We start from the raw sequence: 57,671 nt of genomic DNA on the forward strand, positions 1-57,671 counted from the left end.
CTCGAAAAGGAAAGAACCCTTATCGCTATTCCTGAATTTAAAAATCAGTACGAAAATTTTATTGGCGGTAAATGGATACCACCGGTGAGAGGGGAGTATTTTGACAATGTGTCTCCGGTTGACGGAAAAGTTTTTACATCGGTTGCCAGGTCAACAGAAGAAGATATTGAAAAAGCGTTGGATGCCGCCTGGGCAGCAGCGCCCTATTGGAATAACACTTCGGCTACTGTAAGAAGCAATATTCTTTTGAAGATAGCCGATGTAATGGAGAAAAACATTGAAACGCTGGCCAAAGCCGAAACCTGGGACAACGGAAAGCCAATAAGAGAAACGATGGCTGCTGACTTACCACTGGCAATAGACCATTTCAGATATTTTGCCGGGGTTATCAGAGCAGAAGAAGGCTCGGTCAGTGAGCTTGATGCAAACACGGTATCAATGAATATTCTGGAGCCACTGGGCGTAGTAGGCCAGATTATACCCTGGAATTTTCCATTACTAATGGCAGCATGGAAACTGGCTCCGGCATTGGCAGCAGGAAACTGCGTTGTGCTGAAACCGGCAGAGCAAACGCCGGTGGGTATTCTGGTACTGATGGAGATGATTCAGGATGTGCTGCCGGCGGGTGTTATTAATGTAGTAAACGGTTTTGGTATAGAGGCCGGCAAGCCGTTGGCATCAAGCCCAAGAATCAATAAAATTGCTTTTACAGGCGAAACCACCACCGGGCAGTTGATTATGCAATACGCATCAAAGAATATCATACCGGTAACGCTCGAGCTGGGCGGTAAATCGCCGAACATATTCTTTAAGAGCATTATGGATGCCGATGATGAGTTCTTTGATAAGTGCCTTGAAGGAGCCGTAATGTTTGCCTTGAATCAGGGCGAGGTGTGTACCTGCCCGTCGAGAATCCTGGTAGAAGAAAGCATCTATGATGCCTTTATAGAAAGAGTGGTAGCGCGTACAAAGGCCATTAAACAGGGGCACCCTTTAGACCCAACCACCATGATGGGCGCGCAGGCATCTAACGACCAGTATGAGAAAATCCTGAACTACATTGCCATTGGCAAAGAAGAAGGGGCAGAGGTGCTAACCGGTGGCGGGTCGGCCTACAATGAAGGCCTGGAAGGGGGCTACTACATTCAGCCCACAATCTTTAGAGGCAATAACAAAATGCGGGTATTTCAGGAAGAAATTTTTGGCCCGGTTGTTTGTGTAACCACCTTTAAAGACGAGGCGGAGGCACTGGCAATTGCTAATGATACATTGTATGGTTTAGGTGCGGGTGTCTGGACACGCGACACACATCAGGCTTATAAGGTAGCGCGAGCAATAAAAGCAGGCCGGGTTTGGGTTAACTGTTACCATGCGTATCCGGCTCATGCGCCTTTTGGGGGGTATAAAAAATCAGGTATAGGCCGCGAAACACATAAGATGATGCTGAGCCATTATCGCCAGGTAAAAAATATGCTTATTTCTTACGACAAAAACAAACTGGGTTTCTTTTAATACAAACGGGCAGGAGGGGGGCTAAACCCCTCCCGCTTGTTTTTAAGTCAAAACTATGGAACGCTTGCAAAGAGTAGCGATAAGCCCAGAGGCTGCCGAGCTGGTAGAAAAGCTTAAAGGAAACTACGGCAACCTGATTTTTCATCAAAGCGGTGGTTGCTGCGACGGCTCAGCCCCTATGTGTTTTCAAGGAGGTGAAATGTACATTGACGACAACGATGTGTTGCTGGGCTATGTGGCCGGATGCCCTTTTTATATGTCTCGCGACCAGTTTGAATACTGGAAGCACACCCACCTTACTTTAGATGTTGTGAAGGGTCGTGGAGCGAGTTTTTCGCTTGAAATTCCTCTTGGGGTCAGATTCGTAATCAAATCAAGGTTATTAACCCCTGACGAAAATCTGTAGTACCCCTGCGTTTAATTACCTGCCCAATACTTTAACTGTCACCAGTAATTGGCCAACGTGTCTGGTGGTGTGTTCAGCCGCATGTGTCAGCAAGCCTATCACGGTTGATGGCAGTTTGGCGCGGCCTACTTCTCTAGTTTCAGTAAGAATTTTTTCATCGGTTTGCTTCAATGCTGCCAGCGATTGCTCAATTTGAAGGTCAAATGCATTCAGCAGGTCTTTTAATTTGATGCGCTCATCTGCTTTCCCTTCTGTAGATAAGGCTTGTAATTGCGCAGCATTAAGCGCATTACCGCTGGCATAAGTAAAGAGCCTGTCCAGAACCCCCGTAAGATGCTGTAAATGAAACGCAGGCGCGGCCACACCCGCGGGCCTTTCCCACAAAAGATGTTCAGGAAAACCGGCCATCAGTTCCTGCACCTCTTCCTGCGCCTGTAGCAAAGCATGGGCAATGGGTTGTAAAAGCGCAGGCACATCAGGTAAGGCGCCTCTGAGCCATACTTCTGGTTTCGGTAAATTATTCATTAATCTATGTATTTCTGGTTCTAAGATACTGTCTTTGCTTATCAACAAAACACCGGCTCCTTTAATTTAACCGTTTGCTAAGTTTTATTTTAACAGATTTGCGCTTTATGAAAATTTATTTACTTTGCGATGGTTTAGAACAATAAAAAGGCCACACTAAGTTTTATTGCTCTGAATCTAATGCTGACTAATTAAAGTACCCCGAAGGTGTTTACGCATAAATTTTAAATGTTTTGCTGACTTTTTTGTGCTCAAAACCTTTTTGTCCTCAGGCGTTTGCTCAACTGTTTTCTTAAAAAAGATTCAAGCCATCTGCTTTTGAAGACCAGTAGTTTACTTTCTACGCCGAGTGCATAAATCAAATCAATTGCCTTTTTTGGCCCGGTAAAGTGGCATTCAGAAATGACGAATGTTGCTGCGCAGGCTGCTCTTTTCTTTTTGTCAATAACCTGCTGCTATCCTTGCCGTGATGGCCGTGTGTTAGTTGTGGCTTATTTTGTTTTTGAAACTCTTAAGTACATTATTCTTAGCATTGAGATAATTGAAAACAGCTTTTCAATCAGGCTTATTTACACCCCCCAAAAAAAATCACTTTATAAACTATGAAAAAAAACTTAGGATTATTCGATATGGCCCTGGCCTTATCAGTAGACAAGATTAACGCTCAGTTTGAGCAGTTAATGATGTTTAATGTTATTCCTACTCACTGGTGTTTTCTGACTGATAAAGAAGGAAAACAAATCATTAATGAAACCGATGCTTTCGGAACCAACATTAAACTCTGGAAAAGTGCTTTTGACTTAGAAACAGCAACAAAGATTCAGCAGCTTAAAGCAGATATCAAGTCAGAAAAGGCCAAAGAAAAACCTGACAAAGACAAATTGAGCAAGCTGAGAGACAAGCTGGAGGATATGGAAGAAGTAATAGACAAAAGAGCCGTTTATAAAGTGTATGACTGCGCTTTAGAGGCAAAAGTCAGGTCTTTTGAGATAGATATTATCGACAACGACAGCGCCAGGCTGTTTTTTATTGTTAATCTTGAAATGGGCACTATTTACTCTCGTGAGTACGATGATAAACTGAAGGCCGAGACCATTATTGAAAAAGACTTTAAAAATTTAAGCTATGCCTTTAGGGTTGCCATAGGTAACCGGGTTATAAAAGCCAAAGAAATGGCGATGGGTGTGGAAGACAGGCAGTTGCTGATAAAAGAAGGCATTACCGACGATGTATTTACCATTGAAGCCTTGTTTATGGATTTTCAGAATGCCAACATAAGCGATTATGACGAGCAAAGAAGCAACGAAATAAACAAAGGCGGTTCGGCTTGGCTGCAGTTAATTATGAATAATTATTTCAAGAGCCTGAAAACAGAAGAGAACCCCTACATACTAGGCTATAAACTTATACCTAAAAAGACACTTACAGACTCGCTCTTTAAGCCTACGGGTATTACCTATTCCACTACAAATAGCAGTATTGGTGGCTGCAAGTCTTTCAATTTTATGATGCAGATTGATAATCATGCTTTTCCGGCCGAGCTAACGAGGGGCAGCTTGCCGAAGAGTCTGATTGAAAACAGGGCAGATGCATCAAGGGAGACCGTTAATGGGGTGTTTGCCATTGATTACAAAACCTTTGTTAAAAAATACGTAGAAGACAACCTCTGGCCCGCTATGGTTGCCAATTTTAAAAGTAATCTGAGCCGTACTTTGGAAGGATATCATATTAACGACTGGGGCAACAGAAGAGGAGTGAAGTGTGTGGGTGGAGATACATGGTTTGATTTCAGGCTTGACCTGAGCAGTATTCAACAGGTATCGGCACAACGGCAGGAGGCCAGGGGTTTAGAGATTAATTTTGATGTGGTTATTGAAGGCAACAAGCATGTAGAAAAGGAAAACAAATTGATAGGCCTTATTAACCTTGGTTCAACTATTGGTGTTGATATGCCTTTTTCAACCAGCGGAGCTTATGCAATAGAAGGCAAGGTTGGCAAAAAGGGAAAAGTTTCGGTCATTCTTACTGCATCGGCCGACGGGAAAATTGACCTGAAATCAAAATATGAAGCCCCACAAATTGGCGCTGACGTTGAAAAACCCCAATACAAAGATGGTTGGGATAAAGCATTTGATATTTTCCTTGATTTCTTTAATCCCTTAGGTGTTCTGGGGGCGGTGATTATTGCTGCCTTAAAAGAAGGATCTCTTAAAATAAAATTATCTAACGCTATCTTCTCGAATATTGACATAAGCAATTTGTCAACATTCAATAGCCGTATTGTCCTGCCGGGCAGCAATACTTTTACTTATAAAACCATCAGGCTTCTTACCGGAAAAAAAGATGAAGATGATGCGGTTTTGTTTGATATTGCCTACGCTCCCAAAGCCCAATAACACCTATCTGTTAAACTCTGATTAATTACAATCTTAAGATTAAAAGCAATGGAACATAAAGAAAGTTTACCCCAAAAATCGGGCATAACGGTTAACTACCACTGCGAACTCATGCAGAATTATGTACCCGAAAGCATAATTGATTTCGGTAAAGGTTTACGTTGTGTTAAAGCAGACGAAGATGAAGCCTTTTTGTTTTTTACAGACAAACGCGGCCAGCTTCAGGTTTTGGTGCACTCAGATACAGCGGGCTCTGGCTGGCGAATGCATACCATTTCAGACTCAAATTATGAAGTAACGGCATTTGGTATATATGAAAATCAGACCAAGGGTCAGTTCAGGATCAGCTATGCCCGTCGTAAAGGAGGGTTATCTGAACTGTTGGTCTCTGATGCCATCACAATAGGTTCTATTAATAACGATTTATGGGAACCAACCTATAACTGGCAGCAAAAAACAATTGAGCGCAAAGAGCGCATCATTGACCACATTACGATGGACGAGCAAGGCCTTTTGTTCAGTGCCAATTATACCAGCACCGATGCCAACTTTTATTATTTTAAGTATGCAAATCAACCGGTTGCGTATTCATTGCCCGAAAACGCCACCAGAGTTAAACAGATAAGCCTAGGCAAGCTGGGTAACAGCTATGGCGTGTTTATTCTGTATTTTGTGCAGCAGAACCGCACACTGTTGTTCAGGGCTTTAGAAGCTGATAAATACGGAACGGCTGCCCAATACAGGTTTGATACCGGGGCAGAAATTGAATCTTTTGATTTGCTGCCGGACGACAACGGCAACAGCGTGCTGTATACATCTGGCAAAGGCATTTTCAGGTTCCAGAATCCGTATAGCGGAAAAGAAGAAATTGTTTCATCAGCCCATGAACTGAAGTTTTATAAGATAGACGTTTCAAGATTTAAAAAAGACGTTGCCATCTGGGTTATTGGTAAAAAGAGTAACAAATCGGGCTTGTATTATATCAATAACCGTACTTATGATGCGGCGTCGGCCAATTCAATAGTGGGTAAAGCCTGGACCCCCCCATTACAGATGCAGGGTGATATTGAAGAGTTTGAAAGCGTAAAAGGCCGCAACCTCATTAACCAGTTGTATTTGCTGGGGCAGTCAAAAGATAAAAAAGAAGATGGCCTGCTGCATTTCTGGCAGGATAAAGTAAGTACCCAATGGCATGAACAGTTTTTGCATATTGATAACATGAACTTCAGCCGCGAAATAGAGTCCTACACCATTGAACTAGGCTTTACAGCCGAAAAAATGCAACAAATGTTTGACAGGAAAGTAGCCATATCGTCTGACGAAAACATCGTTGTTTACATCAATAACCGCAGGTACTTTCTTATTGATGAAACACCCGTTACCCTGGACCTCGCCCAGAACCAGATGGTCAACATCATTTATCCGGTTAAATCCTTACAAGCAGGTAAAATAATTCTATCGGGTGATTTTCTGGATGATACCATTGAAATTGAGCCATCATCCGGAATTATGACTAAAATAAAAACGCAGCTTTCTACCACCGATGCTCTTAAAAAAGCCAGAACCCAAACCGGTAAACAGCTTATTACTGGCGTAAGCGAGAAAGAGTTGGCATCAATGGCCAAAGCCATAGCCCAAATGGGCGATGCCAACGAACAAATTGCCTCCGGTGCAGCAGTGGCTTTAAGTACTCAGGCTGTCTCAAATACCAAGGGTAGTTCAGGTAACTGGTTAAGCAATGCCATCGGAGACTTATATCATGCAGTAGAACGTGGTTTTGAAACCGTTACCAGATTTGTAGTAGAAGCCGCCGGGAAAATCTATAAAGTAATTATTGAAATAGCGGGTCAGGTTTTTGATTTTCTGGTAGATACTGCCAAAAAAGTGGTGGCGTTTGTAGAGAAAGTATTTAACAGCGTGAAGTCGTTCTTTAAAGACCTGTTTGAGTATCTGGCGTTTTTGTTTAACTGGAGCGATATTATTGCCACCAAGAACGCGCTTAAAGGATATACCCTCAATTTGTTTACGGGCTTTGAAGAAGGAATAGGCGCATTTGAAAAAGTAGTGGTTTCTTTTATTGAAAATATCCAGAAAGACATACAGTTTGATTTGGGTATTGAAAGCATAGATGACCCCCGAAAAAAGGACAGCGATTCGGCCACAGACAGCAGAACAAACTGGGTGGGTTCTAAGAAAAGCTATCTTGAGCAGGGTAAGTCAGAAAGCATTCAGTCAATGCCCGGCCAGATAAAAGATGCCTTCCTGAGTGCTTTTGATGAGATTCTGCCTACCCTGCTGAAATACAAAGACCTGCTGGTTAATTCACTGAGCGGTGTGGCTGATAAGTTCTACGCTTTCTTTATGGGCGAGTTACCCATTCTTGACCTTCTGAAATACATCGCCCTTTCGCTGGCCAATATTGGGCTTGAACTGGCTAAAGATTTAGTGAAACTGCTTTTCAAAACGCTTAAGGCTACGGTAATGGCGGTGAGAGCCACATTAAGCACGGCATTGAATATTCCGTTTTTTTCTGCCTTGTATCAAACCATTGCTGGTGCGGAGTTAAGCATCCTGGACCTGATTTGTCTGTTAATTGCCATACCAACCACTGCGGCCTATAAAATTGGGGTGGGCGAGGCTCCCTTCAAAAAGCTAAACTCAAGCGAATTTATTGAGTCTGGTAAAACAGCACTTAAGTTTGATTTCTCACTTTAAAAAACATTATTGACATGAGCGATTTTAAAGTATTAAAAAATTATATAGCCAGCAGTGCAAGTTTGGTTAGCAACGTGATTGAGTTGTTAATTACTCCTAAGGAATTTGTTGATGAGGCAACGCAGGTGGCTGAAGAAAAAGAGCTACTGGATAATCTCAAGATTCCTGAATACATTACATATGGCTGTACGGCTGTAAAACTGGGTGTAAACGCCGCATATTATTATGACGAGTACTTTGAGCCTGCCACTAAAGTGAAAAACAAAACCGTTAAATGGCTTATTTTTGGCCTGGTGGCTTTGCATGCATTAGGGATAGGCATATCTTTTTATTACCTTTTGAAGCAAAACTCAGCCAGCAAAAAGAAGCTCACTATTGTTTTTTCTAATTATGTGTCTCCGGTGTTAGGTCTAGGTATGGGGGTAGTAAGCATTGTTTTAGCTTATAAATCAGAAAAAACCAACTGGCGCCATAAGACCCAAGCGATATTGGATATGATTACTTATTTGTTGTCGTTCTGGAAGTTTTATCCTGTTAAAAAGGCTTTGATTGCCAGCCCGTATGGATTTTTTATCGTGTTGGGTATTAACAGCGGTAAAGTATTAACTAATACGGCCAAGTTTGCTATCATGCCTGAAGAGTAAGGGTGTAAAGGGTAATGAAATTTTACAGCAGGTTTTAATTTCCGGTGTTTTGTATATAAATTGCGCATCCGATTTATAAGCAGTTTTTCTGAATACAAATTTCTGCTTAGCCTGGGTTTTAACAAAAATGCTGAGAACTTTTTATCTATGTCTGTAACTTTTAAAGTGTCTGTTCTCCTCTGAATATGAGTTCAATTTACTAATCCAAAAACAATAAACTATTTTTAAAAATGGAAGCTGCTAAACAAAAAAGTGATGAATTAGAAGTACAGGAGCAACCCAAAAAGGCCTGGGTTAAGCCCGAAATGAAAAATTTAGATGTTGATAGTGGTTCACCGGCAGGTCGTGAGACTTCTGGATATCGTAATCTTTCCTGATTTCCCTTTTGGGTGATTTTAGATTTACAGAAAGAAGTATCCACCTTTTAAGTTTGCTTGTATATACTTGCCGATTTTTTATTGATTGAGAAAATTTTCTCAATCTGATTTTCTGTTAAATTTATTTTACCCTGATTTGTTTCTCTGGTATGAAAAAATGGCATATTAGGTGCCAGTTTTTCTTTGAAGCCATGCGCTGTCTCCATTTTTTTAAGGACTTGAAATCAGTTATACTGATGGCCAGTGCAATTGCTTCATCAGAAAAATTGAGGCCCAAGAAATTAATCATTTCTTTAAATGCCTTATTCGGGTTCAGTTTCATTTCTTCGTACTTTACAAAATGCACCGGTAGCATTTTTTGTTTATGCCAGCTGTAAGAGTGTTCATCCCAGGTTCTAATCACACGAGGCCGACTATTGTTTTTTCTAACTATGTATCGCCTGTGTCAGATTTGGGCCTGGCAAGTATTGTTTTGATCTATAAATCAGAAAAGACCAAAGAGTCATAGAACACAAACTATACTGGATATGATTACTTATTTGTTGTCGTTCCGGAAGTTTTATCCTGTTAAAAAGGCTTTGATTGCCAGCCCGTATGGATTTTTTATCGTGTTGGGTATTAACAGCGGTAAAGTATTAACCAATACGGCCAAGTTTGCTATCATGCCTGAAGAGTAAAGCGGTAGAGGCCTTTAAATTTACCGCACGTTATAATTTCCGGCTTTTTATTATTAACTTGAGAATAAGATTTAAAAGCAGTTTTTCTGGGTAGCCTGGGTTTTAACAAAAATGCTGAGAACTTTTTTATCTATGTCTGTATCTTTTAAGGTGTCTTTTCTCCCCTGAATATGAGTTCAATTTACTAATCCAAAAACAATAAACTACCTTAATGAATGGAAGCTACTAAACACAAAAATGAAGAACAAAATCCACAGAAACAACCCCAAAAGGCCTGGGTTAAGCCCGAAATGAAAATATTAGATGTTGATGGTGGACCTAATCCTCTGAACATTGAAGTTAATGGGTATGTCCATCCCTCCTGATATTTAAAAAAGGGTTTTATTTTACTGTTCCGTAAGATAAAGTCCTTTCCTAAATAACATCGTACTTCTTAGCTGCTTTATTGTTTATTGAGTAGATTTTCTCAATTTGATTTCTGGTTAGTTTTTTTTTACCCTGATTTACTTCTCCGGTATGAAAAAATGGCACATTAGGTACCAGTTTTTCTTTGAAGCCATGCGCTGTCTCCATTTTTTTTAGGGAGTTGAAATCAGTTTTATTGATGGCCTGTGCAATTGCTTCATCAGAAAAATCGAGGCCTAAGAAATTAATCATTTCTTTAAATGCCTTATTCGGGTTCAGTTTCATTTCTTCGTACTTTACAAAATGCACCGGTAGCATTGCTTGGTTAAACCAGCTGTAAAAGTGCTCTTCCCAGGTTCCAATCACCCGGGGAAAGTAATTGTCCATATATATTGTTGATCCTGATTTACAGATATATCGGTCAATTATTTCATCCGGACTGATACCCAGATACCTTGAAAAAGACAGCGTTACATCTAAAGGGTCTCTCATGATATAAATAACGGCCGTCGGGTGTTGTGTATGAAAAACCGGCAAGTTGTCATGAACTGAATAAGAGAACTGGTCATGAATTTTTTGCAAATAGGGTGCCTTTCTGGTTTGTACATAGAAATTTAAAAATTTTCTACGCAATGCTTCTAATTCAAAATCATTGAATGTAGATATGTCTCTTTGCACCAGTTTCTGCAGAAGGGTTTTATTGGCATAAAGTTCATCAAAGTCAAGACTATTGATATTGAAATCCTCATTTTTCAGAAGGGCTGTAAAGAAACTCCTCACCCAGGTGTTGCCTGATTTGGGATAAGAGGCCAGCCACACTAATTTATATTTTGTCATTTTTCCAATCGGTGCAATTCCAGTTTAGAAGTTTTTCTACTTTTTCAATTTCTTCTTTATATATGTCATTTAATAAATTAAGTGAAAAGCCATCTATTTCTTCTTTATAATGAATATGGTGAACTTTTTTTTCTTCAAATTTATAATTGTCCCCGTTTACACCTAAAAAATCAAATATCCTAAGCAGGTGCTGGTATTGATTATCTCTGAAATCTTCATATTTTAATATAAGAACCTGCTGAGAAGGGAAATAATCAAAAATATGCCTTATTTGTTTACTATAAAATCCACGTCTGATATAGTCATCCTCCGGCATTTGGTTAAATTTGATATCGAAGTTCATTCTCAAAATCTCTGCTTTCAGGCAGTTTGCGAACGTACTATTACCTATCTCTTTTTTCTGGAGTCTCATGTTCCAGTGCGAATATGCCCGTTCTACAGGATTTCTCAATATCATAATGATTTTAATAGCAGGATTATACTGATGTATTAACGGAATACAGCGTTCCAGATAACAATAACGAGGAGTTATCTCTCCTCTTATGCCGGGGGTAGTCCAATCAAAGTTTTGATGGTAATTGCTATAATTTATTCTGCTTTCTTCCTCAAAGTCAATATTTAGATTGCTGAAATAATGTAACTCTTTGTATTTAGACATCAATATATCCGGATGCTTATTTAAATAATAATACAAAGCAGTGGTGCCTGCTTTCTGAACACCGATACCTATAAAATCTATTCTTTTGTTTAGGTTATATTCCGATTTCATTCAATTTATTGATTATATAATCATCAGTGTATTTTTCTTTTAATCTGTTTGCAAAAGCCGATACTGTGTTCTTGAAAGAATTATGTACCAGTAAATAGTTTATTTGTAGAGCAATACGTTCTGCAGATGCTTCCAAGTCAGATTTCAACCCTAACCTGTAAAAAACTACCCTGGCTGCATTTCCGTTCTGGTCCCATTCATTATTCAGCGGAAAAACAATCATAGGGGTTTTACTGTAGATGCTTTCAAAAATAGAGTTACTTCCACCGTGTGTTATAAATATATCAGCATATTTTAATATATGAAGCTGAGGCGCAAAGTTTAATGCCAATAAGTTTTTAACACCAATATTTGAATACTTCTGTTTTTGCAAATCCTCACCAAAACTGATAATAAAGAACAGATGGGCATTGGCTGTTGCTATTTGCATAATTTTATCAATAAAACTGGCTCTTGCGCTGTTTTCAGTCAAATGAATGTCTGTTACGGTGCCTAACGAGCAATAAACAATGCGGTTTTGTTCACTGGCTTTTGCCAATGTAAGAAACTGCAGCACTTCTTCAGTTACAAACTCTCTTCTTTCTGATGCAACGCCGGGTGATAAATGTGTTTGCCAGGGCAAAGGAGAAACATCCGGGAAGTCGAACTCAGTAGCATAGAAGAGTATTTCGGGTATATTTGTAAATGAAGTCGTAAATAATTTTTTATAGTTGATTGTGTACATAGAAGGTATTTGCTCTGCCCTCATAATTTTTTCAAGCCGGCTTTCAAAATTTTTGCCCATATAGAGGCACTTTTTATAATACCGTTTCATGCTTAGGTAGAAGAGTACCCATTTCCATAGGTAGTTGCCCATGCTATCAGGGAAAGCATAGTAATTACCCGGCGGGCTTTTCTTATTGTAGTACATACCCATTTTGCCATGCAGAATAAATACTCTCAAAGATGGTTTAAGGCTGTAAAGCGCGATAAAATCTAAGGAGCAGAATTCGTCAAGAAAAACCACATCCGGGTTTAGTTCCTCTATTAGTTTCTTCAGATCTGCTTTTCTTCGGTGGTAGGCGTCTTCCAGATAATTGTTTCGCATGGTAACCAACCATTTACTCAATCTACTTTTATTTTCAGGAGCCAAACTGTACCTGTTTACCGCAATAGTTTCCAGAAGGTATAACTTGAAATTATTCTTTAATGTAAACCTCACAAGCTGCTTGCTTCCTGCATAAAATACCTTATATCCATGCTTTCCCAAAGCATTGGCCATAGTGATAGTTGGGTTCAGGTGGCCAAAAAGCATTGGCATAATAAAAACGGCTTTACGCTCGGGCATGGCAGGTATTTATTTTTGCAAAAAAATCAACAAATAAATTTTGTTCTGTGATGGTGCGCAACAATAAATGGGCATACTTTATTAACCTCATTCCTCTGTCTATGCTATCAAGCCGGCAAATAGGTGCTGATTAGTCAATTAAACCGCTTTGGCGTGTATCCGGTGTATGTATGAAAGTACAGGTAAGCCAGCAGAACATCTTCTTTATAACACGTGGCCATAATGCCATACTTAAATGATGCTAAACCTTGGCTAACGGGGTTATCTTTGGTGGTGAGTAAGTTGGTGGTTTATTCAAGTTTCACACTTCCAAAAGATAAACTTGTAATTTTTTTATACAACTGCAGGAATCCGGCGTGGAAACGGATTTCATAACAACTTTTGCTTAATTGTTAAGTTTTATTAGAGCATTCCTTCTGAAAAGAAATACCATGATTGAAAAAGTATTGCCTGTTGTGCTTCTGAAACAAAAGTAGAGAATTCTTTTTAAATGGGATAGATGCCACTGGAAAATTATATAAATTTGCAGCTCTTTTTTGTGTTATAAATCTTTTATTCCGAAAGGTCAAAAACAAGTGTTTTAGTAATATGGTGTCTCAAAAAGCAGCTGTGATATGGTTAACTGGTTTAAGTGGTGCAGGAAAAACTACTATTGCCAGAGAACTGATTGAAATGTTTCATAGGAACAATCTAAATCCGGTTTTACTGGATGGTGACGAGATACGTTCTGCCATTGAGCAGGCGGGCTTTGATGAAGCCTCAAGAAAAGTTCATAACCTGCGCATCGGGCGGCTTGCCGCTTTATTTGAGCAGCAGGGGCATCCGGTGATAGTATCTATGATTTCTCCTTATGATGATATCAGGCAAAGTGTAAGAGCTTTATGCCAAAGGTTTGTAGAGGTATTTGTTAATACGCCATTAGAGACTTGCATTGAAAGAGACCCAAAAGGGCTATATAAAAAGGCAATCAGCAAGCAGATTGACAATTTTACCGGTATATCGGCTCCGTATGATATACCCCTGAAACCCGAGATAGAACTTGACACAACCCAAAGCAGCGTGGCAGAATGTGCCTCAGCTATCTGGCAGCTTTACAAGTCTTAAGCCGGCTTAGTCATCGCTGCTGCTGCCATAAGCCGCACTTTTGTTTTCGTTCTCGTTTGAGTAATAAAAGGCGTGCACACGGGCCACGTCTCTCAGAAAATCAACATGCAGAATTTCAACTCTGTGTATAGGTAAACCTATTCTTTTTCTTAGGTCCTCTATCATTTCTTCGCGCCGCGCGGGTACCACCAGGTCTATTTTCTCGTAGCGCACTTCTCTGAAATTCTCATGCTTGATATTCAGCCCGTGTTCAAGACCGAAAGTAACACCAACCAGAAGAATATCAGCAATGATTAATTCATAATTGCCCGAACCCAGCGGGGTCAGCGCATTGATAATGCCTACGGCCACACAAACAAAGAAGTAGCCCATTTCGCGCACCGGCACGGTAACTGTTCGATAACGGATGATTGAAAAAATAGCGAATAAACCAAATGCAAAGCCCATCTTTAGCTTTGTGGCGCTTAGTAAAAAACATATCAGGAAGTTAACTACATTAAACAGGAAAAAAGTAAAAACAAAGTCTTTGTTTTTATAACGGTTATAATAAATTCCCCGAACAAGCAACAGAATTACGGTCATATTCAGCAGAAAGCGCATGCCAAATTCAAAAACAAAGCTATTGCCCAAAAACTGATTTATTGTTCGGCTGGTACCTTCAAATTCTTCCATGTATTGTTTTTTTAAAATAAGTGAGCTGGTAATATTGGGTGTTAAGGTTACTGAAACCTGCCAGTTATCAGGGCTTTAAGATTTTGTTCAGCTTTAATAACAGGGGTTTAAACGAGTTACTTTTGACGTTTCCGAGTGTGGCAATTCCAACTGAGTATTTGCTGAAATTAGATGAACTGATGTAACGGCATCTGAGGCTCTGAACGATGGGGCTAATAACCGAGTTTTTGTCTTGCTTTACCTCAGCTATAACCAGTTTCTGATACGCACTGCTGCTGCCGGCTTTGCGGAAGGCCAGGTTCAGGTCGAAGGTCAGTCTTTCCGAAAAATCTTTACTTACTAAAGTGATGCGGTCAAAGTATATCCAGAGCTGATGTTGTAATTGCTCAGGTGCAATGGCAAGCCTCTTACAAAGCGTGTAGTCTGTGGCTTGAAGGGTATCGTTCACACAACTGCGTTCTTCGCGGTATTTTATGGTACGGCTATTGCCGGTTTTATTTTTTACTTCAAAAAATGTAAGACCTGTGTCTGTATAGCGTCGAAACCGTACTTTCATGCGGTTAGGCTTTCCGTTATGGTGTTGGTAATAGAGTTGGTAATCGGGGGTGTCAAAATACAAAGATTCATAGCGGTGCTGCCTGTTCCGGTTAATCTCAAGTATGTTGTAATACGGCTCAATTTCTTTCAGAATTGCAGGCAGTTCACTTTCATGAAAAATGTACTTGCTGTCTATCCGGTTAAGTAGTTTTACAGCCTCCATGTCGGTTAACGAAATACCCTTAAATGTTTGAAGCTCAGTCATTTTGATGCAATTACTTAAAAAGCCTATTAAAGTACATATATTTTTTGTAATCAAAAACAGTTATCGGCCGGTGAGGTTGAATAATTGCCAGATAGATGCAAAAATCTGGTAATAGGTTGCATTTCAAGGTCTGGTAAACTAATTTGGAGAAGATTCTTTGCCTTGCCCGTGTTCCGGGCGAAACCGATAAGTTAAATACTAAACATTGCTAGCATAAATGGAAAATCTGCCATTATACATACCTTTGGTTATGGGTCTTAGTACCTTTTATTGTGTTTATTTTTTAGCAAAGGCTGCTCCGGCATATTCTGTCAGTATTTTACTTGTAGCGTTTTCATGGCTGATTTTGCATTCTTTTCTGTCAGTAAATGGCTTCTATACCCATACCCAGGCAACGCCTCCGCGATTTCTACTGGCAGTTTTGCCACCTTTATTGTTGATACTTTTGGTTTTCTCTACCAAAAAGGGAAGAAGTTTGATAGACCAGCTGGACATGAAATCGTTAATTTTGTTGCATGTGGCTCGTGTTCCGGTTGAAATGGTTTTATTCTGGTTGTTTCTTTACAAGCAAGTGCCTTTGATTATGACATTTGAAGGGCAGAATTTTGATGTTTTTTCGGGTATAACGGCCTTAGTTGTTTATTATTTAGCCTACGTTAAGCAGCGTATTGGCACAGGTATATTGTTGATGTGGAATTTTATTTGCCTTATTTTACTGATAAACGTTGTTTCTACCGCTGTTTTGTCAGCGCCTTTTTCGTTCCAGCAGTTTGCGTTTGAGCAGCCCAATGTGGCTGTCTTGCATTTTCCGTTTGTGTGGTTACCTGCCTGCGTTGTACCCATTGTGCTTTTTTCTCATCTGGCTATGATACGCAGGTTGATGAATGAATAATTGTTACCCGGGCAAACGCCTTTAGACACACACAAATCAGTTTTTACACTGAGCCGTTATTCTCAGGCGCCTTTAGACGCTACAACTCATAACCGGGCAGCTGTTTCTGGCAGCCAATGCCACCAATTCTTCAAAAAAACAGGGCTAAATGGTATTTAGCGTTTTACACTATTGTTTTGCGTTGTACCGAAATGCAAATCAGGTATTTTTACTTATCGGAATCCGTATTTTTACTCTAAAAATATTTTTAGAATTAAGTAAAATTTGCCGCATAAAAAAAGTTATTAGGAGCAAACTCACGTTTCTCTCAATTTCTGATTTACAGGCGGTCTCTGAAAAGCCTTTCAAACAGAGTAAGAACAAACACCTAAATATTTAACACTATGGCACGCGTAACATTACAAGCTCTTGGAAAAGAAAAAGGGAAATTTTTAAGCCACGCAAACAATTCAGTATCTCTAACAGACGGAATTCATGGAGAAGGAGAAGTTTTTGTAATTCAAAAACTGCCAAAAGACCGTGTGGCCATTGCCTGCGTTGGCGCAGAGATTGGTAAATACCTTAGTCACGCCTCTGGCGAGGTTACACTGAAAGAAGGTATAATGGGTGAGGGAGAAGAGTGGGTGATGGTAGAACACGAATTACCTAATGTTTCTTTCAACTGCGCAGGTAAAGAGAATAACAAAACGTTAAGCCATGCAAATGGTAAGGTGGGGCTTCAGGATGGTTATAAGGGAGAAGGAGAACTGTGGTCAAAATCAAGCATTTAAAATTTTTAGTCAGGAATAAAATAGAAAGGCCTGGATGTTTCGGCATTCAGGCTTTTTCAATTTTTACATAAAGTGCGGGGCGTGGCAAATAAAAAACGCGTATGCCATTTTTAACGATTTGAAAAAACTAAACCGATTCTAATAGCGTAACCCAGCTTTATTGTATTTATAAGCGTTTAAACTTCTTTTGCAGGTTAATATTTAGTTTACATTAACCCCGGTTTTATGCAAGAAGGTTATGCCTGCGCCACATAATTTGGGTCAAATTCCACAATCCATTCAATACCATATTTGTCTCTGAACATACCCGCATAGGTTCCCCAGGGGCCTTGGTCAATAGGGCCTTCAATATTTCCCCCAGCCGATAAACCGTTAAATAGCAGGTCGGCCTCTTCGCGGCTTTCAGCATTCACCACTATTTTCGACCTGTTTTCGTTTTCGTTTACCCTACCCATAAACTCAGGAACATCATTGCCTATTAAAGCACTGTATTTACCTAAAGGCAAGGCAATTTGCATTATTTTTTTAGCTTCATTTTCAGCTACCTGAAATTCGTCGCTTGCTAAATCGCCGAAGCGGATTATTCTCGAAAATTCGCCGCCAAAAACTGATTTGTAAAAGGTAAAAGCTTCTTCAGCATTGCCGTTGAAGTTAATCCAGGTGTTAATTGTTCTCATAATTTTTATTGTTAAAATTTGTTTCTAATTGGTTAAATACCCTCTCTTTTGCATTGAGTATATGAAAAGCGGGGGTCTACGATAAAGCCTCCAGGAGTTCTTCCAGGTTTCTGAGGGTCATGGTGAAACCAATTTTGAAGCCCTCTAACAATTTCTCTAAACGCTCAAACGATTCATTATATATGGTTATATCAACTCTGGTAATACCATTTTGCTCGCTAAAGTTGTAGTCCCAATCAGAGCCCGGCAATTCCCGGTTTTCATCCTTATCGGCAAACGTGTTATACATCTTAAAATTGGTTATCGGGGTAATAGACGTAAATTCCTGCACAGCCCAGCGCTCCTGCCCGTCCGGGCTAATCATTGCATAAAACCGGCGTCCGCCTACCTTAAAATCCATATACTTGGTTTGCGCGCGCATGGGTGCCGGAGCCCCCCATTGGTCAAGTAGTTCGGCTTTTGTAAAGGCATCCCATACCAGCAATTGCCGCGCATTAAATTCCCGGCTGATGTAAACAGTTTTTGCAGTTTTGTCTACATTAAAATCAAATAGCAAGTCGTTGTTCATTCTTCTTTCGTTTTAATAGTTGATAATAGTTGGTCAAGCTGGTTAAATTGGGTTTCCCAGTTTTGTCTGAACTGGGCTAGCCAGTGGTCAAATTCCTGCATCTTTTTAGCATTAAAATGGTAGTAAATTTCCCGGCCGCTTTGCTCTGGTTTAACCAGGTCGCATTCGTGCAATACCTTAATGTGTTTCGAGACTGCCTGTCGGGTCATATCAAACTTTTGGGCTATAACATTGGGTGTTAGTGCCTGAATAGCCAGTAATGTCAAAATCGCTCTGCGTGTGGGGTCGGCAATGGCCTGAAATATATCTTGTTTCATTCTTTATTTTAATTGTGCAACTCTCAGGTTGCAAATATATGTGCAACTTTTGGGTTGCGCAAATTATTTTGCCTTTATTTGTCGGGTAAGGGTTTATAAACCTGCCAATGCAGCTATATAGGGTAGTCGGCAAAGCCATGTTTTTTCATCCGCGGTTCGTATACTGATAGGCGTAATTATATTTGGATGGTTTCATTACAGACAGGAGCCGCTGATGCCGGCATTTGAAGGGCAAGAGATTTACCAATTTTATTGGTACATGCGCAACCACCCTGCGCTGCCTTGCCTGGATTACAGATATTTTAATATTCATACCGGTTCATAGCCCATGGTTTGGCAAAATTTAATGGGAATCTTGTTTTAGTAGGTAAATCTACTCAGAACCCTCGCTAGCGCATATATGGTTCTGTACTGCGTAAATGTACCGTATTGGTAATCAGGTAGTTTTACTTTATGGAATCGGGGTTTCTACTCTATAAATAATCTAAGAAATAGTTGAACTTTGTTGTGTAATCTTAAATGTGCGATACCAATTGGTCAATTGTCATTTTGGGTTGCAGGCGGGTACTGAAAAGCCTCATAAAAGAGTAGGGATAACAATTAACAATTTAACATAATGGCAACTATTACATTAGGAGCTCTTGGAGCAGAAACTGGTAAATTCCTTAGTCACGCATTTGACAAAGTATGGCTTCAGAACGGTGTTCAGGGAGAAGGTGAAGTGTTTATTCTACAACAATTGCCCAACCAACGCGTGGCACTTGCCTGTCTGGGCGCTGAAACCGGAAAATTTCTTAGCCATGCCTTTGGTAATGTAGGGTTACAGAATGGTATTCAGGGCGAAGGCGAAGAGTGGATCATGATAGATCATGGTTCAGGAAATGTTTCTTTCAACTGCGCTGGCGCTGAGGTAGGCAAAACATTAAGCCACGCATTTGACAAAGTATGGCTTCAGGACGGCTATCAGGGATTGGGTGAACTATGGGCTATGGCCAACGTATAACCCTGTTAATTTGTCAGGAAACAGTAAAGAGGCTGTTTGAAAGAGTTCTATAATACCATATTTATGTGGCCTTAGTACTTTATTAGACAGCCTCCCCTTAACGATTAATTTAATGGTTTTTCAAAGACCTGATTTCTTTTTTGATTTTGGAGGGAAAGCATTTTCCGAATGCCTCTGCTGCCGGGTAAAACCACAGTTGAGATAGATTGAGCTTGCACTCAAATAAGCTCCTGATTGTATATATCTATTTGCAGATAATCAGATAGTTACAATGTACTTCAGGTACAATAAGACTACCGTTCGCCATGTTAAAACAAAGTTCTTTTCTACAGGCATTATTGCATTTTAAAACGATTCTGCTTTAGGTATGATGGTTGGTTTAGTATTCCAGATGGGGTAAAAAGTAATCAACACTCAACCATAAACTGCGGATACATAAATTAGAATTGTATCCTTTGCATTCAGTCTGTTTTTATGCTCAAGCACTGCATTTTCCTGTTAAAAAACGTAAAATACTACAATAGCTAGTGGAAACCAGCTACCACTTTAAAAAAGCGGGGCAAAACCGAAAAGCCAAATGAGTAGGATAACCTTTTAAACAATACTTCTATGTTACCGCAATCTTACGTTCCATTTAATATTCAAAGTGGTTGGATACCCAACCCAGACAGAGAATCATTCCGGATATTTTTTGAATCGGTTCTTAATACAAAACCAAAAAACCTGGCACCTAGTATTAAAGCTCTAAAAAAGCTGATTGAAGGCGATGAGGTGCTGACTTATCTGGCAAACAATGCTTTTCAACAAAATGATAACATTATTCATGCGCATCAGTCAACTAAGGAAGCGCCTATTCCTCGAATTCCTGATTTGGAAACCCTGCTGAATGCCTTTAATACTATTCTTAGCCTTGCGCCTCAATTCATTAACAATGATTTAGTTGGCCTTCCGTTTTCAGCTATCGTAGTTGGAATTGACGCTACCCTTGGGGGCAGTACCATGTTCCGCATTCCAAAGTTCAATGAAAAAATGAAAGCTATTCTGGAAGAATGGGGGAAATTTCTTGTTACACCTGCCTCTGCTGTAGGCTTCAGTAAAGAAAATGAGCAATGGCTTTCACCTGCCGCTAAAAAGCAATATGATTTTCCGTTATGGAAAAAAGATTCTCAAACTTTGCCTTACTGGAAATCCTGGGATTCATTCTTTACGCGTGATTTCCTTGATCCAAAAAAATCCAGACCGATTGCAAGCCCAAATACCAATCAGGTAGTTATTTGCCCAAATGATGGTTCACTGTTTTGCTGGCAACCGAAAGTTCAGAAAAGAGATGTGTTCTGGCTCAAAGGTATGCCGTATTCGTTGAACGATATTTTCAGTTCGCCTGATCGCCGCCAAAATGAAATTATCAAGTCGTACAAATTAGACGAGATGTTTGAAAATGGGTATGTGTTTCAGACTTACCTTAATCCATACAATTTCCATCGTTGGTGGATACCAGTAAATGGCAAGGTACTTTTTGACCCCATTGTTATTCCCGGTTGCTTTTTTAGCAAATTGGTACTGCCCGATTATGGAGGCGCAACAACAGCGTCTACTCCGTATCTGGCCGAAGTTAATGCGAAGGGTCTGATTGTATTTGAAACTGAAGACTATGGAAATGTTTGCTGTATACCATTGGGTATGAGTGAGGTGTCAAGTGTTGTTTTTGACAAACAACTAAAAAAGGGAGCTCATGTGACAAAGGGCCAGGAAATGGGAATGTTCCATTATGGTGGGTCGTCTTTTGTGGTCATTTATCAAAATCTACCCGACAAGCAATTGATATTTATGGACAGCGATGGGAATCCTTACCCTCAGCAGCCACCTCCGCCCGGCAGTAGCGCTGGCGCCAGCAATTATGGCACTAACATTGGCTCACAAATAGGGCAATGGTATTGTAAATGCTGAAAATATCGAAGATGGTGAGTTCTCTGAAATCATAGATCAAACTGAAAAAATTATGTGTACAACAATGATTATTACCCCCGGAGCTACAGCCGACGGCTCGATGATTGTAACGCATTCTGACGACAACGAACTTTCAGATCAGCGTTTCATCTATGTTCCGGCTATGAATCATGCACCGGGTAGCATGCGCGGTATAGTTGCTGGCATCAACGACGGGTACCCACGTCTTGTTAGCAAAGAGCGAGGCCCGGGGTATAATTTGAATGACTGGCCGGAAACCCCGATTATAGGTCAAATACCTCAGATAGAGCATACCTACGCTTACTTTGATGGGAGTTACGGAATCATGAATGAACATAATCTGATGTTTGGCGAGTGTACAAATGGGGCCAAATTCATGCCGCCCAACCCCATAACGAAAGAACAAGCAGAAAAAAGTGGCGACCATTGTCGTTTGTTTTACAGTGCTGAGCTATCTCGTATTGCTTTGGAGCGGTGCAAATTAGCTAGAGAGGCAGTAGAATTAATGGGGGCTCTTATTGATGAATATGGCTATTTCTCGACCGGAGAAACTTTGCTTGTAGCTGATGAAAAAGAAGCCTGGGTGTTTGAAATGTGCGCTTTACCAGATAATGAATACCATTCTGCCTGGATAGCACAGCGGGTACCTGATGGCACTATTTTCGTGGCTGCAAATGAATTTCGAATCCGGGAAATCAGACCAGATTCAGAAGATCAGCTATTCTCAAATCGTTTGCTGCCCGGCCTCAGAAAGGTTGGTTGGGCTTCAGAAACCGGAACGGTAGATTGGTTGGTTGCTATAAGTGACGGAGAATACAATCATCCTTATTATTCGCTGCGGAGGGTATGGCGCGTCTTTGACCGGGTTAATCCTGACCTTGGATTAAGCCCCTGGGTAAATGATGGTTATACCACAGACTATCCGTTTAGCATTCAGCCAAAAAAGCAATTGGAGGTAAGAGAAGTATTTGCCTTATACCGTGATCATTATGAAGGTACCCAATTTGATATGACAAAGGGTATTGCAGCCGGGCCTTATGGAGACCCGACGCGTTTCTTTGGCCCCTATGACGGCACCAGTTATGATATAGGAAACCATAAATTATATGGCGCCTGGGAACGTCCCATCTCTGTATTCTATCAGGGTTATACCTATGTACTCCAAACCCGACCAGATGCCCCGCAACTTACAAAAGGTATATGCTGGTTTGGGCCAGATGTTTCTTATACTACCTGTTTTGTGCCGTTTCCGAGCAAAGTAGAACAACTACCTACCACGTATCAAATTGGCGACCCTCAGCAATTTAGTCGTGATGCGGCCTGGTGGAGCTTTGATTTTGTTGCTAACTGGGCCAGGCTCAATTTTCAGAGAATGTGTCAGGTAGACATCCAGCCTTTGCAATTGAAATTGGAGAATCAGCAAGTAGAACTTCTTAAATATTGGGATGAAATATTTCAATCAAGCGCTTCTAGCCAGGAACTAACCGAATTATGCAAAGCCAATGCAAATGAAATAGTTAAGGAATGGTGGGCGCTTGCAGATACTTTGATTGCCAAATACTCCGACGGGTATATCAACCCCAAACCAAGCCGCCCGCAAAATGAAGGCGCTATCGGGATTGGATATCCATCACCCTGGTTGGGGTTAACCAATTATCAGGCTGGCCCCATCAGCTACAATATGGATATGCGGTAGTATTGCCAGGATAGATTGGAGTTGCATAAGTTGAGAACCAAGAGCCGAACTTTATACCAATAGAAAGGTCATTTAAGCTGGGATTTAATTGAACCTGCACGAATGACTTGGAAGATTGGCGCAAGAAACGAGCCGCTGTTATAAGAAATGGTGTAGCGAAATTTCTGGAGTTTCTTTGAAATCAGCTACCAATCAGGCGATGTTTTATTTGTCGAAAAATGACAGATAATCGAATAATTATAAAAATAGCCAGTAAATCTTTGATTTCGCTGGCTATTTTCGTTAAATCAGGTTTTATAGAAATAAAAAGTGTTCCCGAAGGGATTCGAACCCCCATCATCAGAACCGGAATCTGACATTCTATCCATTGAACTACGGGAACTTTCAACCGGATTGCAAAAATACAAAAATCTTTCTTTATTTACTATTTAAGGATTTAAATGATAACAACGCCGGCAGCGGGCCTCATAACTGTCAGATTCCCCCAACAAAACCTGCTGCGGGTCGGCTACTTTTCTGTATGAATAATGGGCAATATCGCCGCATACCACACAAATGGCATGTACCTTGGTTACATATTCTGCAATGGCCATCAGGTTCGGCATCGGGCCGAAGGGCACCCCTTTCGAATCCATATCTAAACCGGCTACAATCACTCTTTTGCCTTGTTCGGCCAGTAAATTCACAATATCTACAATGCCTTCATCAAAAAACTGAGCTTCGTCAAGCCCCACTACTTCACAATCGCTGGCTATTAATAGTATTTCTCCCGAAGTATTAACCGGTGTAGACCGAATGCTGGTCTGATTATGCGATACAATATCAGAATCATGATACCGGATATCAATGGCTGGTTTAAAAATTTCAACCCTTTGCCTGGCAATTTTAGCACGGTTCAACCTCCTGATCAGCTCTTCGGTTTTTCCTGAAAACATAGAGCCGCAGATTACCTCTACCCAGCCTGCTTTCTGCCCTTGTATCCTGCCTCTTTTTGGTTCAATAAACATTATTTAATTTATTTTTTCGTTCTTAGTAAAACTGGCAAAAAACTTGCAGTAATTTTACAGTTGGATAACAAAAAATAGTTTTCTGCAAAATTCCGGGCTGTTTTAAACCTGGCAGCACCTTAACTATTTTAATACAAAACAAACAAATTTCAGAATGTCTAACAAATTGAATTTGTCCGCCGTCGAACGGTACAGTAAGGCTTATGCCGCACAATTGTGCAATGATTTTTTTGCTCAGAATAAAGTTATTACTGGCAAGCAGATTCTTTCATTAAGTAGTATTCAGCAGGTAAATCTGCTCACTATAAAAGCATTATATGAGAAATGGCAGGCAGACACCGAAAGAATGCGAAGCCCCTTCTTTGATTTCAATGCGCCGGAAGTAGAACAGGCATTAAAGAATTTTATGAATGTTGTTTCGCAGTTTATATCTGTGAAAAAAGAACATTTTGAACCCATGCTGGCACAAGCAGTGGCCGAAACACTGGTGTTGATTCTTGAGCCGCAAACGTTTTTTAAAGAACTGATGCGCAATCTGCCCGATTTCAGATTTACTCATCAGAGTGTTTCAGGTGTGGTTAAGTATATTCAGATAAATAAAGAGATACTGCCACAATTGTTAGAAAAACTCAACGGCAGCGAGTTTGTGTTTGCTAATCAGGCCATGGCCTGGATAGATGAAATGCCTTTGCAGGTGGAAAGCCCTGAGCCTTATCTGGCGTTATTTGCCGGAAAAGTTCCTGTGCCTGCCGAGCTCACTTCTTCTAATGATGAAAAAGCGCCAGACCATCAAAATACGGATGCTATCGCTTCATTTTTTGAAGCCGAATTGAACAAACCAGTTATTGAACAGAAGATTGAGACCCCGATACCTGAAGCAGCTCCTGTTTTTCAGGAGGTTGAATCTTATGCTCCGCAGGCCGAGCCTGCAAGAGTTGTGGCCGCAGAAACCGTGCCCCCACCCATATTTGAACAAAAATTGGGAGCCGTTATCTCAAAAATGAGTGATTCTTATGAAAAAACAGTAGCGAAAGATACAGAAGAGGTAAGGCTGAATGAAAAGCTGGGCACAGAAAGAAAAAGTCTTAACGACCAGGCCAAGGCTAACCGTACCATACTTGACCACCACCAGCATAACCGGATTGAGGGTATCAACGCTGCCATTTCGCTCAACCAGCGGTTTTTGTTTACCAATAACCTTTTTGGTGGTAATATTCAGACATTCTCAAACGCACTTGATGAAATTGAATTATGCAAGGATTTCAGCGAAGCCAAAGAACTGATTCTTAAAAAGTATGTTCCGCGCTACCTGTGGGACATCAAAAGCGCAGAGGCCGAAGAATTTATTGATATAGTGAAGCGCAGGTTCAATTAATGCTTTGAATTGTGCCGTTAACCCTGTATTTTGCTCCAAAATTTTAACGCTTTGGCTAAAATTGGAGAAAAGTACAGGGTTTTTCTTTGTTCGCAGATAAGCCTTATTCTCATATCCCTAATCACGCTGTTCAGAACTTCTCAATGCAATGCATCAGGCGAGCCTTTTCCTATAGGCGCCAGAAGCTGGGGCATGGCCAATGCTGTTACAGCCGTTGCCGACAAACAATCTGTTTTTAATAATCCGGCCGGGCTGGCTTTTCTTGCCCACCATTTTATCAGTACAGCTTACCATAGCCGGTATAATATGGCAGGGCTGCAGACATTTGCTTTGGGAGGCAATTTTTCGGCCAAATGGGCCAAAGCAGGACTTGACGTAGAGCGGTTTGGCGATAAACTTTACAACGAACAAAAATTAGGGTTGTCGCTGGCCAAAAGCACCGGCAGGGTAGCGCTGGGCCTGAAAGTATCCTACCTGCAGGCCGCTATCGAAAATTTTGCTGTTAAACAAACATTTCTTACCCAGTTTGGGGTAATGGCTAAATTGAGCTCTACGGTTAATATGGGCTTTCATGCGTATAATTTAACCGGGGCAAGGCTCTTTCTTTCGCAACGAATTCCTACGGTTTTACGGTTTGGGTTTTCTTACCAGCCGGGTAAACAATTGCTGTTGGTGAGCGAGGCAGAAAAAGATATTGTTTTGCCATTGGTTTATAAAGCAGGGCTTGAGTATCAACTGGTTAAAAACTTTTATATCCGTTCGGGTATTACTTCGCGTATCAATAATGTGCATTTCGGTTTTGGTTTTCAGTCAAAACAGTTTATTTTTGATTACGCCGCCAGTAATCATTCTTTATTAGGGTTTTCTCATCACCTATCGTTGGCCTATCAGCTTAAAAGTATCAAACAAAACTTATCAGAATGAAAATAGCATTTTTTAGTACCAAGCCTTACGACAAAGATTCGTTTGAGCGATACAATAGTGTGCATCAGATTGAATTCTATGAGGTGGCTTTGAACGAACATTCTGTGCGTCTGGCTGAAGGTTCAGAGGCCGTTTGTGTGTTTGTAAACGACCATCTGAATGCCACGGTTATCAGTAAACTTAAAAAACTGGGTATTAAACTGGTTGCCCTCAGATGCGCCGGCTTTAATAATGTAGATTTGCAGGCCGCGGCTCATGAGGGCGTCAGGATTGTGAGGGTGCCGGCCTACTCGCCCTATGCAGTGGCAGAACACGCACTGGCATTGGTAATGACCCTGAACCGCAAAACCCATAAGGCATATAACCGGGTTAGAGAAGGAAACTTCTCTTTAGAAAAACTGACCGGATTTGACTTATACCGTAAAACCGTTGGGGTAGTAGGTACGGGTAAAATTGGTGGGGTTTTTGCCCGTATTATGCTCGGGCTGGGTTGTAAAGTACTGGCCTACGACCAACACAATGATGTGGAGCTGATAACCGCCGGAGTAACTTATGTGCCTTTTGATGAGCTTCTGGCAGAGGCAGATATCCTTTCGTTACATTGCCCCCTGCTGGATACCACGCGACATCTGATTAACGAGGGTTCGCTGGCAAAAATGAAAAGAGGTATGATGCTCATTAATACCAGCCGGGGCGGGTTGATAGACACCCATGCCGTGGTTGAAGCGCTGAAAAATAAAATTATTGGCTACCTGGGCATTGATGTGTATGAACAGGAAGAGAATATTTTCTTCAACGATTTGTCGGAACAGATACTGCAAGATGACACGCTGGCACGCCTCATGACCTTCCCGAATGTGATTATTACTTCGCACCAGGGGTTTCTTACAGAAGAGGCCCTTACCCAGATTGCATTGGTTACCCTGCAAAATATAAGCGATTTTGAGCACCAAAAGCCATTGGCAAACGAAGTGAAATAGCCGGGAACTTTTACTTGCCGGATATTGATTTTATAGCTAAACTCAATACTTAACAGATATGATTCAGCCTCAGACTATTCAGTTTTTAGCAGACTTAAAAGAGAATAATAACAAGCCCTGGTTTGATGCCAACCGTAAAACCTACGAAACAGCCAAGCAGAACTTTATTGAGGTTGTAGATTTACTCATTAAAGGTTTAGGAAAGTTTGATAAAAGTATTGCAGAGACGGATTTGAAAGCTAAAGACTGCGTTTTCAGAATTAACCGTGATGTACGGTTTTCAAAAGATAAGTCGCCCTATAAAACTAATTTCGGTGCATGGTTTACAGCCGGTGGCAAAAAATCTGGCGGTGCAGGTTATTATCTGCATATTGATGCCAATGAGTGTTTTTTTGCCGGGGGTATCTGGATGCCCGAAAACAATGAGTTAAAAAAGATTCGTGACGAAATTGATTACAACTTTGAAGAAATAAAAGGCATTACCGAAGCCCCGGATTTTAAAAAGTATTTCCCTGCAGGCCTGGACAGAGAAGCGGCTACTGTCCGCCCGCCGAAAGGATACGATGAGTCTAACCCGGCCATTGAGTTGCTGAAACTGAAAAGCTTTACGGTTTCAGATACTTTTGAGGTAGCTGAGGCGCTCAAAAAAGACTTTGTGCCGGCTGTTCTGCAAGGTTTTGAGGCTATCTACCCCTTTATTGTTTTTCTGAACAGAGCCATTAAAGGATAATTTTGAGTGGTGATGAGTAATTATCAAGGGTTGAACTTTTTATAAATTATATATGTATATACATTGAATGTAAATGTATTAAATTTATGAAAACCATATATTATAAAGCCGATGAAAGAGGCCATGCGAACCATGGCTGGTTAGATGCCTGGCACTCATTTAGTTTTGCGGGTTTCCACGACCCGTCAAAGGTGCATTTTGGTGCGCTAAGGGTATTAAATGATGATAAAATAGCAGGCGGCCGTGGCTTTGGCATGCACCCGCACGACAACATGGAGATTGTAACCATTCCGCTTTCGGGTGAATTAGAACATGAAGATAGCATGGGTAACCTCGGGAGCATCAGCAAAGGCGAAGTGCAGGTGATGTCGGCTGGCACGGGAATTTACCATTCAGAAAGAAACAAAAACATAGATAAAGCGCTGACCCTCTTGCAGATTTGGGTTTTTCCGAAGGTTAGAGACATAGAACCCAGATATGACCAGCGGGCGTTTCCGATTGAAGGCAGGGTTAATCAATTTCAGACACTGGTTTCACCTCTTGGAAGCAATGACGGAGCGATGGGTATTAATCAGGATGCCTGGTTTTCACTTATTAATCTGGACGCCGATAAACAGGCAGATTATTCAGTTAAACTAAATAATAACGGTGTATACGCCTTCTTAATAGACGGAGAAGCCGAAATAAACGGCAAGGAGTTGGCACGCAGAGACGCCTTGGGTATAAGTGAAACCGCCGATATACGTATCAAAGCCAAAACAAATGCTGAGATTCTTCTGATTGACGTTCCGATGTCTTTCTGATGGTCTTGCCCATAAACTTAAGAAAAATGAAAATTGAAATCATTTCAGGAAGCCCACGAAAAGAAAGTGTTACGGTTCGCGTAGCAAAGTATCTGCAGAAACATCTGAGCGGAATAACAGATGCTTCGGTGAACATTATTGACATGAAAGAACACGATTTGCCCTTTGTTCAGAAGGTATGGACATCAATAGATGCCGTTCCGGAAGAATGGAAAGAACTGGCACAACGTGTGTTTTCGGCAGATGCTTTTATTCTGGTAACACCCGAATACAACGGTGGGTATTCTCCTGCAATGAAAAATCTGTTAGACCATTTTCCGAAGCAATTGCATAAACCATTCGGAATTGTAACGGCATCACCCGGAGCAATGGGTGGTATGCGGGCCAGCCAGCAAATGATAAATCTGGTGGCAGCTTTATTCGGTGTGGCCTCGCCACACATGCTGATTGTACCGGCCGTAGACAAAAAATTTGATGCCGAGGCCAATCTGACAGACCCAGCTTTCTTTAAAGCCATTGAGCTTTTTACCAACGAATACCTTTGGCTGGTAAACCGGATAGTAGCTCCAAAAGAGGTAGAACCCCATGCTTAGCCCCGGCAAAAGCCATCTAAATTATTACCAAAATGAAAGCGCGTAACATTCAATACATCAGTTTGGGGCATGATGTTCAGGTAGGCCACATGCTGGTAAAACAACCTTTACCTGCCAGGGATATCAGGCAGGTGAGTCCATTTTTGTTATTACACCATGCTGTACCTACGTATCATAGCCCCGCTCATAGCAACCCCCGTTTGAGCCCGCATCCTCACCGTGGGTTTGAGCCAGTTACTTTTTTGTTTCAGGGAAAAATTCATCATAAAGATTCGCTGGGCAATGAAGGATTCCTGAATGCCGGTGATGTGCAGTGGATGACCTCAGGCAAGGGAATTATTCACTCTGAAGGCCCATCGGCAGAGTTCTTGCAGGCAGGAGGGAATTTTGAGTTAGTACAACTCTGGGTTAATTTGCCCCGCGCGCACAAAATGACACAGCCCAAGTACCAGCACCTGACCAAAGACACCATGCCGGTATTGACAGAAGAAGGCATAGAAATGCAATTGGTAGCAGGTAATTACAAAGGCAAAACCGGACCTGCCTCTACTTTCTCGCCTATGCTGGCCATGATGGTTAATTTTGAGGCAGGTGCAAGAACTTTCTTTGAAATTCCGGCTTCTTATAATGCACTTATATATGTGCTTGACGGACAGATAAAAACCAACGAAACCACCGTTGAAAAGTTGAATATGGTTACTTTTGACCACGAAGGAGAAGGCATAGACTTTGAGGTCATTACCAAAGGCAAGCTGTTGCTGCTGGCCGGAGAGCCCATTCAGGAGCCGCTTTCTACCTATGGCCCGTTTGTAATGAATTACCCAGCCGAACTGAAGCAGGCTATTGAAGATTATGAACTAGGGCGAATGGGTGTATTGGAAGATTAATTGGTTCTATTTATCCCCGGTATAGATTAAGTCTTGCCGGGGATTTTTCTTTTTTAAAGGTAATTAAACCGCATATCGCCGCCTAATAAACCGGAAAGGTGGCCAGAAGCCACCTTTTTTATGCATTATAAACATTCTCAAACTGGCTGATTAAACCTGCATCAGGCAGAATTACTTTCAGGTGGTGTTTCAGGTGCTCCACATAGTCTTCCATAATAAAGGCCAGTGTAAAAGGATTACACCCATCAATGCGGATGGTATGCTGCAAATAATCTGCGTTCACGGTCTCTATTATATGCGCTATGTGCAGGTTATAGGCATACCAGAAAGACACAATCTCTTGCCAGTTTCGGTTATTATATGCCTGTAGGGTTACCCATGAGTCCTGCGTGTAACCCACAAATTCCACGTGCGGTTGCGCCATTGTTCTCACAAACTTATGCTGGTTGTTGCTGGCAGAATCTATCAGATGCCCCAGAATCTCTTTTTTCGACCATTTATGCGGTTGGGGTTTTGCTCCGGCTTCTTCTTCCGTAATCCCCTGAAGCGCAGGTAACACTTGCACAAGGGTTTGGCGCAGGTAATCGGCAACGGATTTCATTTTATTGGTATATTTGTGGTAGATACTGATGCTATGATGGGCAAACATCTGCTTTGTGGATAGGGTTCCTTTTTTAAACGAACAGAACAATGCTTACAGAGGAATATTGGAGCGAAAGATACAAAACCGGCCAGACAGGCTGGGATATTGGCTATGTTTCCACACCTTTGAAAACCTACTTTGACCAACTGACGGATAGGTCAATAGCCATTCTGGTTCCCGGATGTGGTAACTCTTATGAGGCCGAATATTTGCTGCACCAGGGTTTTAACAATATCACACTCATTGATATTTCGGCGGTTTTAGTAGAACGTTTGCAGAGAAATTTACAATTTTACATTCAAAATGGCAGTTGTAGGGTAATCCATCAGGATTTCTTCACGCATCAGGGGCGGTATAATCTGATTATTGAGCAAACGTTTTTATCAGCATTAGACCCTTCATTACGATCAAAATATGCTGAGCAGATGTATAATCTGCTTAAGCCGAAGGGCAGGCTGGCAGGTGTAATTTTTGATTTTACGTTTGCGGGTGGGCCGCCGTTTGGTGGCTCAAAAGAAGAATACCTGGAGATGTTCAAGCCTTATTTTCAGCCTGTAATTTTTGAGAGGTGTTACAATTCTATTCCGCCACGGGCAGGGAACGAATTGTTCATCAGACTTGATAAACTATAAAAACCAAATCAACAAACCATATTTTTGAAAAAACAGTTTATGCAAAAAGTACGTAAAGCACAAGATTCGCTTACAGTAATGACCGAGATGGTTTTCCCGAACGACACCAATACCTTGGGAAACCTGATGGGAGGGAATTTAATGAGAATGCTCGATATTGCCGGAGCCATTGCGGCACAAAAGCACTGTAACCGGATCGTGGTAACGGCCTCGGTCGATAATGTTTCTTTTAAAGAAGCCATTCCTTTAGGCTCGGTAGTTACCCTGCAAGCCAAAGTAACCAGGGCTTTTAACTCATCATTAGAAGTAGGGATTGACGTGTGGGCTGAAAATATACCTGCCGGAACCCGGATTTATACCAATAAGGCTTTTATGACTTTTGTGGCAGTAGACCAGACCGGCCGGCCGATAGAAGTACCTGCGGTAGAACCCGAAACAGCCGAAGAAAAAGAATTATATGCAGGTGCGCTTCGCAGGCGACAGCTAAGGCTTGTGCTGGCAGGGAGAATGAAACCCGAAGAAGCACACGAACTGAAAGAGATATTTCAATTAAACGCATAGGCAGCAGCCTATGCGTTTTTTATATGGGCTCGGCAAATAAGCTGGTTTGTTCAAGCAACCACGACGTAGTTTTGAAAGCAAACCCTTCCTGCTTTAAAAAACTCAACAAACGGTTAAACCTTTTCTGCATTTTCAGCCCGTTGTTTCTACGCAGGTAAAAAGGGTATTTCGCTCCATCAGGCATGTTGGTATAATCGGTAAACTCCCACGGGTGAAAATACAAGTGTACGTACCCGTCTGCCTCGGCCACTTTTTTGCATAAATGAAAAAAATAAGACAAAGGGTAATTGTGAAACGCAATCCAGAAAAGCGGTAAACGCAAGCGCGGCGAAACCGAAGCAGGCACATGAATTAGTCCGTTCTGCTGATGAATGGTGCGCGGTATATGTCTGTAGTCATATCTGCCCGGCAGGTAAGTCGGGTTATATGATGCGTTATAACTATAACCTGCTTCCAGCAAATCCGCATCAGATACGGGCGCCATGCGAGGCATCCTGAACCCCTTAACTTCTTTTTGCGTAATGTTTTCTAACACCAGTTTAGAATTACGCAGGTCGTCGGTTTTATGACTTGAATGATAATAATTATGTGAAGCTACTTCGTGTGCCACACTTAAAGACCTGATATTGTCTGGCTCTGCAAGAGCATAAATACCTGTGCAGTAAAATGTGGCACTTGCATTAAATCTATTCAGAATAGTAACTAAACTTTGTAAACCCGCGCTTGAAGTAGCAATCTGCTCCTGCAGGCTCGAGTGTCCGCCAAACTCAAAGGGCATATCAAACTCCTCAACATCAAAACTGAGAATAGCTGTTTTCATAAATATTATGTTCCTGAATAATATACAAAGGCCGTTCTTTATTCTGAATCAGTATTTTACCAATGTATAAACCAATAATTCCTAAAATAAACAGGTTCAGACCTCCAAAAAAGGCAATGGTCATCAGAACCGAACTCCAGCCGTCAACTGCATGGCCGCTGTAGTAACTATATAATACATAAGGCAGATACAACATTGAACCAAAAGCAATAATAAAACCCAGATAAATAGCGCTATGCAATGGTTTTACGCTGAACGACGTAATACCGGCCAAAGCCAGTCTTATCATTTTTTTAAGGGTATATTTGCTTTCGCCGGCAAAGCGTTTTTGAGGCTTATAAGGTATGTTGGTCTGGCGGAAGCCAATCCAGTGTATCATGCCTCTCAGAAAAACATCCTGCTCTTTTGATTCCCTGAGGGTTTTGGCTACCTGTCGGTCAATCAGCCGGAAGTCTGCCTGGCCTGGTTCCAAAGATAAATTGCTGATGTTATTCAATACTTTATAAAACCACTGGCTGCTTTTCTTTTTGAACCACGATAAATCGCGGTCTTCTTCACGCAATGTATTTACTATGTTAACTCCCGTTTGTTCCCATGCGTTAATCAGCACAGGTATCATAGTGGGCGGGTGTTGCAGGTCGCTGTCCATCATAATAATGGCATCGGCCTCAATGGTATCAATTCCGGCTTTCAGAGCTACCTGCTGACCGAAATTCTTGGAGAACGACAGGTACTTTACAGAGTGGTCTTCTCTGGCCAGATTTCTGATTACACGCAGGGTATTATCAGAGCTGCCGTCATTCACAAAGCAAAACTCAAACGTGTAGGGCAAAGTGTCTATCACGCTCTTCACGGCATCATAAAAGACAAGAATATTCTCGCCTTCGTTATACGCTGCCGTCAGAATGCAGATTTTTAGCCTTGAAATATCCATTTTTTTTCAATTGGGTAATGTTTTTCGGTTAGTAATTGGTATACGCAGGTAAACCATATCAGGCAACATGGAAATGCCTTTATTGAATAAATAATAAACATTTGCCTGATATGGTAAGGGAAAATATCTGTTGCTGATAAAGACGTGAACACTAGTGCCAGGCCGAATAGAATCCAAATTGGCCGTTTAATGGGGTGGTCCTGGGTAATAAACCAGATAGCTACACCAGATATGGCTACTATATAGGTAGATGACTCGGAAGACGATGAAAATATTACCACGAATATCAGAATCGATGCCAGATAGCGAAGCTGGAAAACGAGGTTGTCATATAACTTTATACGTGCCAGCGGAGCCAGCTGTAATAACAGACCCGGAACAATAAAGACCAGGTTTGAAACCTGAAGGCCACCTACACGGCGAAACAATCCCATTAGCGACACATCCTGCATGCTTCCTATGCCCTCTGAACCCGTTTGGTTAGATAGGTTTTTTTCTACCAGGCTGTGGTACCAGTCAACATAAGACTGCGCTACAAACCCTGGCGAACTAATGAGCATCGGCAGTGCAAACAACACAGCAGCCCAGAATACAGCCGAGTAAATATATTTGAGTTTATGCTTAGAGAATAGCCAGAAAACCAGCCCTACAATGCCGTAAAGTTTTACAAAGGCACCAATCATTACAAACAACACTGCCCAGAAATCCTTTTCTTCTTTAACAAAATACCAGGATAAAATAATAAGGCCTGCAATACTGGGGTTTACCTGCACATTGTGCGACGAGGTGTTCAGGTCAACCACGCATATCATCAATATTATCCATAAGTCGCTTTTTCTGATGGGTAATTTAGTATAAGCAATGTATAGAACCAGGGCGTGGAAGGTCGTCCAGAGGGTCAGTCCAACATAGTCAGGTAAAACAGCAAAAGGCGCAACAATCAGCCCAAAGAATGGCCCGTAGTGGTTGCTGTCATTGTATTCATTCGGATAAAGACTATAGAGGTTAGTCTGATGAATAAGATGAAAGAAAACACCCTTATAGATTGCGTAATTGTTGTACGATTCCCTAAAAAAATGAATGAGGCCATCTACTGCGGCCAAGATAAACCACAAGAGAAGTGGTATCTCTTTTTTTATTCTCATAAATAATAGAAATATGCAAAAACCAATGCAAGATAACGAAATGATTTTGAACTAATAATGTTTATTACAGAATTTGCGACGTTTTAATTTATTATTAATTGCCGAAATCGGAATAAAACTAAAGAAGAAAAAGGAATGGCTATTAAAGGCTAACATAATTTTGATGGCTTTTATAAGTGGCTGGTAGATTTGTTAAGCCGCTTGGCTATACGTTTCAGCTATTAAATCACTTAGAACAGCACAAAAAAAAAGAGGACAATTGCTTGCCCTCTTTCAGATATAACTAATTATTTAAAATTCGTCTTCGGTTACTTCTTCCTCTACCACAGCCAATTCAGGCTTTTTATGTTCAACAATGTTCTTTTTATCTTTGAATTTCTTGATTTTCGATTTCAGGGTTTCTACCACTATGTCGGTGGCTTCTTCAAAAGTATCACCTTTTTCTTCTACATAGATGGTCTGGCCGGGTACAATCAGTTTAACTTCAATTAATTTTTTATGCACTTTACTTTTTTCTCCTTTGTCGAGCTTTAAAAACACTTCGCCACTCACTACTCGGTCGTAGAAGGTATCTAATTTACTTAACTTGCTTTGAATGAAACTAACCAATCCTGGGTCAGCATCAAAATGAACTGCTTGCACATTAATCTTCATAACTCACAAATTTAAAGTTAACAATAGATAAATTGTTTAAAGTCTCCCATGCGGTACCAGCGAAAAATTCGCTAAAACCTTCATGGCTTGCTTTAATCTTTCAAAGAACTTCCTTAGTACTAACGTAGAGAAAAAAACAATACAAGTCAAGAATTATTTCAATAAAATTACCGAGGCAAATTATATCTTCCTGCAATTTCAATAATGATGCGCAAGCAGCGTTTTAATGCCTAAAACATTTGGAACACACCCTAAACCTGTGTAGCTTTAACTGCCTGAGCGTATGTTTTAAATCCGGATGGTTGTGTTTATGGCGCACAGCCTGATTACCTGATAAAGCCTCAACTTTTTTGTAAAATGAAGAGAACCATTCTGTTTTTTGCTGTTTCTACCATCTTATTTTCGTTTGTAATTAACGACGAGTTGGCTGATACCATTGTGAGTAAATTTAACCAATATGCCAGCCTTTACCCACAGGAAAAAGTATATCTGCACCTTGATAAACCTTATTACACAGCCGGTGAAACCGTCTGGCTGAAAGCCTATACCGTTGATGCCTCGACTAATCAGTTCAGCCAGAAAAGCGTGCCATTGTATGTAGAGCTGATAGATAATCTGTTTGGAAAAGTGCTTGAAAGAAAAATACTGAAACTGGAAGATGGCACTGCCGCCGGAGATTTTGAACTGGCTGATTCGCTGCATAGCGGCTACTATCGTTTGCGGGCATATACCAACTGGATGCGCAATTTTGACGAAGACCTGATGTTTGTAAAAGACTTTAAGGTGCATAAAGTAGGGCAGGAGATAACCCCCGTCAAGTATGATAGCCGCGAGATTGATTTCAGGTTTTTTCCGGAAGGCGGCCAGATTGTTGAGGGCATCAATAACCGGGTGGCATTTAAGGCAACTGATGTTACCGGAAATGGCGTAGATGTAAATGGCGTAGTATTTACGCAGGCCGGAGATACAGTAATGCGCTTTGAGAGCCAGCATCTGGGCATGGGAGAATTCGGCTTTAAAGCTGAACCCGGAGAAACCTATCAGGCCAAAATAAGGTACCGGAATATTATGGAAAAAGAAGTGGCGTTTCCGCCAATAGAAAAAAACGGCTATGTATTGGGCGTAGAGGCTGTGGCCGATAACAACCTGATGCGTTTGTATGCCGGCCATAATTACAATAAAACCAAAGAAAGTGGCCAGATGGTGATTATCGGGCAGTCGCAGGGGGTTATTCACTACATAGCCCGCACGCCTGTCAGTAATAAATCGGTGGCGCTTAAAGTACCAAAAGACAAGTTTCCTGAAGGAGTGGCGCAATTTACGGTTTTTGATGAAACGGGGCGGCCTCGCTGCGAGCGCCTCGTATATGTTTTTCATGAAGACGATGTGAATGTGAGTATTACGCCCGATAAAAGTGCGTATAGCCCTAAAGAAGAAGTAAAGCTGAATATAAAGGCTACAAATGCCGATGGCAGCCCCGTGAAAGGCAATTTTTCAGTAGTTGTTTCTGATAGCAGGCAGGTGCTTCTGCAACCCAATGAAGAGAACATCATGAATTATTTATTGTTGAGTTCTGACCTAAGAGGGAAAGTTGAACAGCCAGACTATTATTTTGAGCAAAACAAACCGGAGGTACGCAGGCACCTTGATGTGCTGCTGATGACACAGGGATGGCGCAGATTCAGGTGGGACGATATCCTGAAGCCATCGATTCCCGACCCCAGGTTTTTACATGAACAGGGTTTGAGTATTACCGGCGAAGTAACCCGGCCAAACGGAAAATTGTTTGAAAAGCCCTTGACATTGACCTACATGATGTGGCTGGACAACGACAAGCGCCATTTTGGAGTTGGTGAGGCCGCTACCAATGGCTCATTCCTGATTTCTGATCTGGACTACAGCGGGCAGGCCAAAATACTGGTGCAGGCAGTGGCTGGTAAATTAAACCGCAATACCAAGATTTTTATAAACAAGATGGTATCGCCCAAGGTGCAGGTGGTGGCTATTCCGTTTAATCCGATAAACTTTGATGAGTCTGACCTGGCCGATTATCTGAAAAGAACGCGTGAAGCACTTGAAATTGCCCGCATATTGAAAAACCAGCGCGAGCGGCTTTTGCAGGAAGTGGTTGTGAAAGCCAAAAAACATATAGAGCGTGAAGACCGCGTGCTTTACAGCCACGCCAGTAATACACTGAAAATTACCCCCGACATGAATTCGTATGGTAACGTTCTGGACTTGCTGAGAGGAAGAGTGCCGGGTGTGCAGGTATCAGGCAGCCCCATGAATCCGTCAGTTACTATCAGAGGGCTGAGCTCAATTACCGGTTCATCTGAGCCTGCGTTTTTGCTTGATGGCATGATGGTTGACAAACAAATGATATTATCTATACCAGTTTTTGATGTTGACCGCGTAGATGTGCTGAAAGGTGCCGACGCAACAATTTATGGTTCTCGCGGTGGTAACGGCGTTATTTCTGTATTGACCAAACGGGGTGGCTCGGGCCCGGTGGGGCCTACAACCGGTATTGAGGTAGCCGAAGTAAACGGCTATGCAATACCCAAAGAGTTTTATGCGCCGCGCTATAATGAAGCCAGTCCGGAAGATTTTCAGTCAGATACCAGGCCTGATTATCGGTCTACCATTTTCTGGGCGCCGGTTGTAAAAACAGATGAAAACGGGCAAGCCAAACTTTCATTTTTTAACACCGATGCTTCTGCCCAAGTGAGCATCAGGCTTGAGGGGCTGTCTTATGATGGCGTACCCACCCGGGCAAAAGCTGGTTATTTAGTTAAAAAATAGCTAACTTGGCATAAATATGAGCCGTTACCTATTTGGGCAATATAGAATTGGCAGTTTTATTGCAAAACCAGGAAAAAATTTTACATTTGCCAGGCTCATAGCTTTAAAACCAACCAAAATACACATCAGCACTCTATAGATGATTTCAAAAAAAGCAAAATACGCATTAAAAGCCCTAAAGCTGCTTTCTGAAAGATTTGAATCAAAACACCCGGTTCTTATTGCCGAAATAGCCGAAAAAGAAAACATTCCGAAAAAATTTCTGGAAGCTATATTGCTTGAATTGCGTAATAACGGAATATTGCATAGCCAGAAGGGGAAAGGTGGGGGGTATCAGCTCCGGTTGCCTCCTGAGCAGGTAACCATAGCTAAAATAGTGCGTATAATAGATGGCCCTATTGCACCAATGCTATGTGTGTCGTTACACTTTTATGGCAAGTGCGACGATTGCGACGATGAAGTGACGTGCCGTATCAGACCAATTATGGAGAAAGTAAGAGACGCCAATCTGGCTGTTTATGAACATACCACTTTAAAAGACCTGATGGAGGAAGCCCCGTTGCTGCCCGCGCATAATAATACTTAAATTATGATGCAGATACAGCCTTGCGCACGCAAAGCGGGTTCTTAAATTTATGAAGGGCATACTGGTTGATAATTCTTCTTTGCTGGCAGAGAAGAATTATTGTTTTAAGAGGGGTCTTTCTTGCCTGTTATCTTTTCTTCTTTTTTTTCTTCTTACCCGAATAGCCACTTTTATGGGTCTTAATGGCAGGCGCTTTTAATTTCTTAGGATTTACTTTCAGGGCTTTAGGTTCAGCAAAGTACGCAAAAGGCTTTAAATCGGCTGCAATTCTAGGGTCAATCAGGGTAGCTGCGTTTTTCAGCCAGCCGTAAGTATTTACCGGAAATGGATTGCCCTCATCATCAATCCGCAAATAGGTTAAATGCAGGTGTGTGTCTGAGCGTTTCATATAGGCATTGTATCCGGTACGGCCTATAATTGATATTCTTTGCCCGGCTTTTAAGGTATCGCCGGTTTTTACATAAATCTCTTTCTGATGCGCGTAATACCATAAACCACCAGACACTGTATCATAAACCCAGATATAATTACCGCCTCTGTACTCGCTACCGGGCTGCCATTCGGTTTCAGTGCCTATCACAATTCCGTCACTGACTGATAAAATACCCACGTAGTCGCCTGTGCGGTCATCTTTGCAGTCCTGATTTTTATCTTTAATAAATATATCATGTGCCGGGTGGCTGCCTTTGGCGTTCTGGTCGAACAAATCATAGCCTTTGTCTTTATAGCCGTTACCAGCACGGCCGCCAACAGCGCGGTAGTCAAAGCCTTGTAAAGGAAAAATAATACTTACTGCTGACGAATCATAGGCAGCTGTCGGATACGCTTTTTTAAGGGTAAGCATGATAGACTGAAATCTTTCGCGGGCATCTTCTGGTGTAATTTTGTATTCTCTTATATCTGCCAGCAGAGGTTTATAATCCTGAATGGCTTGTACGTAGCTTTCATAGGTTATACCGGAGGTGTCTTTCTGTAGAATCAGAAAATTGAGACAGAAGGCAAAAATTTTAATCATACTTCTCAATGGGATGGGTGGTATTGAAATAGAATATTCTGGTAAAACCAATACCAACGCACAAATAAAGCTATTTTTTTATAACTTTTATAATGATTTTATTCTGAGGCTGCCCCGGATTTGTTTTTAAATAGTCATTCGTGTTTTTATACAAAAAAAGCCGGATAGTTGAGGCTATCCGGCTTTCAGGCGGTACTGTTTCAATTAATCAAGGTCTTTGATGGTATGTAAATTATGCCTGTAAAAGAAACGGTAGATGATTGGGAAGATGAGCAACGTAAGTACCGTTGCCGATATAAGCCCGCCAATTACGACAATAGCCAGGGGTTTCTGTGTCTCTGAGCCGATTCCGGTTGAGATGGCAGCAGGCAGCAAACCTATGGCAGCCATTAGGGCTGTCATTACCACGGGTCTTACTCTTGATTTTACACCTTCTCTGATGGCATCATCGAGCGACATTCTGGAAGCCAGGTTTTTGTTGAAAACAGAAATGAGAATAACCCCGTTTTGCACACAGATACCAAATAGCGCAATAAATCCAACCCCGGCCGATATACCAAAAATAGTACCGGTAATATGTAGTGCCAGAATGCCGCCTATCAGGGCAAAAGGCACATTCACTAACACCAGACCTGCGTCTTTGGCATTGCCGAACATCACAAATAAAATTACAAAAATAGCCAGCAGGCATAATGGAACCACCTGCCCCAGCCGTTCGCTGGCCCGTACCTGATTTTCAAACTCACCTGTCCATTCTATACCAATATCTCTGCCGGGTTTTACTTTGGCTGCCACCAGTTGTTTGGCTTCAGCAATGGTGCTGCCCAGGTCTCGTTCCCGTACCGAAAACTTAACACCAATAAAGCGCTTATTTTTGTCGCGGTAAACTGATGCCGGCCCGGTTACGGTTTCAATAGTGGCAATCTCTTTCAGCGGTACTTTCGTGCCTCTGGTTGTAGGCACCAGCAAGCTGCTCAGGTCAGTTTCGTCTTTCCGGTATTCCTGCAGGTACCTTATCCTGATATCAAATTTCTTTTCGCCCTCATACATAATAGAGGCAGTTTTGCCGCCAATGGCCATTTCAATTACGGCCTGGGCGTCGCTGGTCTGTATTCCATAGAAGGCCATTCTTTTCATATTCAGGTTCACACGCATTTCGGGCTGGCCTATATTCCTGATTACCCCTATGTCTTTAATTCCCTGCACATCTTTAATGGCATCGAGTACCTCATCTGCATATTTATTCAGCTCGTCAAGGTCGTTTCCAAAAATCTTTACGGCATTAGAGGCGTTCATTCCTGCTACGGCCTCTGCCACGTTATCTATAATGGGCTGTGAGTAGTTGTAATTGATACCCTGAAACTGCCGTAGGTCTTTGTCCATTTCTTCTATCAGTTCATCAGTGCTTATTTTCCGTGTCCACTCTTTTTTGGGTTTCAGGTTCACCTGCATTTGCACATAATAAAAACCAGATGGGTCGGTGCCGTCATTTGAGCGGCCTGTCTGTGAAAGAACGCCGTTTACCTCTGGGTACTGATTCAGTTTGTCGCGCAGGGTATGAACCATTTTTACGGTTTCATTGAGCGACATACTCATGGGCATTTTAGCGCCCACCCAAAGGGCACCTTCATTTAATTGTGGTAAAAACTCGGTACCCAGCAAAACTGTAGAGGCAAAGGTTACGACCATAAAAACAAAAGAAACAAATACACTCAGGCGTTTATGGGCGTAGGTCCAATTAAACCAGGAGGTAATGTATTTGTCGAAGAACCGCACCACCGGGTTGTTTTTTTCGCGTACATTCTTTCTCAATAAGATAGAACAAAGCACGGGTACCAAAGTAAGTGTAAAGATAAGCGCACCCAGCAGGGCAAAACCGAGTGTCCAGGCCAGGGGGCTAAACATCTTGCCTTCTACTTTCTGGAAACTGAAAATAGGTAAAAGGGCCGTAATGATGATTAGTTTTGAGAAGAAAACGGCTTTCCCCATTTCAGCTCCGGTTTTTTTAATTAAACCCAGCTTTGATAGTTTATTGAACTTTTCCATACCCACCTTATGGGACAGATGGTCGAGCGCCACAAATATCCCCTCAACCATAACTACGGCGCCATCAATGATGATTCCGAAATCGACAGCCCCCATTGAAAGCAGGTTAGCCGACATGCCCTTTAGCCGCAGACAGAAGAAGGCAAACAACAATGCCAGCGGAATAATAATTGACACGATAACGGTTGTCCGCCAGTCGGCCATGAAAAGCAATACAATAACCGTAACCAGCACAATGCCTTCTGCAAGGTTGTGTAAAACGGTTTCGGTACAGAACTTCATCAGGTTGTCGCGGTCATAAAAAGTAACCATTTTTACATCAGGTGGCAGCACCTTTGTGTTCAGTTCTTCAATCTTGTCTTTTACACGCGCCAGTACCTCACTTGGGTTTTCACCTTTACGCATAACAATAATACCCTCAACGGCATCATCGTTATCATCAAGCCCTACCTGACCAACCCTCGGGAAATTTGATTCAGTTACCTGAGCCACATTTTTTACGTAGATAGGCGTACCATTAATGTTGTCGATAATGATGTTCTCAATGTCTTCAATCTTTGTGAGTAGCCCCAGACCCCTTACTACATAAGCCTGGCCGTTCTTTTCAATAATGTCGCCACCTACGTTTATGTTACTTTTTTCAACGGCGTTGTAAACCTCAAGTGGCGTAATATCATACTTATGCAATAGCAATGGGTTTACCATTACTTCATAAATTTTTTCGCGGCCACCAAAAGCCACAATGTCTGCCACACCGGGAACAGCTCTTAGCTGGCGGTCGATTATCCAGTTCTGAATCGTTAATAAATCTCTTGAGTCACGCGTGGGGCTCTGGAGTGTGTACCTGAAAATTTCTCCGGTAGGGCCGTACGGGGGCTGTACCTCGGGCTCTGCCCCTTCGGGCAGGCTAACGGTTCTCAGTTGGTTGTTTACCTGTTGCCGGGCAAAGAAATCGTCAACGTCATCTTCAAAGATAATCTTCATTACTGAAAGCCCGAACATGGTGATACTCCGTACATTGGTTTTCCGCTGTACGGAGTTCATAGCTACCTCAATGGGTATCGTAACAAACCTTTCGATTTCTTCGGCGCTGCGGCCCTTCCATTCGGTTACGATAATTATTTGTGTGTTAGTTACATCGGGAAAGGCTTCAATGGGGGTATTGAGGTAGCTTACTACTCCGGCAATGGAGAGCACACCCACAAAGAAGAAGGTGAAAAAGCGATTCTTAAGAGAAAACGCCAGTATATTTTTAATGAATTTATTCATAAGAATGTTGCTTGTTGAGCCTGCTCAGTGTTTTATAAATCCGTTTCTGGATATAATCACCGGAAATCAGAATTCAACATGCACTCTTGCTCCTACAACATTAGCTGGGCCTCTGTCCCGGTTATAGGCAGGGTGCATAATAAACTGATAGTCGGGCGAAATCCAGAAATGGTCTTCGTGTAAATAATATCGGTAGTAAACCTCAATGATGTCTTCAGACCCATAGTTAAGTTTACCGTCGCCTACCATAAAGCCAACGCCTCCGGCATTCAGATATGCCTGGTGGTCTTTAGATATTCCGTTAGATACTACAGCCAGGCCGAAAGTGTCTTCGGGGCGGTGCCATTTTGAACCCTGTAAGGCTATCCCCGCGCTTAATGAGCGGTCTATTTCAGTAAATGCCCAGGTTTCATTGTGGCCGTCGTTAAGGCTGTAGCGGGCAAAAAGGCCCAGGTCGTCAGAGAATTTATGCTCAAAATTGGCCCCGAATCCTGCTTTGGTCCGGCCATACATCCGTGTGGCGGTTATGTCTGGCATCTGCATCTGGGTGGCCAGAGTGTATTTACCCATATCGGCCTTGTTAATAAAGCCCAGCAGGCGTAGTCTTGAACTACCAAAGGGCTTTTCTATTTCTACCTGATGAGACAGCGCCTGGCCGATATTTTTATCCAGCCTGGCTCCGTTTGCTTCTGCCGGTACCTGCGCCGCGGCGTAGCGAACCGAAAAAGCGGGGCTCACGTATTCAAGCATAATGCCTTGCGTATAGCCTCTTACATTAGCGGCGTAATCATAGGCTCCGTTGCTCATTAACGACCAGTTCAGAAACTGGGTGCGGGGGTCGTGGCTGTATGTGTTGCCGTCAAAGAAATCAGCCAGCGAGAATTTACCGGCCACCACCGAAAGATATTTTACCGGGCGTTGGCCACCCAGCTGATTGATACCGTTGGTTACTGTTTCGGTTTCTTTACTCAATGAAATGTAGTGCCTTATGTATGCCCTGCCTATGTAGACTGTCGGTTTCGGATTTCCCACCCGGAAGGTTTCTCCGTTAGGGAAACCGGCAATACCGGTAGCTCTACTTAATCCGCTTCCGCCTGCCAGCTCGGGGTTAAGGTATACTTCAGTATATTTGCCCAGTTTTACACCAATAAAAAATGTGGAGGTTACAGATGTCTGAGCCTCTTCTTTGGTAGAAAAACTATTGATACCCGAGTATGCCGCTTTTACACCAGGCTGATACTGCGTAACAACCGTTTGCTGAAAATGGAAATTAAAGCGTTGGTTGGCACCGGCCTGCGATTGTGAAAACGCCGGGATGCTTAAAAGCATGGCAAGGATAGATAAATGCCGTTTCATTGTTGTCATTGAGTAAAATATTACGGTTAATTGCTAATTGTTAAGCGCATCATAAACCAGCAGTTGCTGGTTTGAAATGATTTTTTCGCCAAGGGCAAGGCCTGATTCTATGTAGGCGTAGTCGCCAACGGTTTTGAATACTTTCACCTGGCGGGTTTCTATGTGCCGGCGGTCTTTAAATACCATCACCCATTGCCTGCTTTTATCAAATATTATAGCCTTGGCAGGTATAGCCGGCATGGTCTGGGCTTCTTCATGATACACCCGTACAATGGCAAACATCTGCGGTTTAAGGGTATAGCCAGGATTCGGTAGACGGATGCGCACTTTCAGTACCCGGCTTTCGGGGTCAAGCACGTTAAAAATCTTGTCTATTTTACCTTTAATTTTCCGGTCAGGGTCTGCCAGCGTGGTTATGTCGCAGGTATATCCAATTTTAACTTTGTTAATATCAGTTTCGTACACATCTGCTAAAACCCATACATCAGAGAGGTCAGAGATAGTAAAGAAATTATCAATGTTTTCAATGTTGAAATCCATGCCTTCAACGGCATTTTTTTCAATCAGAAAACCAGATATCGGTGATTTTATCTGATAGGTTGCCTCTTTACCCAGGTCATAAATTTTCATGGTTTCGTGCACCCTTTTCAGCTCTGCCTCCGCTTTTTGTACTTCCTGCCGGGCATTTACCAGATTCCGTTCCGGTTCCAGGCCTGCTTTAAACAGTTCTTCTTCTACACCCAGGTTTTTTCTGGCAATTTGCAGATTAGACATGGCCATGCTTAATTGGTTATCCATTTCGGCTACCTGGCGGCTACGTATTATGGCCAGTATCTGCCCTTTCTGAACATAGTCGCCCAGCTGAACATTGAGTTTTTCAATATTGCCGTCTACGCGCGGAAACACCTTGGCTACTTTGTCTTCATTGGCGGTTATTTTGCCGCTTAGCTTCACTTCAGACAGCAGTACCTTGGATGTCACCTCGTCGAAACCCAGTTTTGTCATCATGGTGTCTGTCAGCACAAAGCTCTCTCTGGCGGTTTCTTCTGGTTTTGTTTCGGTTTTGCAACTCTGTAAACCAAGAGCAGCTGTGATAAAAATGCCAATTATGATTATTATATTTTTTGTTTTTTTCATTGTGTTAGTTTTTAACGGAAACAGAATAGCCTTTTTAGGGCATACCTATCACTTCTTTTCCGACCATAAAATTGATTTCTTCTATTGCTCTTACGCGGTCGCTCTGCAGGCGGTTCATTAGCACGGCACTGCTTTTGTATGACTCGTAGAAATCAACAAATTCAAGCATTGAGATAATCTGCTTTTCAAAATTCAGTTTTACGTTGTCGAATAGTTTGTCGAAGTCAATCATAAAGGCTTTGTCGTATCCTTTATATAGTTCATTGGTTTCCAGCGCTCTGCGGTAAGCCAACTGAATGTCGCCGGTTATTTTGTCTTCCTGGCTGGTTACCATCTTTTGAACAGACTGAACCCTATACGCTGCAGCTTTAATGTTGCCCTGATTTTTGTTAAAAAAGGGCAGGTTTATCTGGAAAGTCGCGGCAAAGTAATTGGGTACACTACTACTGGCGCGGTCGTACAGCAGCCCGGCTTGCAGGTCTGGTACTTTTAAAGCCTTCTGGTAAACGAGATTCTGTTCTTCGAGCCTCAGCGCCGATTGCTGCATTTTCAGGTCTGGTCTGTTTTCAAAAGCTGTTGCCAACAGATTATCAAGCGTAAGCGACCGTACATCAAGGGCATCAACCGCATTTCTGTTTGTTTGAGGCACAAAGTACACTTCGTTTCTGGTTCCGGTTATGGTGCGCAGATTTACCTGTTTTTCAAGCATCTCAAGTCTGAGGTCCTTCTGCTCGGTTTCAAGTGTAAATAGCAGGGCCCTTATACGTGTAATGTCCTTTATCGGAATAATACCTTTTTGCAAAAGGGTATTCATGCCGGCCAGCGTTTTTTCAAGCGAGCCAATTTCTTCCTCATATATTCTGACGATGTTCTGCAGATAATAGAGGTCGTAGAAATTACTTCTGAGTTCAAACTTCAAACCCCGCAGCACATCATAGTAGTTATCTTCGGCTATCTGTGTGCTTGTTTCTGCCATGGCTGTGCGTTTGGTGCGTTTGCCTGCCAGATAAAAAAGCTGCTGTAGCTGAATGGCCTGCTGCGTGGTAGGCTGGCCTTTTACGTCGTTCAGACCCAGTACTGGCAGAATGCGTCTGGTCTGATTATTATAGAGCATCTGCTCAACAGTTAAAGTCGGATTCTCCCACAAGCGGGCTTGTATAATGGCTGCACGGTTGGCTTCAATATCAAATTTATGAGCCATCAGCAATGCGTTTTTCTGCAAGAAAATTCCTTCTAAATCTTTCAGCGTGATTTTAAGGGAATCGTTGGCGGCAAACGCCTTTATACAGAAAAGCCATAGAAAAACAATGTTTTTTATTCTTTTCACGGTAATTCGGATATAATAATGAATAGTAAGCACAATAGACAACTGTGTCATTTGAAACGCAAATGACGGGTTGGCTGTAAAGTGCACTCAGGCGTGTGAACTCTTATAAGTGGGGGCAGGGAATCAGATGAGCCAGATACAGTTGAGCAGATAAATGTATCTGTTTTTTAAAAAATTGAGCGTTTTTTGAACGAATAGGTCTTTTAAAACATTCTCTTTTAAGAAAGTATGCGGCTGAAACGTATGGTTGGTGTACCAATCCTGTTCGTCTACTACGGTACGTAAAAAACAGTAATTGGTCTGTGGGTCAACCTTAAAGAAATCGTCGGCACTCGGGGGTATCCCGTGGGTATGATGAACAGTTTTTTTGACAGGAAAATAAAGCGAAACTGTATGTCGCTGGTTGGCATGGAGTAGCCCACTCAGACTCATAAACAGTATTATGTATAAAACCCGCTTTAACATTTCTAATCAGAATTTTTATAATAGGAAGTACATTCCCGGAATCCGGAATGAAACAACTGCCTGTTAATGTTCAACGAATCCTTAGATTGGTTTATTACCAAACACAAGGCGAGTTTTTTCAAATTCAAAATTAGAGCAATGAAGGCAAAGCCCATGTCAAACATGCGTTAAAAATTTATTAAAAAGTCTTTTTTGATTAAATATGCTCTGTTTTAAGATCGTTTTGTGTTTAAGTGACAGCTACTTCAATTATGATTTATACTTGGAAAAGTACAAGTTTAGGTCTACCTTTGTAGAGAAAAAATGATGGTGTGTGAGATGAATAACACGCGTAAAAAGACATCAAAAATGGAAACCATATACGAGAAAAACCTGGGTACTAAACAGAAGGCTTTGCGTATCAATCTCAATAAACAGATTTACGGTTGTTTTGCTGAAATTGGCGCCGGGCAGGATGTAGCCGCCAACTTTTTTAAGGCCGGGGGGGCATCAAAAACCATTGCCAAAACCATGTCGGCCTACGATATGACCTTCTCTGATGCCATTTATGGCGCAATGGAAAACGGCCGTTATGTATGTGAACCACGCCTGATGAGCATGCTTGACCATGAGTATGGTTTGCTTATTGAGCGGCTTAACGAAAAAAGGGGAGAAACCTCTACATTTTTTGCTTTTTCTGACACAGTTGCAGCGCTTAATTACCACAAGACCAACGAAGCCCACGGCTGGATGGGTCTCAGGTTTCAGCTTACCCCTGGTGGTGCGTATAATGATATTATTATACATGTAAAAATGCTGGACAACGACAACGTTTTACAGCATCAGGCACTGGGGGTTCTGGGGGTTAATCTGGTTTACGGGAGTTTTTATTATTACCAGGACCCTGAAACGCTTTTGTTGTCGTTAATGGATGATTTGTCTAAAGACCGCATTCAGATAGACATGATACGCTTTGAAGGGCCAGACTTTGAGCATGTCGATAACCGACTGATGAGCCTTCGTCTGGTAATGCACGGATTGTCTGATATTGCTCTTTTTGGCGCCGATGGTGAAAACCTGCAGCCTTCTGAGGTACTTTTCAGAAAACACGCGCTGGTTTTGAGAGGTCGTTTCAGGCCTTTGGTAAATGTGCATCTGGATATGCTCGACAACGGCACGAAACAGTTTATGCGTGAGCCTGACGTTGATAAAGACAAGGTTGTGGTGATGTGCGAAATTACCCTTCAGGGGCTGAAACAAAACGATGCTGAGATAGACGAGAAGGATTTTCTGGATCGCGTGGATATTCTGTGTTCGATGGGCCACATGGTAATGATATCAAACTATCAGGAATACTACAAGCTGGCTGCCTATGTATCAAAAATTACCAAACTTAAAATGGGGTTGATTATAGGTTATCCTAATCTGGAATACATTTTTGAAGAAAAGCATTATACTGATTTAGCAGGGGGTATTCTTGAATCGTTTGCCACGTTATTTAGCCGCAACCTGAAAGTTTTTGTGTATCCGACCTATCAGAACGGCAAAATTATGAGTGGCATGCGGTTTACACCACCCATGCACCTGATTGATTTGTACCGGTATCTGATAGCCAATAATAAAATTGAAGACATTCATCATTATAACGATAGGAACCTGGCCATCAATACAGACAGAACCCTGCAACTAATAAAGCAGGGAGAAGAAGGTTGGGAAGAAAACGTTCCGGATGAAGTAATAAAAATGATAAAAGACCGTTGTCTGTTTGGTTTTCCGTGCGTAGTTATACCCGGCCAAAGCAAACAGGATGCGGCACCAGAAGAAAAGTAATTGGTGCAGGCAGAGAAGCGATTCTCTTTCTGTATCCGGTTTTTTTAAATAACTTATCGTATGATTAAAATGAGAACTAACCTACTGATTTTTAGTTTTTTAGTACTTTTTCAGCACTTATTCGCACAAGACTCACCTAAAATTGTTTTACCTTCAGGTACCGACTGGAACCAGCTAAAAGAAGGCACCCAGGTTGCTTTTCAGTTAAAAATTGAAGGTAAAGATTGTGGAAACTTCAAGTTTTCAATTCCGCAGGGCAAGGTAGATGGGATGGAACTGGATTCGCTCGGCAGGTTTTCCTGGACACCCTCTTATGACCTGGTTGACCGCCTTACAGGCTTTAAATTTCAACAGGTTATTTTTGAGGCCAGATGTGACTCATCTAAAGACGTGGTGTCGGCCAAGGTAGAATTCAGGATACAGCACACCAATCGCCCTCCGATTGTAAAAGACCAGAACCCGTTTTATGTGCAATACAACACAACCAATATCTATAAGTTTGACCGCTACTTTGTTTACGACGAAGACAACGACCCCATAGTTATTATACCTTCGCTTGAAACCCTGCCCGAAGGCATGAAGATGTCGTCGCAGGGAGAAGTGTCCTGGACACCTTCGCTTACTCAGTTTAAACAATTGAAGAATCAACCGATTTACATTGAGTTTTATGCAGAAGACCAGCCCTCAAAGGTACAGGTGAAAGGCAGGCTGAAAGTTGAGGCAACCCAGATTGACCTGCCTCCGGAAATTGTAGTGGTGCCAAGAGAGAGTAACTTTTTCCTGAAAGAGAACCAGACTGTGAGCCTGCGTTTTTATTTGTCAGACCCGAACGGCGATGACGATATTCAGGAGTTTGATTTTCTGACTGATAACCAGAATATTACCAAAAATATGCTGGTAAAAAACACGGCTAATCAGTATGAGTTTATTTTTAAACCCAGCTATGATTTTGTGAAAGACCCATACGACACGCTGTCGTTCACGGTTGATTTCTTTGTGATTGACAAAACCAGAAAGCGGGCTGTAAAAACCATTAAGTTTACCGTAAAAAACGCTGTTAACGAAGCTGAAGCCGATTTGAAGCTTTATAATCTGTACAGGGGAACCCTACTGAGAGGCTGGGAACTGATGGAGCAACTGAGAGAGAAAGAAGCCGAGTTGAAGAAATTGTATATTAAAGCTAAAAAAGGTAAGAAGAACAGGTCAATTGTAACGGCATCGTTGGGTGCTACTACTAGCCTGTCGTCTTTTCTGATACCCAAAGATCAACCGGAACAGCAAAGACTGGCATCTACTTTAGGTGGTACTACCGTGTTAACTATTGGTACACTGGAGGCAACCGAGGTAATTGGTAAATCAATGAAAGACCTGATAGACAGGCTGAATTACGTAATTGAGAAAAAGAATGAGATTCAGACCAAGGGGGATATCTTTGCACGTGACTTCTCTTTGAAATCGTCTCGCAGAGGGCCCGATTTCATCAGAAAAGTTGATGATTTCATGAGTACCATGAACCTGAAAGGGTTGGTTGTGCTTGACCTTGATGCCGCCTGGGAACCTAAAAACAAGCCAACTGACACTAATATCAAGAAAACATTTAAAGATTTTAATCCGGAAGAACAGACGAAACCTTGATTATTAGTGATATTTGGAGTTTTAAATCGCATAACTTTTCAAGTATTTTGCTTTCTTGAAAAGTTATGCGATTTTCTTTATCAACCGATTAGCAATAGCATTTAAGATAAGACTGGTGAGTCTTTTATTTTTCAAATCTAAAAACGTTCAAGTACTATTCTAAGAATATCTTGAACATTTGTGAGTTTTTCTTGTAATTTCGTGGCAGGATTCAAAAAGCAACAAATATGGTAAATTCGAAAATAGCAGGTATAGGATTTTACGTGCCTGAGCAGGTGGTAACAAATGCTGACCTGATGAAAGTAATGGATACTACGGATGAATGGATACAAGAGCGTTCGGGTATTAAAGAAAGAAGATACGGAAAAAAGCATGAAGAAACACCCACCACTATGGGTGCCAATGCCGCCAGAATAGCCTGCGAAAGAGCAGGCATAAAACCCGAAGAGATAGATTTTATTGTTTTTGCCACGCTAAGCCCCGACTATTATTTCCCGGGTTGCGGTGTGTTGCTGCAAAGAGAACTGGGCATTACGCATAAAGAGGTAGGCGCTATTGATATCCGCAACCAGTGTTCAGGGTTTATCTATTCTTTGTCAGTAGCCGACCAGTTCATTAAAACCGGAATGTATAAAAATGTGCTGGTGGTTGGGTCTGAGATGCACTCAATGGGGTTGGATTTCACAACCCGTGGGCGAAATGTGGCCGTTCTTTTTGGTGATGGCGCTGGTGCTGTATTATTACAACCAACTACAGAAGAGGGCAAAGGTATATTAACAACCCATTTGCATTCTGATGGCACTTATGCTGAAGAACTGGCACTGATAAGCCCGGGTAGCCATGGCGGGTATCATCTGGGTAAAGAGAAGTTCGGTTTTCCTGATGCGCTGTATGGCGAAATTTTCGTGTACGAAAACCTGATTGAGAACAAAACCTATTACCCCAATATGAACGGTCAGCTGGTGTTTAAAACAGCAGTTACCAAGTTTCCGGAGGTAATCATGGAGGCCCTCAACAAAGTAGGTCTTAAACCAACCGATATTGATATGCTGGTGCCGCATCAGGCCAATTTACGTATCGCACAGTTTGTTCAGAAAACCCTGCAACTGCCTGACGAAAAAGTATTTAATAATATCATGAAATACGGTAACACCACAGCGGCTTCTATTCCGATTGCCCTTTGTGAGGCCTGGGAAGCAGGCAAAGTAAAAGACGGAGACCTGGTTTGTCTGGCTGCCTTTGGCAGTGGATTTACATGGGGGTCTGCTCTGATTCGCTGGTAAAAGTTTCTGAGATGCTTATAAAACAAAAGACCCCGGGCAGAAATTCGGGGTCTTTTGTTTTATCTGGTATAAATACTATTCAATTTCAATAATCTTAAACTCGGTTCGGCGGTTGGTCTGGTGCTCGTCTTCGGTTTTGGCGTTTCTGATAAGCAGTTCGCTTTCTCCATAACCTTTGGCTGTAATACGCGCCCTGTCTATACCTTTGGAAACGATATAATTAACCGCAGACTCGGCACGTCTTTGCGACAGGCGCAGGTTATATATCTCGGTAGCACGAGCATCGGTATGAGAACCTAGCTCTATCTTAATGGTAGGGTTGTCTACCAGTATCTGCACAAGTTTATTCAGTTCAAGTGCCGCATCCGGTCTGATATCCCATTTATCAAGGTCGTAGTAAATATTCTCAACCCTGAACGTCTTGTCTAAAGTAATTTCTTCCAGATTGAGCGAGGCAAAGAAAGTAGTATCAGTAATGGCTTTTGTTAATAACGATTGCGGTATGGTGCGGCCATACATTGAGAAGTCTTCTCTTTTGGCCAGGTAGTTTTTCTTGCTACCCAATATTACGTAGTCGTTGTCTTCCTGCACTGCTATGGGGCCAAACTTGCCGTCTTTCTGCGTAATGATTTCTTTTAATGGCTCATCCTGTCCGGTAGCAAGAATCTTTACCGTTGCCGAGTCAAGCGGTACATTTTGATTGTTGGCATTTTTGGTATAAATAGTACCTGCCAGGAAGTACCTCACGGTTTTTATTTCCAGAGGTTTCGACAAGCTATCTGGTGTTGACCTCGGAATCAATGGCGTTGCATCTGCCAGTTCGGTTTGTTTGGGGGCCTCATAGTAGTAAATATCGTCATCGCCTTTGCCTCCGGCCCGGTTTGAGCTAAAGAATACATCGCCGTTTTTCCGCATTACCAGCCCGAAATCATCCATATTTGAGTTATAAGGGAGCCCCATGTTTTCAACAGTAATTTTACCGCCTGAGCGAATAGCCACAAAAAGGTCTAATTTGCCAAGGCCTGGGTGTCCGTCAGATGCAAAGTACAGTTTTCCGTCTTCAGATACGTAAGGAAACATTTCGTCGCCTGCGGTATTGATTTCCTTGCCCATATTCACCGGATTCCCAAAACGGCCAGAGGCATCCATATTAACTCTGTAAAGGTCAATACCCCCAAATCCACCGGGGCGGTTAGAGGCAAAGTAAATAGTTTTGCCGTCGCGCGAGAAAGCCGGAGAACCATCCCAACTGGCCGAGTCAGAAGCGCTCACATAACTGGGTTCTGTCCATCCGCTGCCATTTACATAGCGCGATATGTATAAATCCATGTCTGGAGAAAAGTCTTTTCTTTTGCCGGTATTGCCCCGGGCGTAAATCATGGTTTTACCGTCAGGCGAAAAGGCCGGGGTGCCTTCGTTGCGTTCTTCGTCAAAAATGGCATTGCTGAATTTCTCAGGTTTGCTCATTTCTTCCATGGTTCGGGCAAATCTTGATTTGTATAAACCTACATAAGGCAGGCCGTTAGAATACGTTTTGCTTTTGCGCGACGCAGTAAAAATCAGTTCATCGCCCAGCACAACCGGAGAAAACTCAGCCCCGGCAGTGTTAATTGCAGATAAATTGCTGAAAGTTATATCTGTCTGTTTTTGTTTCAGTTCGCCTATCAGCCTGAGCGAGTTTACCTCTCTGTAGGCTTTTTCGTTATAGGCTTTTATGGTGCTTTTGGCATCTATAAATTGTTGCAGCTCTTTTAGGGCCTGTTCATATTTTCCGGCTGCTTTCAGGGCAAATGCATAATGAAAGTGAGCTTCGGGTATCATCAGTTTGGCTTCAAAGGCCTTTTCGTAATACGGAATGGCCTCTACCCAGCGGTTCGATAAACGATAAGCCTCTGCAATTTTGTAGTTCAGGTTGGCTTTTTCACTTTCAGCAATATTGGTTACCTTTGACAGGTCTTTGATGGCTAGGTCGTACTGGCCTTTATCAAAACTTGCCAGGCCTTTTTTATAAGTCTGAAGTTGCGCAAAAACACCGTTCGAAAGGAGCAGAAAGGTAATGATATAGCGTATTTTTTTCATCATTTAAATGGTTGGGCTAACATACTTGCCCACAATTTTATAGATTGTAGCTCTAAGTTTGTTTTGTAAGTCAATCTTGTCAAAATTACGGGGCTTTAATGCCGTAAATTTTTCTTCAATTTAGATGTTTGACCTAATAACACAAACGTTTTTGAACCCGAAATGTTGTGTCAGTAAAAATATAAGTAAAGATGGCAAAAATATTAACCGAAATAAACATTTACCCTATTAAATCACTGGGGGGTATTTCACTTCAGGAAGCTCAGGTCGAAGACCGCGGCCTGCAGTATGACCGCCGATGGGTGTTGGCTGACGGTGATAATTTGTTCAGAACTCAACGTGAAAACGAACAAATGGCATTGATTGATGTGGCCATTGAGGCCGACGGCCTGCGGGTAAGCCATCGGAAGTTAGCAATTGCTCCATTAAAAGTGCCTTTTACCCCGCAGACTGACGATACCCGTATGATAACCATCTGGGATGATACCGTAAAAGCCGTAAGGGTAAGCAATGAAGCCGATGCCTGGTTTACAGCAGTGCTGGGTAAGGAAACATATCTGTATTATCAGCCTGATGATTCCATACGCCCTACAGACCCTAAATACTCAATTACGCATGAAGAACACACCAGCTTTGCCGACGCCTACCCGCTATTGTTAATAGGGCAGGCAAGTTTAGATTTACTGAACGGAAAGCTGGACGAGCCTATAGGAATGAAACGCTTTCGTCCTAATCTGGTTTTCAGTGGCGGAGAGCCGCACGAAGAAGATAACCTCAGGTTTTTCTCTTTAGGAAACGCCAGGCTGGCAGGTGTAAAACCATGCGCCCGTTGCGTATTAACCACAATTAACCCTGAAACGGCAGAAAAAGGCAAGGAACCTTTAAAAACGCTGAACCAATACCGGCGCAATGGCAACAAGATTCTCTTCGGGCAGAATATACTGGTAATTGAAAAAGGAAAGATTCGCATTGGCGATGAAATATTACCCGAAGCATAGCACAAAGGCAGGTGACCCCCACCTGCTTATTTTTTTCTTAAGCGTTTTTCAATACTCTTTGGCTTGTCGTCTTTCTTTTTAGACTCTGCTTCCTGTTTTTCTTTTATTTTTCTGAGGCCTCTCTGGTAGGTGTAGTACAAAAAACCGGCTACCGAAAACATCAGAAAAAAGTAACTGTCTTTAAGCGCTACTTTTTTATAAAGTGCCTGGTCTACAAACATGACCAAAAAAGCAAGACTCGCAAAAAGTATAATTGATTCTATGAGTTTCATATTAAACTAATGAGTGAATTAGTGAATGAGCGAATGCGTGATTTTGAATGGAATTACCGCGTAATTACTGAATGAGCTTGCCAATGGCTTTAAACTTCATAAAAACGGCTTCGGTATGCGGCGCGTCTTTTAGCTCGTCGGTCAGGTCCTGGCCAGCCCAATGTTCATAGTGCTTCCCGTTCCGCCATAGTCTTGATTCCGTCACATCATAAATAACCGACTGGTAAGCTACCCATATTTCTTCTTTATCCTGCCCGTTGCGAAGCGCCAGCTGGCCTCTGGTGTATTCTTTCAAGATTAATACAATTTTTTTTACAAAGTTCGTAAAGATTTATGAATGCAGGCAACTTAAAACAGATTAATTCATATCAGTTAAAATTTATCTACAACCAATAGCTTAAAAATTACGTCTATTTTATTAACAAGAATTTTTTTTGGTTTATATTTAAGCCATATTTGCTGTTGCTCTCAGGGCAAAATGATGTTGATTAAAAAAGGTTGAAAAACAAATTCAAAAATTTACTCTATGAAAAAAATTGCCATTCTTTTATTTGCTTGTAGTTTCTTTATTTTTTCTTGTGGTGGAGACAAAGTTGTACCGGTAAGTGAGAAAATCAAGAAAAACTGGTCTGCCAGTACAGTAAAGGAAGGAAGCGCCATTGTGTATAGCAAGGGTGCTGCCAGTAACACAAGACCCGGCTACTCGGGCTTTCAGTTAAGGTTATTGTCTTCTCCAACGGTTACTTATATTGAGTTCGACGGAAACGCTTTTTCGGGTCAGTATGAAGTAGTGGGCGACACCAAGCTGGTTTTGAAAAACCTGAACCCTGCTCCGACAGGTACAAGCGGAACAATTGAGTTTACAATTGACTCAATTACCGATACCCAATTGATATTGACGCGCACATCGGCCAGTGCAAAGACCGGTGGCACCATAAATACATATACCCTTGTAACGCAATAAAAGGGATTGATTTTTGAAGGAAGGTGGGCTGCGAAGTCCACCTTTTTTTATCTTTGTAAAAAAATAGTGAAAAGGTTTTGCCAAAACAGCAAATAGCATGGAAAGAACAGAGTTGAATACATTAGGAGAGTTTGGTTTGATTGACCGCATAAAAACAAAATTCAGTTTGCAAAACCCTGAGTCTGTATTAGGGATTGGTGATGACGCAGCGGTGATTGACACGGGCGATAGATACATGCTTGTTTCGACAGATATGTTGCTGGAAGGGGTGCATTTTGACCTGGCCTATGTTCCGCTTCGCCATTTAGGGTATAAATCAGTAGCAGTGAATGTGTCTGACATTGCCGCCATGAATGGCATTGCCAAACAAATAACTGTAAGTGTAGGGTTGAGCAATCGTATGTCGGTAGAGGCAGTTGATGAAATTTATGAAGGCATTAAATTTGCCTGTGAGGACTATCAGGTTGATTTAATAGGAGGCGATACCACCTCGTCACGCTCGGGCCTTGTTATTTCTGTTACCGTAACCGGTTTTGTAGATAAAGACAAGGTAGCTTACAGAAGCGGAGCAAAACCGAATGATATTTTGTGCGTAACCGGCGATTTAGGCGCTGCTTACTTTGGGTTGCAGATTCTGGAAAGAGAAAAACAGGTTTTTCTGGCTAACCCGGGTATGCAGCCAGACCTGGAAGAGAAATCGTATCTGGTTGGTAAACAACTGAAACCCGAAGCCAGAACAGACATTGTGCATGAGCTGGCCGAAGCAGGTGTGGTACCTACTTCTATGATTGATATATCAGACGGGTTGGCCTCTGAAATTATCCACCTAAGCACACAATCGGGCGTTGGGGTGCTTATTTTTGAAGAGAAACTACCCATTG

56 protein-coding genes and 1 tRNA gene (2 of these 57 only partly in view) are annotated in these 57,671 nt (G+C 41.9%); 31 read left to right on the forward strand and 26 right to left on the reverse strand.

The genetic code is table 11. The features are described 5' to 3' along the window. Positions 1–1,512: the 3' portion of an aldehyde dehydrogenase family protein gene (locus MB380_RS02830; protein WP_253533090.1), read on the forward strand. Its footprint begins 12 nt before the window's first position; the window shows 1,512 of its 1,524 coding nt (coding positions 13–1,524); its start codon lies beyond the left edge, outside the window; it ends in the stop codon at positions 1,510–1,512. 55 nt (positions 1,513–1,567) lie between these two features. Next, positions 1,568–1,918: a DUF779 domain-containing protein gene (locus tag MB380_RS02835; protein WP_253533092.1), complete on the forward strand. Its 351-nt coding sequence runs from the start codon at positions 1,568–1,570 to the stop codon at positions 1,916–1,918. Between the two features lie 15 nt (positions 1,919–1,933). Here the strand turns inward: MB380_RS02835 and MB380_RS02840 are convergent, their stop codons facing one another. After that, the gene (locus tag MB380_RS02840) at positions 1,934–2,443 is read right to left on the reverse strand and encodes a DinB family protein (RefSeq protein WP_253533094.1); all 510 of its coding nucleotides are present in this window, start codon (positions 2,441–2,443) and stop codon (positions 1,934–1,936) included. 602 nt (positions 2,444–3,045) lie between these two features. Between MB380_RS02840 and MB380_RS02845 the strand changes: the two genes are divergently transcribed. From MB380_RS02845 to MB380_RS02860, 4 genes are all read left to right on the forward strand, one after another. Next, the gene (locus MB380_RS02845; RefSeq protein ID WP_253533096.1) at positions 3,046–4,839 is read left to right on the forward strand and encodes a hypothetical protein; all 1,794 of its coding nucleotides are present in this window, start codon (positions 3,046–3,048) and stop codon (positions 4,837–4,839) included. A gap of 48 nt (positions 4,840–4,887) precedes the next feature. Next, positions 4,888–7,554, forward strand: coding sequence for a hypothetical protein (locus tag MB380_RS02850; protein ID WP_253533098.1), 2,667 nt, complete (start codon positions 4,888–4,890; stop codon positions 7,552–7,554). A gap of 14 nt (positions 7,555–7,568) precedes the next feature. Then, entirely contained in the window at positions 7,569–8,198 is a 630-nt protein-coding gene (locus tag MB380_RS02855; RefSeq protein ID WP_253533100.1) for a hypothetical protein, read from the forward strand. A gap of 230 nt (positions 8,199–8,428) precedes the next feature. Then, positions 8,429–8,575, forward strand: a complete 147-nt coding sequence (locus MB380_RS02860; protein WP_253533102.1) for a hypothetical protein — start codon at positions 8,429–8,431, stop codon at positions 8,573–8,575. A gap of 121 nt (positions 8,576–8,696) precedes the next feature. On the opposite strand, the gene MB380_RS02865 is transcribed toward MB380_RS02860, so the two are convergent. After that, complete coding sequence (locus tag MB380_RS02865; protein ID WP_253533104.1) at positions 8,697–8,978, reverse strand: sulfotransferase domain-containing protein; 282 nt, start codon at positions 8,976–8,978, stop codon at positions 8,697–8,699. Between the two features lie 124 nt (positions 8,979–9,102). Between MB380_RS02865 and MB380_RS02870 the strand changes: the two genes are divergently transcribed. Next, positions 9,103–9,252 carry a hypothetical protein gene (locus MB380_RS02870; RefSeq protein WP_253533106.1) on the forward strand — a complete coding sequence of 50 codons (150 nt, stop codon included), beginning with the start codon at positions 9,103–9,105 and terminating at the stop codon, positions 9,250–9,252. Between the two features lie 215 nt (positions 9,253–9,467). Beyond that, positions 9,468–9,617 carry a hypothetical protein gene (locus MB380_RS02875; RefSeq protein ID WP_253533108.1) on the forward strand — a complete coding sequence of 50 codons (150 nt, stop codon included), beginning with the start codon at positions 9,468–9,470 and terminating at the stop codon, positions 9,615–9,617. A 49-nt stretch (positions 9,618–9,666) separates the two neighbouring features. Here the strand turns inward: MB380_RS02875 and MB380_RS02880 are convergent, their stop codons facing one another. From MB380_RS02880 to MB380_RS02890, 3 genes are read right to left on the reverse strand one after another with little or no spacing between them, the layout of a single operon-like run. Further along, positions 9,667–10,494, reverse strand: a complete 828-nt coding sequence (locus MB380_RS02880; RefSeq protein ID WP_253533110.1) for a sulfotransferase domain-containing protein — start codon at positions 10,492–10,494, stop codon at positions 9,667–9,669. Then, a complete protein-coding gene (locus MB380_RS02885; protein WP_253533112.1) occupies positions 10,481–11,263 on the reverse strand; it encodes a sulfotransferase in 783 nt (260 codons plus the stop codon). The genes MB380_RS02880 and MB380_RS02885 overlap by 14 nt, the downstream gene beginning before the upstream one ends. After that, positions 11,247–12,590, reverse strand: a complete 1,344-nt coding sequence (locus tag MB380_RS02890; RefSeq protein ID WP_253533114.1) for a glycosyltransferase — start codon at positions 12,588–12,590, stop codon at positions 11,247–11,249. Before MB380_RS02890 ends, MB380_RS02885 begins: the two co-directional genes overlap by 17 nt. A 588-nt stretch (positions 12,591–13,178) precedes the next feature. Between MB380_RS02890 and cysC the strand changes: the two genes are divergently transcribed. Next, complete coding sequence (gene cysC, locus MB380_RS02895) at positions 13,179–13,694, forward strand: adenylyl-sulfate kinase (protein WP_253533115.1); 516 nt, start codon at positions 13,179–13,181, stop codon at positions 13,692–13,694. Between the two features lie 6 nt (positions 13,695–13,700). On the opposite strand, the gene MB380_RS02900 is transcribed toward cysC, so the two are convergent. Together MB380_RS02900 and MB380_RS02905 are read right to left on the reverse strand one after the other, a co-directional pair. Further along, complete coding sequence (locus MB380_RS02900) at positions 13,701–14,366, reverse strand: DUF4956 domain-containing protein (protein ID WP_253533117.1); 666 nt, start codon at positions 14,364–14,366, stop codon at positions 13,701–13,703. A gap of 67 nt (positions 14,367–14,433) precedes the next feature. Beyond that, positions 14,434–15,168: a polyphosphate polymerase domain-containing protein gene (locus MB380_RS02905; RefSeq protein WP_253533119.1), complete on the reverse strand. Its 735-nt coding sequence runs from the start codon at positions 15,166–15,168 to the stop codon at positions 14,434–14,436. Positions 15,169–15,385: 217 nt separating this feature from the next. On the opposite strand from MB380_RS02905, the gene MB380_RS02910 reads away from it, so the two are divergent. Continuing rightward, the gene (locus MB380_RS02910) at positions 15,386–16,060 is read left to right on the forward strand and encodes a hypothetical protein (RefSeq protein WP_253533121.1); all 675 of its coding nucleotides are present in this window, start codon (positions 15,386–15,388) and stop codon (positions 16,058–16,060) included. 383 nt (positions 16,061–16,443) lie between these two features. Continuing rightward, complete coding sequence (locus MB380_RS02915; RefSeq protein WP_253533123.1) at positions 16,444–16,830, forward strand: hypothetical protein; 387 nt, start codon at positions 16,444–16,446, stop codon at positions 16,828–16,830. Positions 16,831–17,066: 236 nt separating this feature from the next. On the opposite strand, the gene MB380_RS02920 is transcribed toward MB380_RS02915, so the two are convergent. The 3 genes from MB380_RS02920 to MB380_RS02930 all read right to left on the reverse strand — a co-directional run bounded on the left by MB380_RS02920 (position 17,067) and on the right by MB380_RS02930 (position 18,392). Then, the gene (locus MB380_RS02920) at positions 17,067–17,507 is read right to left on the reverse strand and encodes a VOC family protein (protein ID WP_253533125.1); all 441 of its coding nucleotides are present in this window, start codon (positions 17,505–17,507) and stop codon (positions 17,067–17,069) included. Between the two features lie 76 nt (positions 17,508–17,583). Next, positions 17,584–18,075: an SRPBCC domain-containing protein gene (locus MB380_RS02925; RefSeq protein WP_253533127.1), complete on the reverse strand. Its 492-nt coding sequence runs from the start codon at positions 18,073–18,075 to the stop codon at positions 17,584–17,586. Continuing rightward, positions 18,072–18,392 carry a helix-turn-helix transcriptional regulator gene (locus MB380_RS02930; protein ID WP_253533129.1) on the reverse strand — a complete coding sequence of 107 codons (321 nt, stop codon included), beginning with the start codon at positions 18,390–18,392 and terminating at the stop codon, positions 18,072–18,074. The genes MB380_RS02925 and MB380_RS02930 overlap by 4 nt, the downstream gene beginning before the upstream one ends. Before the next feature lie 616 nt (positions 18,393–19,008). On the opposite strand from MB380_RS02930, the gene MB380_RS02935 reads away from it, so the two are divergent. The 3 genes from MB380_RS02935 (at position 19,009) to MB380_RS02945 (ending at position 23,059) form a co-directional block, all read left to right on the forward strand. Beyond that, complete coding sequence (locus MB380_RS02935; RefSeq protein ID WP_253533131.1) at positions 19,009–19,395, forward strand: hypothetical protein; 387 nt, start codon at positions 19,009–19,011, stop codon at positions 19,393–19,395. A 609-nt stretch (positions 19,396–20,004) separates the two neighbouring features. Then, on the forward strand, positions 20,005–21,342 hold the full coding sequence (locus MB380_RS02940; protein ID WP_253533133.1) for a phosphatidylserine decarboxylase family protein: 1,338 nt from the start codon (positions 20,005–20,007) through the stop codon (positions 21,340–21,342). 64 nt (positions 21,343–21,406) lie between these two features. Next, a complete protein-coding gene (locus MB380_RS02945) occupies positions 21,407–23,059 on the forward strand; it encodes a dipeptidase (RefSeq protein ID WP_253533135.1) in 1,653 nt (550 codons plus the stop codon). Between the two features lie 310 nt (positions 23,060–23,369). Here MB380_RS02945 and MB380_RS02950 read toward each other — a convergent pair. Both MB380_RS02950 and MB380_RS02955 read right to left on the reverse strand, forming a co-directional pair. Further along, positions 23,370–23,441: transfer RNA gene (locus MB380_RS02950), tRNA-Arg, on the reverse strand. Positions 23,442–23,487: 46 nt separating this feature from the next. Continuing rightward, positions 23,488–24,066, reverse strand: coding sequence for a thymidine kinase (locus MB380_RS02955; RefSeq protein ID WP_253533137.1), 579 nt, complete (start codon positions 24,064–24,066; stop codon positions 23,488–23,490). 154 nt (positions 24,067–24,220) lie between these two features. Between MB380_RS02955 and MB380_RS02960 the strand changes: the two genes are divergently transcribed. From MB380_RS02960 to MB380_RS02990, 7 genes are all read left to right on the forward strand, one after another. Then, positions 24,221–25,441, forward strand: coding sequence for a hypothetical protein (locus MB380_RS02960; protein ID WP_253533139.1), 1,221 nt, complete (start codon positions 24,221–24,223; stop codon positions 25,439–25,441). Between the two features lie 51 nt (positions 25,442–25,492). Then, entirely contained in the window at positions 25,493–26,365 is an 873-nt protein-coding gene (locus tag MB380_RS02965) for a hypothetical protein (RefSeq protein ID WP_253533141.1), read from the forward strand. Beyond that, positions 26,362–27,345 carry a 2-hydroxyacid dehydrogenase gene (locus MB380_RS02970; RefSeq protein WP_253533143.1) on the forward strand — a complete coding sequence of 328 codons (984 nt, stop codon included), beginning with the start codon at positions 26,362–26,364 and terminating at the stop codon, positions 27,343–27,345. The genes MB380_RS02965 and MB380_RS02970 overlap by 4 nt, the downstream gene beginning before the upstream one ends. 58 nt (positions 27,346–27,403) lie before the next feature. Next, positions 27,404–28,075: a DUF2461 domain-containing protein gene (locus MB380_RS02975; protein ID WP_253533152.1), complete on the forward strand. Its 672-nt coding sequence runs from the start codon at positions 27,404–27,406 to the stop codon at positions 28,073–28,075. Positions 28,076–28,161: 86 nt separating this feature from the next. Next, positions 28,162–28,878, forward strand: coding sequence for a pirin family protein (locus tag MB380_RS02980; protein WP_253533160.1), 717 nt, complete (start codon positions 28,162–28,164; stop codon positions 28,876–28,878). A 26-nt stretch (positions 28,879–28,904) separates the two neighbouring features. Then, a complete protein-coding gene (locus MB380_RS02985; protein ID WP_253533162.1) occupies positions 28,905–29,471 on the forward strand; it encodes an NADPH-dependent FMN reductase in 567 nt (188 codons plus the stop codon). A 32-nt stretch (positions 29,472–29,503) separates the two neighbouring features. Further along, the gene (locus MB380_RS02990; RefSeq protein WP_253533164.1) at positions 29,504–30,358 is read left to right on the forward strand and encodes a pirin family protein; all 855 of its coding nucleotides are present in this window, start codon (positions 29,504–29,506) and stop codon (positions 30,356–30,358) included. A gap of 118 nt (positions 30,359–30,476) precedes the next feature. Here MB380_RS02990 and MB380_RS02995 read toward each other — a convergent pair whose 3' ends face one another. Further along, positions 30,477–31,007 carry a DinB family protein gene (locus MB380_RS02995; RefSeq protein ID WP_253533166.1) on the reverse strand — a complete coding sequence of 177 codons (531 nt, stop codon included), beginning with the start codon at positions 31,005–31,007 and terminating at the stop codon, positions 30,477–30,479. 41 nt (positions 31,008–31,048) lie between these two features. Between MB380_RS02995 and MB380_RS03000 the strand changes: the two genes are divergently transcribed. Together MB380_RS03000 and MB380_RS03005 are read left to right on the forward strand one after the other, a co-directional pair. Then, on the forward strand, positions 31,049–31,633 hold the full coding sequence (locus tag MB380_RS03000) for a methyltransferase domain-containing protein (RefSeq protein ID WP_253533168.1): 585 nt from the start codon (positions 31,049–31,051) through the stop codon (positions 31,631–31,633). Between the two features lie 39 nt (positions 31,634–31,672). Then, positions 31,673–32,194 (forward strand): acyl-CoA thioesterase, encoded by a 522-nt coding sequence (locus MB380_RS03005; protein WP_101727249.1) that lies wholly within the window; start codon positions 31,673–31,675, stop codon positions 32,192–32,194. A gap of 19 nt (positions 32,195–32,213) precedes the next feature. Here MB380_RS03005 and MB380_RS03010 read toward each other — a convergent pair whose 3' ends face one another. The 4 genes from MB380_RS03010 to MB380_RS03025 form a co-directional block, all read right to left on the reverse strand. Next, complete coding sequence (locus tag MB380_RS03010; protein WP_253533170.1) at positions 32,214–33,014, reverse strand: polysaccharide deacetylase family protein; 801 nt, start codon at positions 33,012–33,014, stop codon at positions 32,214–32,216. Beyond that, positions 32,989–33,948 carry a glycosyltransferase family 2 protein gene (locus tag MB380_RS03015; RefSeq protein ID WP_253533172.1) on the reverse strand — a complete coding sequence of 320 codons (960 nt, stop codon included), beginning with the start codon at positions 33,946–33,948 and terminating at the stop codon, positions 32,989–32,991. Before MB380_RS03015 ends, MB380_RS03010 begins: the two co-directional genes overlap by 26 nt. Next, entirely contained in the window at positions 33,930–35,093 is a 1,164-nt protein-coding gene (locus MB380_RS03020; protein WP_253533173.1) for a glycosyltransferase family 87 protein, read from the reverse strand. Before MB380_RS03020 ends, MB380_RS03015 begins: the two co-directional genes overlap by 19 nt. 291 nt (positions 35,094–35,384) lie before the next feature. Continuing rightward, positions 35,385–35,747 (reverse strand): HPF/RaiA family ribosome-associated protein, encoded by a 363-nt coding sequence (locus MB380_RS03025; RefSeq protein WP_101727253.1) that lies wholly within the window; start codon positions 35,745–35,747, stop codon positions 35,385–35,387. A gap of 357 nt (positions 35,748–36,104) precedes the next feature. On the opposite strand from MB380_RS03025, the gene MB380_RS03030 reads away from it, so the two are divergent. Together MB380_RS03030 and MB380_RS03035 are read left to right on the forward strand one after the other, a co-directional pair. Next, positions 36,105–38,549: a TonB-dependent receptor gene (locus MB380_RS03030; RefSeq protein ID WP_253533175.1), complete on the forward strand. Its 2,445-nt coding sequence runs from the start codon at positions 36,105–36,107 to the stop codon at positions 38,547–38,549. A gap of 139 nt (positions 38,550–38,688) precedes the next feature. Continuing rightward, positions 38,689–39,135 carry an Rrf2 family transcriptional regulator gene (locus MB380_RS03035; protein ID WP_253533177.1) on the forward strand — a complete coding sequence of 149 codons (447 nt, stop codon included), beginning with the start codon at positions 38,689–38,691 and terminating at the stop codon, positions 39,133–39,135. A gap of 127 nt (positions 39,136–39,262) precedes the next feature. On the opposite strand, the gene MB380_RS03040 is transcribed toward MB380_RS03035, so the two are convergent. The 6 genes from MB380_RS03040 to MB380_RS03065 form a co-directional block, all read right to left on the reverse strand. After that, entirely contained in the window at positions 39,263–40,150 is an 888-nt protein-coding gene (locus MB380_RS03040; RefSeq protein ID WP_253533178.1) for a M23 family metallopeptidase, read from the reverse strand. 204 nt (positions 40,151–40,354) lie between these two features. Further along, entirely contained in the window at positions 40,355–43,465 is a 3,111-nt protein-coding gene (locus MB380_RS03045) for an efflux RND transporter permease subunit (RefSeq protein ID WP_253533180.1), read from the reverse strand. A gap of 66 nt (positions 43,466–43,531) precedes the next feature. After that, positions 43,532–44,821 carry a carbohydrate porin gene (locus MB380_RS03050; RefSeq protein ID WP_253533182.1) on the reverse strand — a complete coding sequence of 430 codons (1,290 nt, stop codon included), beginning with the start codon at positions 44,819–44,821 and terminating at the stop codon, positions 43,532–43,534. 33 nt (positions 44,822–44,854) lie between these two features. Continuing rightward, complete coding sequence (locus MB380_RS03055) at positions 44,855–45,958, reverse strand: efflux RND transporter periplasmic adaptor subunit (RefSeq protein WP_253533184.1); 1,104 nt, start codon at positions 45,956–45,958, stop codon at positions 44,855–44,857. Positions 45,959–45,992: 34 nt separating this feature from the next. Then, complete coding sequence (locus MB380_RS03060) at positions 45,993–47,285, reverse strand: TolC family protein (RefSeq protein ID WP_253533186.1); 1,293 nt, start codon at positions 47,283–47,285, stop codon at positions 45,993–45,995. A gap of 123 nt (positions 47,286–47,408) precedes the next feature. Then, on the reverse strand, positions 47,409–47,717 hold the full coding sequence (locus MB380_RS03065; protein ID WP_253533196.1) for a hypothetical protein: 309 nt from the start codon (positions 47,715–47,717) through the stop codon (positions 47,409–47,411). Between the two features lie 390 nt (positions 47,718–48,107). Here MB380_RS03065 and MB380_RS03070 point away from each other — a divergent pair, with 390 nt between their 5' ends. From MB380_RS03070 to MB380_RS03080, 3 genes are all read left to right on the forward strand, one after another. After that, entirely contained in the window at positions 48,108–49,559 is a 1,452-nt protein-coding gene (locus tag MB380_RS03070) for a TonB-dependent receptor (protein WP_253535512.1), read from the forward strand. Between the two features lie 69 nt (positions 49,560–49,628). Then, positions 49,629–51,194 (forward strand): hypothetical protein, encoded by a 1,566-nt coding sequence (locus tag MB380_RS03075; protein ID WP_253533198.1) that lies wholly within the window; start codon positions 49,629–49,631, stop codon positions 51,192–51,194. 227 nt (positions 51,195–51,421) lie between these two features. Beyond that, complete coding sequence (locus tag MB380_RS03080; RefSeq protein ID WP_253533200.1) at positions 51,422–52,477, forward strand: 3-oxoacyl-ACP synthase III family protein; 1,056 nt, start codon at positions 51,422–51,424, stop codon at positions 52,475–52,477. Positions 52,478–52,552: 75 nt separating this feature from the next. Here MB380_RS03080 and MB380_RS21880 read toward each other — a convergent pair whose 3' ends face one another. Next, positions 52,553–54,556, reverse strand: coding sequence for an OmpA family protein (locus tag MB380_RS21880; protein ID WP_409014708.1), 2,004 nt, complete (start codon positions 54,554–54,556; stop codon positions 52,553–52,555). Positions 54,557–54,747: 191 nt separating this feature from the next. Between MB380_RS21880 and MB380_RS03090 the strand changes: the two genes are divergently transcribed. Continuing rightward, entirely contained in the window at positions 54,748–55,554 is an 807-nt protein-coding gene (locus MB380_RS03090; protein WP_253533202.1) for an MOSC domain-containing protein, read from the forward strand. Positions 55,555–55,580: 26 nt separating this feature from the next. Here the strand turns inward: MB380_RS03090 and MB380_RS03095 are convergent, their stop codons facing one another. Next, positions 55,581–55,826 (reverse strand): hypothetical protein, encoded by a 246-nt coding sequence (locus MB380_RS03095; protein ID WP_253533204.1) that lies wholly within the window; start codon positions 55,824–55,826, stop codon positions 55,581–55,583. A 64-nt stretch (positions 55,827–55,890) separates the two neighbouring features. After that, complete coding sequence (locus tag MB380_RS03100) at positions 55,891–56,121, reverse strand: cytochrome b5 domain-containing protein (RefSeq protein ID WP_101727488.1); 231 nt, start codon at positions 56,119–56,121, stop codon at positions 55,891–55,893. 231 nt (positions 56,122–56,352) lie between these two features. On the opposite strand from MB380_RS03100, the gene MB380_RS03105 reads away from it, so the two are divergent. Both MB380_RS03105 and thiL read left to right on the forward strand, forming a co-directional pair. Continuing rightward, positions 56,353–56,790, forward strand: coding sequence for a hypothetical protein (locus tag MB380_RS03105; protein ID WP_253533206.1), 438 nt, complete (start codon positions 56,353–56,355; stop codon positions 56,788–56,790). A 97-nt stretch (positions 56,791–56,887) separates the two neighbouring features. Then, positions 56,888–57,671, forward strand: the 5' portion of a protein-coding gene (gene thiL / locus MB380_RS03110; protein ID WP_253533208.1) for a thiamine-phosphate kinase. It continues 239 nt past the right edge of the window; only the first 784 of its 1,023 coding nucleotides appear in the window; it begins with the start codon at positions 56,888–56,890; its stop codon lies beyond the right edge, outside the window.

The sequence above is a fragment of the Emticicia sp. 21SJ11W-3 genome (assembly GCF_024138715.1).
GTDB lineage: Bacteria > Bacteroidota > Bacteroidia > Cytophagales > Spirosomataceae > Emticicia > Emticicia fluvialis.

Bases quoted from the DNA above. Each gene is read 5' to 3' on its own strand.
- MB380_RS02835 (WP_253533092.1), top strand. From the start codon at position 1,568: ATGGAACGCTTGCAAAGAGTAGCGATAAGCCCAGAGGCTGCCGAGCTG.
- MB380_RS02840 (WP_253533094.1), bottom strand. From the start codon at position 2,443: ATGAATAATTTACCGAAACCAGAAGTATGGCTCAGAGGCGCCTTACCT.
- MB380_RS02845 (WP_253533096.1), top strand. From the start codon at position 3,046: ATGAAAAAAAACTTAGGATTATTCGATATGGCCCTGGCCTTATCAGTA.
- MB380_RS02850 (WP_253533098.1), top strand. From the start codon at position 4,888: ATGGAACATAAAGAAAGTTTACCCCAAAAATCGGGCATAACGGTTAAC.
- MB380_RS02855 (WP_253533100.1), top strand. From the start codon at position 7,569: ATGAGCGATTTTAAAGTATTAAAAAATTATATAGCCAGCAGTGCAAGT.
- MB380_RS02860 (WP_253533102.1), top strand. From the start codon at position 8,429: ATGGAAGCTGCTAAACAAAAAAGTGATGAATTAGAAGTACAGGAGCAA.
- MB380_RS02870 (WP_253533106.1), top strand. From the start codon at position 9,103: ATGATTACTTATTTGTTGTCGTTCCGGAAGTTTTATCCTGTTAAAAAG.
- MB380_RS02875 (WP_253533108.1), top strand. From the start codon at position 9,468: ATGGAAGCTACTAAACACAAAAATGAAGAACAAAATCCACAGAAACAA.
- MB380_RS02880 (WP_253533110.1), bottom strand. From the start codon at position 10,494: ATGACAAAATATAAATTAGTGTGGCTGGCCTCTTATCCCAAATCAGGC.
- MB380_RS02885 (WP_253533112.1), bottom strand. From the start codon at position 11,263: ATGAAATCGGAATATAACCTAAACAAAAGAATAGATTTTATAGGTATC.
- MB380_RS02890 (WP_253533114.1), bottom strand. From the start codon at position 12,590: ATGCCCGAGCGTAAAGCCGTTTTTATTATGCCAATGCTTTTTGGCCAC.
- cysC (WP_253533115.1), top strand. From the start codon at position 13,179: ATGGTGTCTCAAAAAGCAGCTGTGATATGGTTAACTGGTTTAAGTGGT.
- MB380_RS02900 (WP_253533117.1), bottom strand. From the start codon at position 14,366: ATGGAAGAATTTGAAGGTACCAGCCGAACAATAAATCAGTTTTTGGGC.
- MB380_RS02905 (WP_253533119.1), bottom strand. From the start codon at position 15,168: ATGACTGAGCTTCAAACATTTAAGGGTATTTCGTTAACCGACATGGAG.
- MB380_RS02910 (WP_253533121.1), top strand. From the start codon at position 15,386: ATGGAAAATCTGCCATTATACATACCTTTGGTTATGGGTCTTAGTACC.
- MB380_RS02915 (WP_253533123.1), top strand. From the start codon at position 16,444: ATGGCACGCGTAACATTACAAGCTCTTGGAAAAGAAAAAGGGAAATTT.
- MB380_RS02920 (WP_253533125.1), bottom strand. From the start codon at position 17,507: ATGAGAACAATTAACACCTGGATTAACTTCAACGGCAATGCTGAAGAA.
- MB380_RS02925 (WP_253533127.1), bottom strand. From the start codon at position 18,075: ATGAACAACGACTTGCTATTTGATTTTAATGTAGACAAAACTGCAAAA.
- MB380_RS02930 (WP_253533129.1), bottom strand. From the start codon at position 18,392: ATGAAACAAGATATATTTCAGGCCATTGCCGACCCCACACGCAGAGCG.
- MB380_RS02935 (WP_253533131.1), top strand. From the start codon at position 19,009: ATGGCAACTATTACATTAGGAGCTCTTGGAGCAGAAACTGGTAAATTC.
- MB380_RS02940 (WP_253533133.1), top strand. From the start codon at position 20,005: ATGTTACCGCAATCTTACGTTCCATTTAATATTCAAAGTGGTTGGATA.
- MB380_RS02945 (WP_253533135.1), top strand. From the start codon at position 21,407: ATGATTATTACCCCCGGAGCTACAGCCGACGGCTCGATGATTGTAACG.
- MB380_RS02955 (WP_253533137.1), bottom strand. From the start codon at position 24,066: ATGTTTATTGAACCAAAAAGAGGCAGGATACAAGGGCAGAAAGCAGGC.
- MB380_RS02960 (WP_253533139.1), top strand. From the start codon at position 24,221: ATGTCTAACAAATTGAATTTGTCCGCCGTCGAACGGTACAGTAAGGCT.
- MB380_RS02970 (WP_253533143.1), top strand. From the start codon at position 26,362: ATGAAAATAGCATTTTTTAGTACCAAGCCTTACGACAAAGATTCGTTT.
- MB380_RS02975 (WP_253533152.1), top strand. From the start codon at position 27,404: ATGATTCAGCCTCAGACTATTCAGTTTTTAGCAGACTTAAAAGAGAAT.
- MB380_RS02980 (WP_253533160.1), top strand. From the start codon at position 28,162: ATGAAAACCATATATTATAAAGCCGATGAAAGAGGCCATGCGAACCAT.
- MB380_RS02985 (WP_253533162.1), top strand. From the start codon at position 28,905: ATGAAAATTGAAATCATTTCAGGAAGCCCACGAAAAGAAAGTGTTACG.
- MB380_RS02990 (WP_253533164.1), top strand. From the start codon at position 29,504: ATGAAAGCGCGTAACATTCAATACATCAGTTTGGGGCATGATGTTCAG.
- MB380_RS02995 (WP_253533166.1), bottom strand. From the start codon at position 31,007: ATGTTTGCCCATCATAGCATCAGTATCTACCACAAATATACCAATAAA.
- MB380_RS03000 (WP_253533168.1), top strand. From the start codon at position 31,049: ATGCTTACAGAGGAATATTGGAGCGAAAGATACAAAACCGGCCAGACA.
- MB380_RS03005 (WP_101727249.1), top strand. From the start codon at position 31,673: ATGCAAAAAGTACGTAAAGCACAAGATTCGCTTACAGTAATGACCGAG.
- MB380_RS03010 (WP_253533170.1), bottom strand. From the start codon at position 33,014: ATGAAAACAGCTATTCTCAGTTTTGATGTTGAGGAGTTTGATATGCCC.
- MB380_RS03015 (WP_253533172.1), bottom strand. From the start codon at position 33,948: ATGGATATTTCAAGGCTAAAAATCTGCATTCTGACGGCAGCGTATAAC.
- MB380_RS03020 (WP_253533173.1), bottom strand. From the start codon at position 35,093: ATGAGAATAAAAAAAGAGATACCACTTCTCTTGTGGTTTATCTTGGCC.
- MB380_RS03025 (WP_101727253.1), bottom strand. From the start codon at position 35,747: ATGAAGATTAATGTGCAAGCAGTTCATTTTGATGCTGACCCAGGATTG.
- MB380_RS03030 (WP_253533175.1), top strand. From the start codon at position 36,105: ATGAAGAGAACCATTCTGTTTTTTGCTGTTTCTACCATCTTATTTTCG.
- MB380_RS03035 (WP_253533177.1), top strand. From the start codon at position 38,689: ATGATTTCAAAAAAAGCAAAATACGCATTAAAAGCCCTAAAGCTGCTT.
- MB380_RS03040 (WP_253533178.1), bottom strand. From the start codon at position 40,150: ATGATTAAAATTTTTGCCTTCTGTCTCAATTTTCTGATTCTACAGAAA.
- MB380_RS03045 (WP_253533180.1), bottom strand. From the start codon at position 43,465: ATGAATAAATTCATTAAAAATATACTGGCGTTTTCTCTTAAGAATCGC.
- MB380_RS03050 (WP_253533182.1), bottom strand. From the start codon at position 44,821: ATGAAACGGCATTTATCTATCCTTGCCATGCTTTTAAGCATCCCGGCG.
- MB380_RS03055 (WP_253533184.1), bottom strand. From the start codon at position 45,958: ATGAAAAAAACAAAAAATATAATAATCATAATTGGCATTTTTATCACA.
- MB380_RS03065 (WP_253533196.1), bottom strand. From the start codon at position 47,717: ATGAGTCTGAGTGGGCTACTCCATGCCAACCAGCGACATACAGTTTCG.
- MB380_RS03075 (WP_253533198.1), top strand. From the start codon at position 49,629: ATGAGAACTAACCTACTGATTTTTAGTTTTTTAGTACTTTTTCAGCAC.
- MB380_RS03080 (WP_253533200.1), top strand. From the start codon at position 51,422: ATGGTAAATTCGAAAATAGCAGGTATAGGATTTTACGTGCCTGAGCAG.
- MB380_RS21880 (WP_409014708.1), bottom strand. From the start codon at position 54,556: ATGAAAAAAATACGCTATATCATTACCTTTCTGCTCCTTTCGAACGGT.
- MB380_RS03090 (WP_253533202.1), top strand. From the start codon at position 54,748: ATGGCAAAAATATTAACCGAAATAAACATTTACCCTATTAAATCACTG.
- MB380_RS03095 (WP_253533204.1), bottom strand. From the start codon at position 55,826: ATGAAACTCATAGAATCAATTATACTTTTTGCGAGTCTTGCTTTTTTG.
- MB380_RS03105 (WP_253533206.1), top strand. From the start codon at position 56,353: ATGAAAAAAATTGCCATTCTTTTATTTGCTTGTAGTTTCTTTATTTTT.